We start from the raw sequence: 55,989 nt of genomic DNA on the forward strand, positions 1-55,989 counted from the left end.
CCGGAAGAGCGGGTGACCCCGCCGGATGAGCTCATCAAGGCTTTGGGGGTAGAGCCGAAATACGTCGGCAAAAACAGATTCGATTACCTCATAGAAGTCGAATCAGAACAAGTTGTTCGAAATATAAGACCTGACTTCAGATTGCTCGCTAGTCTTCCTGTTCGGGGAGTTATGGTGACCAGTCTTTCTGATTCCAAGGACTACGATTTTGTTTCTCGGTTCTTTGCTCCGGCTTCCGGCATCGACGAAGACCCGGCTACCGGGTCGGCGCACTGTTGCCTTGGCCCATTCTGGAAGAAGAGGCTCGACAAAGAGGAATTTATTGCTTATCAGGCATCCTCCCGGGGAGGAGTTATTCGCATCCGCTTAGCCAGTGATCGCGTCTATCTTGGGGGCCAGGCAGTCACCGTTATGCGCGGGGAAATTGTTTGAGTTCGGATTGTGCAACTCCAACTGTTTTTCATCAGGGCTTCCTTATAGCGGATATTTATATCCGCTCATACTGAAGTCCTGAGCATCGTCGAAGGGTCGAAGTATGAACGGTATTTGTTTTTATCATCGGGACTTTCCTTTGACACAGAATTATCCTTAGTGAAATGGTAGGTAAAAAAAGGACGGCCAATCTTTGTAGGGAACGCATATATGCGTCCCTCATCTTGCAAACTCTGCAAAATTCGGTCAAACTAACATCCTTATTGCCGATATGAATTCATTGCTGAAACCTTATAAAATTTACCAATTACATAAGGCGGCGTAGCCAAGAGGTAAGGCAGCGGTCTGCAAAACCGCAATACCCCGGTTCGAATCCGGGCGCCGCCTCGCCCTTTATTTTGGATTTTAGAATGCGGATTGCTGATTGAAAGGAAAGGATCCGGCAATAACGAATTTTCAAGCACCAAATCACAAATAATATTTAAATTCTAAATTTGAAATATTATTTATTTTGGGTTTGGAATTTTGAGTTTGTCTGGAATTTGTGACTTGATGATTGGAATTTTACTTTTCAGTGATTATTACTCTGTAATCTGAAATCCTCACCAATCCAGTATTTGAAATTTAGGGCAAATTTGGTAAAACTACAATTGCCTCCCTAATGCCCGGGTGGCGGAATAGGTAGACGCAAGGGACTTAAAATCCCTCGGGTCACAAGCCCGTGCCGGTTCGAGTCCGGCCCCGGGCACCATGTTAAGCTAGCTTTATCTAAAGGGTTTACGCTTTTTAGAACGATGGTTTTGATTATGAATGAATTTAAAATGATAAAGGGCTAAAGAGCGGATTCTTTAATGTGAATTTGTATTGTTCTGATCTTGTCAGTTATTGAGGTCGTCTTCATCCTCATCCTCTTCCTCGTCCCACTCTTCATCCTCATCAAACTCTTCATCCTCGTCCCATTCCTCGTCCTCATCCCACTCTTCCTCATCCTCATCCCATTCTTCATCTTTAAGCTTTATCTCGATTTTCTTGAGCTCAAGTTCCATTCGAAATCTCCTAATTAATTTTTACTTGAAACCTTACATACTGACATCAAAAAGTCAAGTTCTTTGTGGACTTAGCGCGCAAAAGCGACGCCCTGTTAGTTTATATGTGGAGATTTTTATTGTTTTTAACTTTATTTGACAAAATTGATGCGTCGCTTATTATTTAACTCTACCAAATAGATTCAATCACAATTTTGTGAAATAAAGAAGGCTTAGATATGGCGACTTGCTCAATCGAACAGGCTATTCAGGAAATAAAAAATGGAAGGATGGTAATTCTTGTAGACGACGAGGATAGAGAGAATGAGGGCGACCTAGTGATCGCAGCCGAGTTTGCTACCCCCGAAGTAATAAACTTTATGGCCAAAAATGGAAGAGGGCTTATATGCCTGGCCATTACCCAGGAGAAGGCCGATCAGTTGGGCCTTCAGCCAATAAAACCGGAGAACAGCCCGGTTCCTCAATATACGGCGTTTACTATCCCGATTGATGCGAGGTTGGGAATTACAACCGGGATCTCGGCTTACGACCGCGCATCCACCATACGTCTAGCCATCTCAGAAGAGGCAAGGCCGGAGGATTTTATCCGTCCCGGCCACGTGTTCCCATTAATCTCCAGACGGGGCGGGGTGCTGGTAAGAGCGGGGCATACCGAGGGTTCGGTCGACCTGGCTAGGCTGGCCGGGTTGAAGCCAGCGTCGGTAATTTGCGAGATAATGAAGGACGATGGGGACATGGCCAGGCTGGCCGACCTGGAAGCATTCGCCGAACGGCACGGGATTAAAATCGCCACGATTGCCGATCTCATCAGTTATCGACTGAGGGCAGAGAGTTTTGTGAGAAGAGCGGCTTCTGCTTCCCTTCCCACTGCGTACGGGGACTTTAAGGTAATAGTGTATGAAAGCGACATTGACCCGCAGCATCACGTGGCTTTTGTGAAAGGAGAGATCAACTCTGAAGAAGGAGTTTTGGTTCGGGTACATTCCGAATGTCTTACCAGCGACGTTTTCGGCTCGCTAAGGTGTGATTGTGGCCCCCAGATCCGTCAAGCCATGCGCATAATCGAAAAAGAGGGAATGGGGGTGATTCTTTACATGCGCCAGGAGGGAAGGGGGATCGGCTTGGTCAACAAGATCAAGGCTTATGCGCTCCAGGATAACGGGTTTGATACGGTAGAGGCAAACGAAGCGCTTGGATTTAAACCGGACCTCCGTGATTATGGAATAGGAGCGCAGGTGCTTCTCGACCTTGGCGTCAGAAAAATGAGGCTTCTAACCAACAATCCCCGGAAGGTAAAGGGCTTAGAAGGCTTTGGGCTTCAGATAGTGGAACGGGTTCCCATTGAGATTCCTCCTAATGAGAGAAATTCACGTTATCTAAAGGTAAAAAAAGATAAACTCGGACACCTTCTTTCCATGGTGGACTAATAGCGGAGGAGCTTATGCCTCAAGTTTACGAGGGAAAACTGGATGCCAAGGGCCTCAAATTTGCCATAGTGGTGAGTAGATTTAACAGCTTCATCACCGACCGGATGGTGGAAGGTGCCTTGGATGTCCTGGTCAGACACGGCGCATCCCAGTCGGACATAGATATAATAAAGGTGCCCGGGTCATTCGAGATCCCCCTGGGTGTAAAGACGGCGGCTGGGTCGAAGAAATATGATGCGGTAGTAGCGGTAGGGGCGATCATCAGGGGTGAAACCCCTCACTTCGATTATCTATCCTCCGAGGTCACCAAAGAGCTTTCCGGAATCGGGCTTGAGTTTGGTGTCCCGGTTGCATGCGGAGTGATAACAACGGAGACACTCGAGCAAGCCATCGAGAGAGCTGGCTCGAAAGCGGGTAATCGTGGGGGAGAAGCGGCTTTTAGCGCGATTGAAATGGTTAATCTCCTGAAAGCGCTTTCTCGTAATAAATAATTTCCTTGAATTATGGGTAAGAGGAGACGTGCGAGAGAGATTGCACTACAGTTTTTATACCAGTATGACACCCTCAAAGAAACTTCTCCAAATGATGTAATCCTGGAAGAAGCCATAGAACTTTTCTGGACGACTAAGGAGCCCTCCTCAGAAAAAGAAGTAAGAGAATTTGCCCGTAAGCTCATTGTTGGGGCATGCGAAAATATGGAGGGTATCGACAGCATCATAAACCGTTATTCCAAGCACTGGCGGCTTTCTCGAATGTCGAAAATAGACAGGAACATATTGCGGATGGCCATCTATGAATTGGTTTACTTGATGAATATTCCCCCTCCTGTTACCATTAACGAAGCCGTCGAGCTTGCCAAGAAATACGGCACGGAAGAGTCCGGTGCTTTTGTGAACGGAATTTTGGACCGAATACGCATAGCCGTCGATAAAGGGGAGCTGCAATATGATAAAGGAAGCAATAGCTAAGGTAGTGGAGCGTATAGACCTTGAGGAAGAGGAGATGGCGGAAGTAGTGCAGAAGATAATGAGCGGTATGGCCACGCCTAGCCAGATTGCTGCTATTCTGGTGGCATTGAGGATGAAAGGAGAATCCGTCTCCGAGATAACCGGTGCGGCTAAGGTAATGATGGATAAAGCGACAAAAATAAAACCCAGGGATACTGCTGCTGTCGACCTATGCGGAACGGGCGGCGACCAGCAAGGCACGTTTAACATCTCTACTGTTTCTTCTTTGATAGCGGCGGGGGCGGGCGTGTCAGTGGCCAAACATGGAAACCGGTCCGTCTCCAGCCAGGTAGGAAGCGCTGATGTGCTCGAAGAATTAGGCGTCAATATCAATCTTTCCGCCAAAGGAGCGGAACAATGCTTAAACGAAGTGGGTATTACTTTCCTATATGCGCCGCTTTTCCACCCAGCTATGAAAAATGTATCGGAGCCGAGAAAGGATATAGGGATAAGGACTATTTTCAATTTGCTTGGCCCGATTACCAACCCGGCCGGAGTCAAGCATAAGGTAATGGGGGTTTATTCCGAGGTCTTGGTGACCCCTCTGGCGAAGGTTCTGAGGAATTTGGGATTTGTAAGGGCTATGGTCGTTCACGGGTCTGATTCTTTGGACGAGATAACGGTAACCGGAAAGACTCATATAGCGGAGCTGAGAGACGGAATGGTAAAAAGCTATCAGTTTGACCCGGCAGATTTGGGATTCAAACGGAGAAAGCTTGAGGAGTTGAAAGGAGGGAGTGCAAAGGAAAACGCCCAGATCGTACTTTCTATTCTCAAGGGTGAGGAACGCGAAGCAAAGAGAGAGGTCTCTGTGCTCAACGCCGCAGCAGCTATTTTGGTAGCGGGCGCCGCTTCCGATATGAAGGGAGCAGTAGCCAGGGCCGAGGAATCCATAGACTCAAGAAATGCCTTAAACAAGCTTAACGACCTAATCAAATTCACGAAAAACTGGACGGATGGTTAAAAGGACTTTTAAATCGCTTTCCTGAGATGATTCTTGACAAAATTATTCGGAACAAGAGAGTTGAGATAGAGAGGGCAAAAAAAGACTTTCCCTTGGGTTTGCTTTCTTCCCGGGTTGAAAAAACTAATCCCCCTAGAGATTTTCTAGAAGCGATAGCACCGAATGGGGGTGTGAAGATAATTGCCGAGATCAAACGTGCTTCTCCGTCAAGAGGGGTGCTCAGGGAAGATTTTGACCCAATCGAAATTGCCAAAGCGTACAGCAAAGGCGGAGCATCTGCGCTTTCCGTCCTTACCGATAGGGAGTTCTTCAAAGGAGACTTAAATCATCTCCTTGAAGTGAGTAAAACTGTAGAAATGCCTGTCCTAAGAAAGGATTTTCTGGTTGACCCTTATCAGGTCTATGAATCAAGGTTCTACTGTGCAGATGCCCTTCTTCTTATCGCCGCTGTCCTGGATAAGGAGATGCTCACCGATCTGCTTGAATTAACCCATTCCTTGAATATGAGTGCAATAGTAGAGGTGCATGATGAGGAGGACCTGGAAAAGGCTCTTCTTTCGCCCAGCAAGATAATAGGAATAAACAACCGTGACCTCAGGACATTCAACGTCAGCCTTGATGTGTCGGTAAGGCTTTCAAGGTTGATCCCGAAAGAGATGATAGTTATCGCTGAGAGCGGAATAACCTCGGGCGATGACATAAGGAGGCTGAAAGAAGAGGGGATCTGTGTCTTTTTGATTGGTGAAATGTTCATGAAGGCTGAATCTCCGGGCAAGGAGCTCGAGAAAATGCTCAAGGAGTTTAGTTAGAATGTGCTGGTAGGGGCTCAAAATTTTGAATCCCTACTTATTCGATAAAGCCTATATCCCGGAGGATTTTCCCATGGTCAAAGGCAAGCTTGATACCTTTTATCTCCTCCTTTGAAAATGCCTTTACTTCCTTTGTCTCTTCGCTGGTTTTGATTTCTCCCCCGACCGGTTTACAAAGAAAGCAGACCGAAACAAAGTGTCCACGCGGGTCTCTGTCTGGGGCTGAGTAAACTCCGACGAGCTTTTCTATTTTTATATCCAGTCCGGTTTCCTCTTTTGCTTCTCTAATTGCTGCTTCCTCGACCGTTTCGCCGTATTCTACTATTCCGCCTGGCAATGCCCATTGGTCCTGGTAGGGGTCGAAAACCCTCTTTACCAAAATTATTTTTTTGTCATCGGTAATTATGACCGGGTCTGCAGTCAACGTAATTTTTTTCATCTTAAGAGGAACCTTCTATATATAGATTTGAAATTTATTCTAACTTGAATTCAATACACGAGTCTAGCCAAAACTCTCGGTGATTGCTTTGATACACCAAATTAACCGGGTAGCAAACGAGTCCGTTCAACCAAGCCCTGTATGTCCTGATGACATTAGTCTTTAGAAATAGGATTGCTTCGGTCGTAGAATTTATACTTTCGACTAGCTGGATAGGTTCCGAATAAGTACTTTGGCATCCTTCGACCGGGCTCTGGATGAGCGGATGCACGCATCAGCTGCTAATCGGGAATAAAAGACCCGATCGTGAAGGGCTAACACCTCAAAAAATTCTATCCTTTCTTTGTGCGGTGAAGCGATCTCTTATTTTGGACAAGTTTGAAGGAACGCATTATTTAAGCGTTCCTTACATTTAGAGAGCCGTCGTTCGGCTTACCGGCAAACAGTCCAGAGTTGAACAAAGGGTCTACCGGACTGCCTTTGATTTAGAATCCTGAAAGCCCTGTCCAATGACACTCTTCTGCTGCTTGATGCTTTCGTCAAGGCACTTGATTCGTTGATTATTTTTTCATTGTGATTAGACTATGAAGAAATTTGTACAAAATCTTGGCAATTAAAGAGGCAAAAGGAAATGCAGGAGCAGAAAAAGAGAAGAAAAAACCCTACCCTTGCACTTATACTCTCTGCCATATTCCCGGGACTGGGACAGGTTTATAACAATCAACTGGCTAAAGGGATAATCCTGATGGCGCTTAACACAATAGTTAATTTTCTCATGTTCGAGCCTCTTCAGAGAATTTTCGAGGCCGAGGGTAGGATGCCGGATAACCCCACGCTTATCATAGTGACCGGCTACACCATAGCCGGCCTCATACTATGGCTTTACGCCATTATTGATGCCAAAAAAACAGCAGATAGGATTAACGAGAACGGAGGGATACTGAACTAGTGATAGTAAGAATATGTTCTGATGACAGCAGTAGGTTTTTGACAATCTCTAAGTTTGGCAGGTGGTATGAAAATTAGCATCCGAATCTTAGAGTCATATTAAAAATGAATGGAACTGATGACCGTAAGCAATTCTATTCTTAATCTCACTCCAGTTTAAGCCTGTCCAATCTCCTTCCCACTTCCCGGATAAGCTCGTTCACTCCTTCTCCGGTTACTGAAGAGATAGGAAATACCTCTATTCCTAAATTGTTGAAATAACTTTTTACTCTGTTTAGCTTTTCTCTAGCCTCGGTGATGTCGATTTTATTGGGTGCAATGACCTGAGGTTTATTCCTAAGCTCAGGACTATATGCTTCCAGTTCTTCATTCATCACCCGAAAGTCTTCTATTGGGTCTCGGTCATTCAGGGGAGACAAATCAAGGACATGAATAAGAATCCTGCTACGCTCTATGTGTCTCAGGAATTTTATACCCAGACCGGCTCCTTCATGTGCACCTTTTATCAGTCCGGGAATATCTGCCACTACGAACGATTTGTCCTGGTTATAGCTCACCACTCCAAGGTTTGGCACCAGCGTGGTGAAAGGATAATCGGCGATTTTAGGGCGTGCCGCCGAAATCCGGGAAATGAGGGTGGATTTGCCCGCATTGGGGAAGCCAATAATGCCGGCGTCAGCCAGCAGTTTGAGTTCGAGAACTAATGTTTTTTCTTCTCCCTCTTCTCCCGGTTCTGCATATTTGGGAGCTTGGTTAGTTGAGGTGGCGAATCTTGCGTTCCCTCTTCCGCCACGTCCGCCTTTTGCCACTAGTAGCGTCTGACCATCACTGGTGAGGTCACCTAAAATTTCACCGGTGTAAAATTCTTTGACAACGGTTCCCACCGGAACCGGGACAAAAAGAGGAGGGGCGCTCTTACCGTGCTGGTCTTTTCCCCTTCCATGTTCTCCGTTTTTGGCTCGGTAGTGCTGTTTATAGCGATGGTCCAAAAGGGAGGTCATGTTTTGCTTGGCAATAATAATTACGTCCCCGCCGTCTCCGCCATCTCCACCGTTAGGGCCGCCCCGAGGGACGAATTTTTCTCTTCTGAAGCTGACGCATCCTTTTCCCCCGCGCCCGGACTTTACGTATATTTTTGCTTCGTCGATAAACTTAACCATGATGCTTTGATGGGACACAAACACGAGGTTCAAACGGTGCCTGTGACTGGGTTTAATCTTAGCATACTTAAAGTCCAGGCTGAAATTTCGACTGGCCGTATACAAGGTTTAGTAAAGCGAACACGATGCATTCCGGGTGAATACTCGGTCCTGTTATTTTAGCTGGTATTGACCGGCCTTTTCCTGATAGATGCGGTTTATCTCATCAAATTTTGATACAAATTTGATTCCCATTTTGGTAGGTATGCCGGGCAAGGTATGAGATACCCAGGATATAATGCCTTCTATCAACACAACCTCTTCCATCCTGCCGTCGTCGATTGTATTGCCGCCAATATGTATGTGAATCATGATTCTAGACTTGACCGGAAATGCCCTGTGGGATTCGATGGCCATCCCATTCTTGGAGATGTTTAAGGCATAGCCCGAGGAATTGGGATTTGACAAGCCATACCTAACTCTCTTCCTAAAGGGAACTCTGATCGAAAGCCTGCGATTTGCCATTAGACTTATCTCTTTTTATTCTTAATGAGCCTTGCACATTCTATTATAGGTTATTTATAAAGTAGATTTAAGCGGATATAAATTAGACTTCGGTATGATTTTTGGATAAAAATTAAAGGAATAGTGGGAATTTCTATAACTTTAGTTTGTATCCTCTTCGTTATTAGCACTGTAAGTAACCGTTTGATAGTGTGTATTACTTGACTTGGAAACGAATAGTTTTGAAAACCATTTGATTTACCTCATATTTGCCGAAGGAGCATACTTATATGACTAGAAAACAGATTTTCTCCTGGTTTTTCTTCGGGATATTCCTTTTTTTAATCTATCTTTTCTACGAGATTCTTAGCCCATTTGCTTTCTCACTTTTCTGGGCGGGGATACTGACCCTGATGCTTTATCCTCTTCACGAACGCCTGAATAGGCTACTGAAGAATAGGCCGACGATTTCTTCCATCATCATGACCACCGGAGCTACCTTGGTAATCATAATCCCGCTGGGTATCGTTTTTGCGACCCTGGCAGTCGAGGTCTTTGATATTTACCAGGGATTTAAGGATAAGATTGAGTTGATCAAGCTTGGGGCTGTAGCGGAGAGATTAAAGGAGCTTATTCCCGTAACCATAGTTGAAGAAGTAGAAAAAAGGTTTGATGTGGGAGACTTGGGCATCGAACAGGTTGTATTAAAGGCTGCGGGAACAGTTAGTAAATATGTTTTTGACCAGGTTCAAGAGGGGGCTAAGAACCTTACCAGCTTGATCATAAGCTTTATAATAATGGTTTTTGCCCTGTTCTTTTTCTTTCGTGACGGAAGAAGGCTTTACGAAGAGATAAAATATCTAATACCTATGACTGATGAGCAAAAGGAGAGAATATTCGACCGCTTCTACGATATACTGAATGCCGTAATTCTGGGAGTGCTGGCCACCGCCGCCGTACAGGGTATAATAACCGGCCTCATTTTCTGGTTTCTTGGCATCCCATACGCGGTACTTGCCGGGGTTCTCACATTCGCATTTTCCATCCTGCCCATTGGAGGTTCGGTATTGGTCTGGCTACCGGTTGGACTGTATCTCCTTTTCGCCGGGGAAGTTATTAAGGGGATAATTCTTCTTGTCCTTGGAGCCGCTGTAGTAAGCTCTATAGATAATATTCTAAAACCATGGATCATAGGGGGTAGGCTGAAGCTATCGACCCTTTTTCTTTTCCTGAGCATTCTGGGCAGTATCAAGGCTTTCGGATTTACCGGCATAATCCTTGGGCCGGTTCTTCTGGTTATCTTTATGAGCTTCCTAGAAATTTATAAAGCAGAGTACCGGGAACAAAAGTTAGAGTGACCCGGCTCGTCCAGTCGCGTAGGGAACCGGCTATTATCATCCTTTGAACCTACCTCTCTAATCCAAGGTCAAATAGGTTTTTTTGAGGTTTGCTTTTTGCTCAGCGCACGAAGTATGACGCTCAATAATGCCAAGCCCTTGAATCCATCTTCGTCGCCTTTTAAAGACTGTATGTAGTCGATGTTTTCCTTTATTGATTCGTCTTCCGGAGCTACTTCTTGAGCTATCCTTAGTACCTCCAGTGCTTCGTCGTACCAACCTTTTTCAACCATGGAGAAGGCTAGGGAGTTATAGGCGGCAACGAAGTCCGGGCATAAGGTTATGATCTCTTTGTATTTGCTCATAGACTCATCAATCCACCCCAAATCTAGATAACAATTTCCGATGGAGAGTTGGGCCCACATGTCACCGGGGAAAAGATCAACGTGCTTCTTTAGCTCTTTGAGTGCTTCACTTGTCCATCCCATGTCGAAATAGCACAGTCCCAGTTGATAATGTATTTCCTCTTTTATATAATCCTGGTCCGAATCCAACAGAGTACAACTTATGAATTCGGATATTGCGTCCTCGTAGCATCCTATAGCTCGGTAGGTAAGGGCTAGGTTCCATTTTGCCATGGCGTAATTGGGCTCGATTGTCAGTGCTCTTTCAAAAGCATCGAAAGCATCTTTGTGCTGTCCCAATCTAGCAAAGGTTATACCACATTGAGTCCAGATATAAGGGTCCCCTGGGTCGAGTTCGAGAGCCTTGCCGAAATAAAAGATGGATGTTTCCAGCTTCCCCATGGCGTCGTAAGTAAGGGCGAATGATAAATAAACATCCGGGTCGTGTGGAGCGATCTTTAAAGCCTTGGTCAACTCCCCGAGTGCTTCGTAAAACCTTCCCGTTTCTTTGAAGTTGTCTGCCTTATTAAGAATTCTCTCTAGTCTTCCCATTATTGCTCCGTCCTCTGGCAATTTGGCTTAAATCATATTTATTGTGTAGGCAAATGTCAACAAATCAAATAGCCATAAGCTTAAGCTGGTTTTAGGTTCTTATCGTTTAGATGACGAAAAGGTAACTTGGTCTCAGTGCAAACTCGGGTGAGATCGTATTGCAAAAAGCTTTATGCTTCATCAAGCCTTTCTGTCATCTTAGCGATAGTTTTATAATGAATCGACTGAAGGGTGTGACTATGCGAATAAGATTCAGTTTAGTTATGGTGAGCAAGGCTAAATTTAGCCATTCTCCCTAATCAAAGCGGTACACTTGACAAGGAATTGTTAAAGTAGTATTTTTGACTTAACTAAGATATCTAACCGACAAGGGCATACTGGTAAAACATACAGGACGCAAAGCCTACGATCTGAGAGTTCTTAAGAACTTAGGATAGCGGGGTTACCGAAGTTAGATATGAAGAAAATACCAGAAAACCAGAAAAAACCTTTCCATAGAATTCTAGATATTTCAGTTAATTGTACAGTACTTAATAAAGTACAATCTCAAATTCATCTAATCTTGTCAAGTCTTTCATGGGTTTTTATAACGAAGTTAGACTGGATTTTTAAAAGCGACTTGAGAGAATTTGTTCAATTTTCTAAATTAAGTATTGCAAAAAATTAAAAACGGTGGTTAAATTAGGCTTATAACTAAGGAGGATGGCTTGCTTTTCGGGAAAAAAGAAGCTATTGGCCTGGATATTGGCTCGAGCACTATTAAGCTCGCTGAGCTCAAAGAGACCAAAAAGGGTTATCAATTAAAGAATATTGGTGAAGCCCTTCTCCCTCCGGAAGCCATAGTAAACAAGGTAATTACCAATCGGGAAGCTGTTTCGGATGTACTTTATACCCTAGTAGAAGACCTGAGAGTAAAAACCAAAAACGTAGTAATATCTATCTCCGGCCATTCCGTAATCATAAAAAAGGTAAGCCTTCCCAAGATGACTGAGAAGGAGCTACGCGAGGCTATCCCCTGGGAGTTGGAGCAGTATATACCCCAGAGCATCGAAGACGTTAATTATGACTTCCAGATTCTGCCGGGACAAACGGCCGAAGGCAATATGGATGTGTTAATAGTTGCCGCCAAGAAAGACATAACTAATGACTATATCGGCGTCGTAAACGATGCAGGGCTAACTCCGGTAGTGGTGGATGTGGATGTATTCGCCCTGGAAAATATGTACGAAGCCAATTACCCAGAGTCGTCTGCCGGAATTACGGCGTTGGTTAACATCGGGGCTTCGGTGACAAACATAAATATCTTGCGGAACGGCGTTTCTGTTTTTACCCGCGACATAACCACGGGTGGAAATCAGTTTACCGAACTAATACAAAAGGAGTTTGACGTTGGATATGATGAAGCCGAAAAAATGAAAAATTCTATCGGTCGCAGTGAAACTTCACCCGAACTGGATAGGATATCCCAGGATTTTACCGACTTGATGTGTGGGGAAATTAAGAGGACCCTGGATTTCTTCTCTACAACTTTGTGGAGAGAGAAGGTAGATAAAATCATGCTTGGAGGGGGCACCTCCAAGATCCCGCGTGTAAGGGAAATACTGGAAGAGATGACCAACTCCGCAGTAGAGATGATCAACCCGTTCAAGAACATTACTTATAGTTCTTCCGATTTTGACCCTGAGTATATACAGGACATCGCTCCTAAAATGGGTGTTACTATAGGACTCGCTCTCCGGAGAATGGGGGATAAGCAATGATAAAAATTAACCTTCTTCCTGTAGAAGAGAAACGAGAGATAAAGGGGCTAGGCGAATTTGTAGTCGGGGTATTAGTTCTCCTGGCGGTGGTAATGCTGCTGATAGCTTTAAATTTGATACAGAATAAGAGGATTACTAATGTTAACGACAGAATTGCTGATACCAAGAGGAAGATTCAGAAGCTAGAAGATGTCAAGAAAAAAGTCGAAGAATTCAAGGCAAAGAATCAGGAACTGGAGGGTAGAATCAAGGCAATAGCCATACTTGAGGAAAATAGGACCGGGCCGTTGTATGTAATGGATTCGCTTTCTCAGGCTATTCCGGACCGGGCATGGATCGACAAGTTTTCGGAGAAAGGCAGTGTGGCACAAATGGACGGCATAGCTTGGGATGAACGCACGGTTGCCGATTTTATGAAGAGATTGCAATCCTCTCCTTACTATCAAAACGTCGAACTGAAGGTGATCAAAGCAAAGGACATACAAAACCTTGCCTTGAAGAATTTTGTCATCGAATCAAAGTTGAATTATTCGGGAAAGGTTGTAAAGGAAGAGCAAAACCCGGAAGCAAACGGGCTGAGCAAAGAAAAGAGAAAGTAATTTGTCCTAAGGCTTGGCAACAGCATGGATAGAATCGAGAGCATAGTAGAGTACCTGAACCAAAAATCGCCGAGGGCTAGACTGGGAATCCTTGTAGGAATTATCGTATTTATCTGCCTTTTCTTTTGGTATTTCTTCTGGTCTCCAAAGGCGGAAGAGCTAGATAGGGCCAGAGCAGAGCTGCAAAGAGAAGAAAAAAAGTTAAATGAATATGAGCAGGTGGCCAGGGAGCTTCCCAAGTTTGAAAAGGAATTTGAGAGGTTGAATAAAGAGTTCCAGGAATCTGCTCGTAAGCTTCCGGAGGAGAAAGAGATTCCCAGTCTTATAGACAGCGTATACGCCGCCGTTTCCGGTTCTGGTTTAGAGTCGAATACTTTTGCCCCCAAGGGAGAAGTAAAAAAGGATATATACGCCGAAATTCCTATAGAGATGGAGGTTTATGGGAGCTATTTTGAGCTAGCTAATTTTTTCGACCGGATCGCTAGGCTGCCCCGGATAGTGAATGTTAGGGACCTCAACCTGAGCCGGGAAGATAAAAAAAGAGGAGGCGGTGACGGTACTGAGTTAAGTGCCAACTTTACCACTGTCACCTTCCGGTTGCTTCCACCTAGCGCTGCACAGCCGGAAACCGATGCTAAGGGAAAAAAGGGAAGAAGGACGACAAAGCCTAAACAAGAAGAGGAATAAATAATAAGGAGGATGAGGCTATAAAGGCTCTTATAATCTTCTTACTAATAGTTAACTTGTCCATTCCTCATGTTGCTGCTCAAGACTCCGGTGAAGCGAACGCTAGTACCCCTACTTCGCCCGAAGAAAAACCGCTCTACACACCCCAGGGGAAACGGGATCCTTTCAGACCTTTCATAAAGCTCGAGGAAGAGAGAGAAGTTAAGCCACAGGTAAGCCAACTGGTGCCGCCGATAAAGAGATATCCTCTTGAGGAGTTCAGGCTGGTAGGCATTTTGTGGGCTGGACAACAACCAAAGGCCATGATCGTAGACCCTGAGAAGAATACCTACGTATTAGGAATTGGAGATGAGATAGGAAACAGCCAAGGGCGGATTATAGAAGTCAGGGAAAGCGGCATTCTGGTGGAGGAAAAGAGACAGTTGGAAGATGTGTTTGGCCAGAAAAAAATTGAGGTTAAGAAATCTGTCCTGGCATTTAGAGAATAGCAGGGTATGAAAAACTAGAAGGAGCAAAGATTATAAAGGAGGATGGTGGAATGAGATTTCTGTTAATAGCCATATTTTCGGTTGCATTATTACTGGCAGCCCCTCTATTAACCATTTCCGCAACAAGCGAACCTCTCCTTCCGGGAGTCGAGGAGGCTAAATCGTCGACACTCCTAGAGCAAAGCGACTATAAAGGGTCAGGAAGACCATCCTATGTGGCGCAGGCAGCCGAGCCTGCTGCGCCTCAACAGCCCTCCGGTGTACCTCAGTTCGGTGCGAGTGGTTTAAACAAGGTCGAAAGTATAGACTTTAACACTCTAGACGGAGCCGGAGTGGTAAGTGTGAAAACTTCTCTTCCCGTACAATATGAAGAACTTCCCAAGGAGGAAAGGAGATACAGCGTAAAGCTCGTGGACGTATATCTATCGGATGAGCTTCAGGTTTCGAGAGACGTGAAGGATTTTGACAGTCCGGTGGGTTTTGTGTCTTCCTTCCGGGACCCGGTGAAGGAGAGCGATGTGATAATATCCGTCGAGTTGAAGGAGGATGCGCCGGTACTCCTTCAACAGATAGGCAATTCCATAAATATAAAACTCGGGCAGACGGAAGAGGAGAAGCTTGCCGAGGCTAAAAAAGAGGAAATTCAGGTGGAGGATAAGGGACCGCTATGGGCTTTTGATTTTCGAAGCGCTACCGTACCGGGCACAAAAAAGGTTTACCGCGGCCAGCTTGTATCCTTTGATTTTAAAGACGCCGATATAAGAGACGTGCTCCGAATTCTCGCCGATATCAGCGGCTTCAATATCATTGTTTCAAGCGACGTGAAGGGCACTGTAACGCTCAAGCTTTCGAATGTGCCCTGGGATCAGGCTCTCGATGTGGTACTTGAGGACGCCGGCCTCGGCGCATTCGTGGAGGGTAATGTGGTAAAGGTTGCCCCTCTCAAGGCGCTTCAGCAGAGGCAGACTGCAATACAAGCGGCGGCTAAATCAAAAGAACAGTTAGAGCCGCTGACCACCAGACAGGTTTTCGTTAACTACGCCACCGCCGAAGAACTGATCCCCCTGGCCGAGCCGCTACTTAGTGATAGGGGTGATATTAAGGTAGATACGCGCACAAACAGCCTGCTAGTTACCGATACCGGGCCCCGGGTTGCACAGATTGAAGAGCTGGTAAAGAGCCTCGACACCAGGACTCCCCAGGTCTTGATAGAATCACGTATTGTCCAGGCGACACTTGATTTCACCCGGGAGCTGGGTGTTCAATGGGGGTTTAATTACAGGGCATCTGCGGCAACCGGGAACCCCACCGGGGCATTTTTCCCTTCGAGCATCGGATTAGGCGGAGTTACCCCGGGAAATCCTGGCCCCTTCGGACAGGTAGGGGATAATTTCGTTATAGACCTTCCGGCCGCGGTCGGCACCGGGTCGGGCGGGGCGCTGGGAATAGTGCTAGGAAGCATTACCGGGGCTTATGACCTGGACATAAGGCTTTCCGCACTGGAGAACAGGGGCGACGGAAGGGTGCTTTCATCTCCTAAGGTCTTAACCCTGGACAACCAGCCGGCGCGAATCGAGCAGGGCGTGTCCATACCATTCCTGAGCGTCTCTGCGGCGGGTACGCAAACCCAGTTTGTAGATGCTACCTTAAGGCTTGAGGTTACTCCTCAGGTAACTAACGACGGCCGGGTGCTGATGGACATCAGGGTGACGGATAATGCCCCCGATCCTTCCATCACCGGTGCGGATGGTCAACCGGCTATAAGAAGAAACGAGGCAGAAACCCAGGTCTTGTCGCTCGACGGTGAGACAATAGTAATCGGCGGTATTTTCACCAGGACGACAACAGAGAACCTGAGTGGAATCCCTTGGTTTTCCAGGATCCCGCTTTTAGGGTTTCTTTTCAGAAACACGCAGAACGTGGACCAGAGAAGGGAGTTATTGGTTTTCATAACACCAAGGATAATCAGATAAAAGGTCAAGGAGGATGAAAAACATGAATAAAACCCGTTTGGGTTTTGCTATATTCCCGGGAATTGTTGTAGTAACTCTTATAGTTGGGATAATCGGACTAAGCTGTGCTGGAGACAATCCTCCGGACGCTCCCTTCGGCTCGACTATTACCATTTTGAATCCTCTAGAGGATGTTAGTATTCCACCGAACGCAATCACGCCAGTTGGCCCAATACGCACTCTCGTAACCGATCCGGATGGATTTCCGCTCAATGATGTGGTTGTTGAATTCACCCTCTCCTTTGCAACTAGAAACGATATCATAGTGGATACAAATGGGGACGGGGTTCCCGATGCCCGTGCCCTCCAGCTTGTTGACCCGGATGCCTGCGGTGGAACGAACTGTTTAAACGTGCCAATCTCTCAGTGGTTTGCTTTAGGGGCTTTTTGTGACTCTCCTTGTGTAAAACTAACCAACAACAATGGAAGAGCCGACATGGTAATACTGATAAGTAATCCAAATGGGAACCTTATAATAGACCCCGCTACTTATCAAGCCTTAATAGAGACGGATGTTGACAGCTTTGAGTTTAGTGTCAATGCCGGTACGGAATGAGAAAGGGTTATTGTAAATAATTTTTAATTGAGGGAGGAATCACCTTTGAAAGACGCGAAAATAAAAATCTCGTGTAATTATTTAAAAAGGCGTTTTATATCCCTTTTTGCGCTAACCATATTAGTCGTCAGCGTATTTTTTGCCGGGGTTTCCTGTATAGACGGCGTTGATGGCAATTCTTCTGATGACCCATTCGGCAACAGAATAGTAGTTGTAGCGGTTAATCCGGATATTCAATCCGGGAATGGGTCGGGCGATAGTGAGATTCAGGTTCTGGTTAATCCGGATACTGTACCGGACGGTTCTACCGTTTTATTTGAACTCAATAGCCCCAACAGCTTACCTAGCAACCTCAGAGGCTGCATTACCGATGCGGATGGATTTATAACAGGCAGCGAGGCTTTTGCCAATTACCTAGCCGGAATAAATATTGCCTCCGGAGCCGAGCTAAGCTCTGAGGACCCGCCTATTGCTACTGTAAATATAGGGGCAACCGTAACGCCACCGGGCGAAAATCCAGGTTCTAATTTTGATACTGTTCTACTAACGCCCGTAGGCTTAATACCCCCGGAGGATACGACAATAGAAGTACCCATAGATGAAATGACCATGTGCGAATCTGGCGTATTTTTGTCCTTGGAGTTTGCAGCCGTAGGACTTCCCGAAGGAACAGAAGTGAATTTTACACTCCTTGATTCTGGGTTGGGAACAATCGCTCCTAATCCAGCTTTTGTGACCGGAGGTTCAGTTGTAACTCAATATACGGTTCCTAATTGTGAAACAGGAACCCAGTCCATCACCGCGACTGCTATTCTTCCAAACCCATTTGATTTTGACCCGAGCTGTCCCAACGTTCCGGAAGCGGACCGTACAGTCCAGGAAATTATCGTCATTACGCAAACTGCACCCACAGATGGTGGCTAGGTTTGACACCATAGAACCTTTATCCAAATTTCTGAAATTCAAAAATAAAAGTGCGGAGCTTGCCTCCGCACTTTTTATCTTGTGGTTTTATCTCCTGTACGACCTTTTTTCTTAGCTTGACTTAACCTCCAACATTTAGTTTAATATTAACTGGGGATTATGCAGGGATCAGAAGAGCATAGTACTTTCCTTACAATACGGATGAAGGAGGCTTAAGATGGCGCAAGAATATGGATTTTTGGTTAATGGTAAATGGCTAAAAGGCGAAAAGAAAAGGGAAATAAAAAGCCCTTACAACGATGAGGTCGTAGGTGTAATAAACATACCGTCCCAGAAGGAAGGAAAAGAAGCGCTCGACGGGGCGGAGAAGGCATTCGAGAAGTTTAAGAACGCTCCGAGCTATGAAAGAAGCCAAATACTGAGAAAAATAGTAGATGGAATAGAGAAAAGAAAAGAAGAATTTGCCCGGGCTTTAGTCGAGGAGGGGGGGAAGCCCCTAAAAACTGCCAGAATGGAAGTAAATCGGGCCATGATGACTTTCACCGTTGCCTCGGAAGAGGCAAACCGGTTCAACAGCGGGGAACTCATTCCCATCGATATCGTTCCCGGCAATGAGGAGAGAATGGGGATGGTAAAACGATATCCTCTGGGAATTGTCGTGGGAATATCTCCTTTCAATTTCCCGTTAAACCTTGTTGCTCACAAGGTTGCACCGGCTATTGCCTCGGGCAACGTTATGATTCTTAAGCCTGCTTCCCAAACCCCCCTTTCCGCGCTCAAGCTCGGTGAGGTAGTTACTGAGGTGGGTCACCTACCAGGCGGACTGAACATTCTTCCCCTTCCCGGCGCTCAAATTGAGCCGGTGATGGCGGATGAGCGTGTAAGAAAGATATCTTTTACCGGGAGCGATGAGATAGGCTGGGGACTCATGAGTAAGTTTTCTAAGAAAAAAGTAACACTGGAGCTAGGTGGAAACGCCGCATGCATAGTAGATGAGGACCTGCCGGATATGGACTTTGCGGCAACCAGAAGCGCCTGGGGTGCGTTTTACCAGGCGGGGCAGAGTTGTATCTCGGTCCAGAGGATGTACGTCCACGATAAGATATTCGATAAATTCCTAGACAAGTTTCTCACGGCCACAAAGGCCCTTAAGGTCGGAGACCCCATGCTCGAGGATACCGACGTGGGGCCGGTTATCGATACCGATTCTGCAGACAGGATAATGAACTGGATTGACGAGGCGTTGAACGCCGGGGCAAAACTCCTTACCGGTGGCCAGAGGGACGGCCGCATAATTCAACCGGTGGTCCTAACCAATGTGCCTCCATCCTGTAAGGTAAGCTGTGATGAGGTCTTTGGTCCGGTAGTTCAAATAGAAAGGTATAAGAGCTTTGACGAGGTTCTTAACTGGGTGAATGATTCCAGATTCGGACTCCAAGCCGGGCTATTCACCAAGGATATGAAGAAGGCGTTCAAGGCTTACAACGCTCTCAACGTAGGCGGAGTGATAATAAACGACGTCCCGAGCTTCCGGGTAGAGAATATGCCTTATGGCGGCGTCAAGGATTCGGGCGTAGGAAGAGAGGGCGTGAAATACGCCATAGAGGAAATGACCGAACTAAAGCTCATGGTGGTCAATCTGAAGAATTGAAGAATACGCAGTGGGGAGTAGGATGGGGGACATATAAATACTAATTACCCCCACCTTAATCCTCCCCCACAAGGGGGGAGGAAGTGTGCGTGCTTGGTGTTGTGATTGTTTGTTAAGATGGTATAGACTAGGGAGGCTGAATGTCATACAGCGAAAAAGAACTAGAAAAGATCAAAGTAGAAAAAGAAAACTGGCAGAAAGAATACAGCCGCCTGCTCAAAAGGGAAGCGGACTTCACCACTGTTTCCGGCATGGATGTCCCTCCAATCGCCACACCTCTAGAATTAAATGGCTTCGATTACCTGAATGACCTGGGGTTTCCCGGTTCTTATCCATTCACCAGGGGAATTTACAGCACCATGTACCAGGGAAGGCTCTGGACAATGCGCCAGTTCGCCGGATTTGGCTCGCCAGAGGATACCAATCGCCGGTTCAAATTTCTGCTGGAACAGGGGCAAACCGGACTCAGCACCGCATTCGATATGCCCACGCTCATGGGCTATGACTGCGACCATCCGAGGGCTAGGGGTGAGGTAGGCAAGGAGGGGGTTTCCGTTTCCTCCCTTGCGGACATGGAAGTACTCTTCGACGGAATCAGGCTTGACCAAGTAACCACCTCCATGACCATAAACTGCTCGGCAAGCATAATACTGGCCATGTACCTGGTCGTGGCGGAGAAACAGGGTATAGGCTGGGATAAGCTCGACGGGACGATTCAGAATGATATGCTCAAGGAGTTCATAGCCCAGAGAGAATGGATTTGCCCTCCCCGGCCGTCGGTAAAGATAGTGGTTGATATGATTGAGTTTTGTGCCAGGCACGTTCCCAAGTGGCATCCCGTTTCAATCTCCGGATATCATATTCGCGAGGCGGGCTCTACCGCTGTCCAGGAGCTTGCATTTACGCTTGCCGATGGGATCGGATACGTGCAGGAATGCATCGAGCGCGGTCTGAATGTAGATGATTTTGCTCCTCAGCTTTCCTTCTTTTTCAACGTGCACAACGATTTTTTAGAAGAGGTAGCAAAGTTCAGAGCGGCCAGGAGAATGTGGGCTAAGATTATGCGGGAGAGGTTTGGAGCGAAGAATCCGAAAGCGTGGCTCCTAAGGACCCATGCTCAGACGGCGGGTTGTAGCCTCACTGCCCAGCAGCCTTTTAATAACATAGTAAGAGTAGCCATTCAAGCCTTGGCTGCGGTACTGGGTGGTACCCAATCTCTTCACACAAATTCCATGGATGAAACCCTAGCACTCCCCACGGAAGAATCGGTAACCGTAGCTCTCAGGACACAACAGATTATCGCCGAGGAAAGCGGTGTGGTAAATTCAATAGACCCGCTTGGCGGGAGTTACGTAATAGAGGAGCTTACCAACAGAATAGAAAAGGAAGCCTTTGACTATATAAGGAGAATCGATGAGTTAGGCGGCATCATCAAGGCAATAGACTTGGGATTTCCCCAAAAAGAGATAGCCGATGCCGCGTATAAATACCAATTGGAATTGGACAGGGGCCAGAAGGTGATCGTGGGAGTAAATAAATACGCAACCCAAGAGGAGATTCCGATACCCACTCTTAAGATTGATGAGAAAGTAGATATGAACCAGAAGGAAAGGCTTAAAGAGGTTAAGAGAAAAAGAAATACCGATGCGGTTAAAAAACATCTTAAAGAAATTACTGAAGCGGCACGGGGTGGAGAGAATTTGATGCCCTTTATAATCAATGCGGTCAGAGAATATGCGACGGTGGGTGAAATAAGCGATGTTTTCCGGGAGGTCTACGGCATATATCGTGACCCCGGTTATTTTTAGGTTTGGCCACTAGCTTGCACTTTTAATTTCTAATTAAACCACCACGGCACCAAGGCTCAAAGAAAGTTAATGATTGCTTATGAAGTAAATTAGGGAATCTGAAATTAAAAGTAAGAAGTTTGTTTCTAACTCTAAATCCGTTCTTTGTGTCTTAGTGTCTTTGTGGTTAAGATTGACATCTAGATTTTTAATCTAAGGACAATGTGATGGGAGACGAGACAAGAATAAGAATCCTGATAGGAAAGGCCGGGCTTGATGGGCACGATAGGGGAGCTAAGATAGTAGCCAGGGCGTTGAGGGACGCCGGCTTTGAGGTTATATACACCGGGCTTCATCACACCCCGGAGATGATAGTCGAGACCGCTATTCAGGAGGATGTGGATGCGGTGGGGATAAGCATTCTATCTGGGGCGCATAATTACCTATTCCCAGAGATAATACGACTCCTGGAGGAAAAAGGTGCAGATAATGTAGTGGTTTTTGGCGGTGGAATAATTCCTAAAGACGATGTTCCAGGACTGGTGGAGAAAGGGGTTAAAGCGATATTTGAGCCGGGTACGCCTACTGGTGAGATAATAAGGTGGGTGAGGGAAAACATAAAACCCAGGAATCCATGAAGGACCCAAGGATTCGGCCACGAATCGACATGAACAAATATGCTCGGAAATAAAGACTCCAAGATACAGGATACACGATGCAAGATGAATGATAGGGAGATCATGAATCGTGTGTCGTGCATCATGCATGGTGAAATGTCATGAAATGCATATTGTGTGGACAAAGGAAAGCTAAAAGGTATTGTCCGGCAAAGAGAACCTACATTTGTTCTGTGTGCTGTGGCGAGAAGAGAGGGGTAGAGATAGATTGTCCTCTCGACTGTCCTTATTTTGTCGAGGGGCAAAGTTATCAGCAGACCAAGGTTACGAGGCAAAGGGTAAAGAAGGAGGGTGTTCAGTCTTACATACGGCGTGCCGAACTCTACAACCGCAATCCGGAGCTCTTTGCCCAGATTGAGATTGTTTTAGTGGATTTCTTTCGAAGGTACAACATAAAGGATGAGGATTTAACCACTGCGCTCGACCTGGTTATCAAAACCTTAGATACAGAGAAGAAGGGAATATTTTATGAACATAAGGCAGAGTCGAAGATTGTCAACGAGCTTTCGGGACAACTGTTAGCTGTGATAAGGACCTTTAAGGATAGGGCTGAGGTCGGTCAGGGCAGAATCAGCATAGATTACGCTATAGACGTGGTTCAGGAGTTTTTAAAGGAAGTGGAATTTTATAGGGAGATTGAAACCAATCCACAAACCTATTTAATTCACATTTCCCGCTATCATCCGGATAAGGCTGTAGAAAGCCGAAGTAGCGGCGGTTTGATCATCACTCCTTAGTGAGTCTGGCCATAAAGAGGAATTGCTTGTTTTGAGTTGAGGTTCAGTCTGGGAAATATTGGAATATAGGTCCGGGCTAAGGCTTTTTTGGAAAGATGCCAAAACTAGGTTTTTTCCCCGCCCGATGAGGCGATGCCGATAATTGCAGCGATCACCAAGACCACGGCGGCAACTTTGAAATAAAACTTCCAATCAATAGAAATTCCTAATGAGAGTAAATAGCCGAGGATTGCAAAGAGCAACAAACATACGACCACGCTTCCAATCACGTTTGTCTTCAACATGCCAGACCCTCCAGCCTGTGTTGTGAGTAAATTTTTTTAACGGCCAAAATTCTATCTGAAGGTGAAAAGATATACAAGTGGTTGTTTTGAGGAGATAAGTGGACATTTGGCAATCTGGCCATTATAGAGCACTATTTGATTGTAATGGTCAGAATTTGAGTTTTTGGACAATGTCTGCACAGGTTTTACTCATTGATGCGCTGTCATACCGGGCTCGCATGCAAAAATATTAGGGATATTGAAGTTTAAGGTTACCCACCTGTTTCCTTAAGTTAGTTCGATAGAGGCTCTTAATCAAGGCCTGTGGTGAGCCTGTCGAATGTGGTCTAAGGTAGTGCTCAAGAAACCCCATACTTCGATTAAACTCAGTATGAGCGGATGCATACATCCGCTGGTAATGAGAAATGAGAAACCGTTCACCCTGAGCCAGGTACCTCGGTTAAACCGGGGGAAGGGTGAACACCTCTTTTTTAATACCCTTACGGATTCAGTTTGGCCGACCTTGCGCTGCAAATTTAAATGTGTAAGCTTTAATTAGTCTATAAAACGATGCCCATCCTAAACTCAGGCTATTTTGGCTAGGCATTTTGCCACATCATGAAAGTCCCCGGCCCAGGCGACATAATAAAACTATTGAAGAAGCCATCCTATAGGCCGATGAGGGCCCGGGAAATTGCGAAGCGTCTAAGGGTTCTTAAAGAGCATAGAAAGGTACTAAAGAAGATATTGAGAAAACTGGTTTACCAGGGCACGCTGACCAGACTGAGGGGCGGTAGATACGTTATATCGGACCAGAAAGGTAGAGACGACACCAAAGAAGTAAAAGAGGAGGTTTCCTCCCCCTTGTCCAGCGCTTCATCCATCAAGCCGATCGGAGACGGCAAGATTCTTGGGAAATTCGTCCGTGCCGGAAAAAACGGGATTATCGTGCCCAGGAACGGGAGAATGCCCCGCATGATCGTAAAACTCAACGAAGCTAAAGGGGTAAGAAGTGAAAGCCTAGTCTTAGCGGAGATTCCTCGTCTATCCAAGCTAAGCAGGCGCCCGGTTGCCACCATACTCAGCGTCCTGGGAAAAGCCGGGAATTTGGACGTGGAGAAGAAGGGACTACTGGTTGAGTACGGGTTGTCCGAGGAGTTTCCTTCTGATGTGATAAGGGAGTCCGAGGAGGTTCCTTCTCGGGTTGTTGATGGGGATTTGGCTGGCCGGACGGATTTGCGAGGGATATTGACCGTCACGATAGATAACGATACGGCAAAGGATTTTGACGATGCTGTAGCGATATCTCGGCTCGATTCGGGTTATAAACTCTGGGTTTCTATTGCCGACGTTTCCCATTACGTGAAGCCCGGTAGCGCACTGGATAATGAGGCGCTTCAGAGAGGAACGAGCGTATACCTCCCCGATAGCGTGATTCCGATGCTTCCGGAGCGGCTTTCAAATCACATATGCAGCCTCGTCCCGGACGAGGACCGGCTGACGAAAACGGTAGAGATAGATTTTAACGACCAGGGGGTCATGGTTGATTTTAGGGTTTATAATAGCGTAATTAGGAGCCACGCCCGCCTGACCTATACTCAGGTTTCTCAGATGGTCGAGAAAAAAGGAAGGCTCGGCAAGAAGGACAGGGAATTGGTCGAATCCTTAAAGATTATGAAGGAGCTTTACGAAAAGATAGGAGAAAGGAGCAGGGAGAGAGGGGAAATTGACTTTGACTTACCGGAGCCCGAGCTTATTAGGGACGAGCTGGGAAGGACGATAGACGTGATAAAGTCTCAGCGAAACGTCGCGCATGGGATAATCGAGGAATTCATGATTGCTGCGAATAACGCCGTTGCCGAGTACATATATAGTTCCAGGTATCCCTCTATTTACCGTATCCACGAACCGCCGGATTTTGCATCCATAAAAGACCTCGCCGTAGCTTTGAATAAGCTGGGCTATACCCTTCCTTTGGGCAGGAGGCTAAAGGCTCGGGATATCCAGCAGGTAGTCTTTGAATCAAAGGGCAAGCCCGAACAGCTCGCTGTTCATACTTTGATTCTTCGCTCTTTAAAGAGAGCTATATATTCCACTAAGATAGAAGGCCACTTCGGACTTGCATTAGAGCATTACACCCATTTCACCTCTCCCATAAGGCGCTATCCCGACCTAATCATTCACAGAATTGTTAATTCCCTCATAAACGAGAGAAGAGTGCCTTATGACCTAGAGTCTTTGGAGTGGATCGCCAATCACTCCTCGATTAAGGAGAGGTTTGCGGACGAGGTGGAAAGGGAAGCAACAAAGCTGGAAAGGGTTCATATGATGAAATCCCATGTGGGGAAGGAATTTGAGGGATTCGTGATAAGCATACTTCCGTTCGGCATATTCGTCGAGCTCAAAGAGATTTTTGTCGAAGGATTCGTCCCCAGGGAGGGTATTCGGAGGGGGAAATGGTTTGAGATAGGGCATGAGGTAAAGGTGAAGGTTGTCGAAGCGGATGTGGAGAGAAGAAGAATAACCCTGGAATTGGTTTCTTAGATATTACATTCGTCTGATTTAAAAATTAACCTGTGTTTTGCTTGAGAGTGAATATTGATTCTCTCTAGGGGCTAACCTGGTGTTCGCCTTTTTTGTTAATTGCAAATGCAGGGGTGCCCATACAATTGTTGTTCTATTTCAATGTTTAATTGTGGAAAGCCTTTTGCGATAGATTTTCCTTAATCCAATCACTAATGACGGAACCAGAATTATAAACAAAGTTGTTGCCACGCCTATGTGATTGCCTTTGGATTTATAAACCAAAGAGCAGCCGCTGTTACCGCCGTCTCCGTCCCCATCTCCATCTTGCCCCCCGTCATCACCTTCGGTAACTGCTTCCACCGCTTCAAATGCGTCAACCCTTCCAAAACCGAATATGTTATCGAAGCCGGGTTGACCTAGGTCTATTGCCGTGTCTCCTAGGATGTTCAAAACCTGGCTAGGTGTGTCTGCTTGTCTTACTGACGTTGAGGACTCGGGAGCAATTAAGTTATCTCTGACTTGAGCGGAGGTAAGGCTTCCATTCTTATCCAACATAAGAGCTGCGACGCCGGCTACGTGCGGCGCAGCGGCGGAGGTACCAAAAAATGGGTCAAACCCGGGGACGCTGGTGGAAATTCCATCCGGGGCAACTACATCCGGCTTTGGTCTCTCTTCGGATGGGAATGATATAGTAACCGGTCCCTGCGAGCTGTAGGGCTCAATCGTGTTCGGATTACTTATCGGAACAGCCCCGACGGCGATAACTCCCGGAACGGCGGGGTGGCCCCAAATGCTATCTTCCGGGACATTAAACTCCTCTGGTATTACCGGCCCGTTGAAAAAGATCTCCAGAGTCCTCGCCTGGCCGCTGAAGCGGTTTATTACTATGTCCACTTGGGCAAAGGAACTGGAGCTGGTATTTATGATTCCGGCCGATTCTATCGGATTATCATCTCCATTTTGAACATCGGTCCCCGAATCGACTATTTCTCCGGTGGAAGGATCAAATAAAAAGAGGTCATAATCGTTTGAGGACTGTCCGAAACGGTCGTTCCACTGAAGAACAAATATAATCGTCCGTCCGGGAGGAATGCTGGCTCGCATTGCTACATCACTTGCCCCACCAGCAGCAAGGCCGAAATTGTGAAGGTTATTGTTCTCATCCGCTGGGTCGGTGTCTCGGTACTGGGCCTGATAATGTTGATCGGCGTCGTTCCCGGTGGCAGAGACAAAAACTCTATCTTGGGTTACGGCATCTTCAGCCGCCTGGGCTATGCGCCCGTCTGCGAAAAATGGTTCACCCAGAAAACCCAGGTCGTCCACGATCACATCGGAATTAGCGGCGCAGAAATCTATGGAATCTATCATTTCCAGGCTGGTATTGGGCCCGGAAAAAAGTAGCTGAGCCCCGGGGGCTATATCGTGTATTATCTCCATCAAGGCTGTACCTTCGTCTCCGCTTCCGGGAAGCAAAGGGTCGATCTCTATATCATCGGGAAGGTCTCCGGTTGCCTGGGATGAGGCGATGCTATCGACCCCGTCGGATATAACGCATACCTTAACACCGGAGCCGTCAAACCCTAGCATACCCCGGACATCGTCTGAGCCCAATATGGCATCCCCCTCGGTGTTAACCGAGCCGGTCCGCGTTTTTCCATAGTCCGGCGGAGTAACTTTTTCCACGAAATCAAGGCTGACTATTTCTTCCAGCTTATCGAACGGAACCCATGCCTGGGCTACCTTATAATCCTCCCTTGCTATCTCTAACATCACGCCTAGAGATTTCAACTGGTTTAAATTATCTTCGTTAACTTCCTTGAGGTGGATATAGGTTTGAACGTCCCCCGATTGGTTGAATTTAACTAAAGGAGTGGATAGTTCCTCCGGTTTGAAATCTTGCACGTTACCTCGAGTAACTCCCATCGCTTTCATCTTTGTCAATACCGATCTTAACTGTGAGCTCAGCCTGGAGTCTTCTTTCTCTTCTCTTTTTTCAACGGGTATTTCATATTCCATTACCGAATCGGTTGCTATAGTTTCTTTTGTTGAAAAAGAACAGAATAAAATTCCAGTTATGATGCATAAGCCAAAAGTAATTTTCCTCATCTTGTTCCTCCACTTACTGGATTTATGGTACTCAACTATAAGTGTTAACTCAGAAATTAGTTAAAAATGGCAAAAATCCCTTTTGTAGAAGTTTGCTTAAATTGAAGTTCTTATCTCCATAAATTCTTTTATATAGGTATCGGGCTCTTTTACTTTTTCTAAATCAATTACCGGCGCCACGGCATAAGCTCCTGCTTTGATATATTGGCCGGCTTCGAATGGATTCATTGTGTCAGTAGGAATCAATTTCGCTCTCGGAAATATATTTTTTAGAAATATAAACCAACTAAGCCCGCCCATTCTCCCACACGGAAAAATGCTCACCGAGTCTGCTCCTAAGTCATTGGTGTTGAAAACCTCTGTGGGTGTGAGCGCGCCCCCGGCATGAAAGACTTTCTCCTTCCTGCATCTTCGTATTATGCCCTTGTCCGAATGCGGGGAAAAGATAAACATTGCCCCGGCGTTGATGGCGATTCTTGTCTCTTTCTTTGTAGTAACGAAGAAGACTCCGAAATTTTTTTGTCCTTGCCTCTTCAGCGACTTAAGCGAGTCCTTAACCCCGGGGATTCGAAAATCTATTCCTACCAGTTTTAACCCTTTTTCTCTGGCATTGTGGCCAACTTCCAGCACCGAATGAAGAGAGTTTCCGGTAAGTAAGATAATAATCTTCTCCTTTACTATGGACTCCGATACCTGTTTGTAGATTTCCTTGGATGATTCTTCGGTGAATTTTTTGGACATAGCTCTAATGTTTAGCCACGGATGAACTCGAATTTACACGAATAGACAAACACCAAAGACCAAACTCCAAATCACAAACAAATTCAAAGTACCAAATATCGAACCTTTAGCATTTAAACATTGAATATTGTTTGTAATTTGTGATTTAGAATTTTGAATTTCTATTTGATGCATCTTACCTTGTGCCAATTCGTCGGAAAGTTATGGCCAGTATTGCTTCGGAGGGGGTGGGATTTGAACCCACGAGGGTCCGTAAGGACCCTACCGGTTTTCGAGACCGGCGCCTTCGTCCACTCGGCCACCCCTCCATGATTTTAATAGAGATAAAAAATACCCATTTTTACCGGTCTAATCTATAGTATGGGTTTAAACAGGTACCCCACTAGTATAGCAAATGGATTGATAGGCCCTATTGTTGCTTTTTCTATATTAATGTAGGGAACGCATATATGCGTTCCTTACAACATCGCTATGCCAACATTTTTCGGTGTGTATGCATCATTCGGTTCTAAAACTTTGGAAAAAACTTTAACTGTGTTAACTTTTTCTCGATGGAAAAGGAGTATTTCTCGCAGAAGGCGCGGGAGAAGATAGAGGAGACCATCAGGGAATCCTCGGGGAATGAGGTCTTTTTTGTAGGTTCGTTGGATAAAGAAGGCGTTATCGAAGACGTAATGGCGGTAGCTCGCGGTAATGATTATTCGGTGCCGGCCATTATTCAGTCGGCAAAATCGGGTGAGGTTGTAATACACAATCATCCCTCCGGTAATTTGACCCCTTCAAACGAGGATATACACATGGCCTCGATCTTCGGGAACCAAGGCGTCGGCTTCTACATAGTGAATAACGATGCCAACAGCGTTTATGTAGTGGTGGAGCCTTTTGCCAAGCAGGAAATAAAGAAACTGGAGATCGATAAAATAAAGGGGCTCTTACTCCCCGAAGGCAAGATTGCCGGAGTGATGGGTCCCCAGTATGAGGAGCGGCTGGAGCAGTTGGATATGCTCGAGGCCGTGGCCTCTTCTTTTAATCAGGATTCGATCTCTCTCATCGAAGCGGGGACCGGAACCGGAAAGACCCTGGCCTATCTGTTGCCTGCGGTTTACTGGTCTCTTTTCAACGGGGAGAGGGTAATTATCTCCACGAACACCATTAACCTCCAGGAGCAGCTAATCGAGAAAGACATCCCCTTGGTCCGCCGGGGATTGGAGGAGGAGTTTAAGTATGCGCTGGTCAAGGGTATGGGGAATTACCTCTGTCTTCTCCGGGCGGAAACGGTCACGGACGGACTCTTAGACCTGGCCGAAGACAACGAGGTGGATACCCTTAGAAGCATCTTGGAGTGGTCTAAAGTCACCCAGGATGGTTCCTTATCGGACCTGAATTTTAGCCCGCCTCAAGAGGTGTGGGACAAGGTCTCTGCGGAGAGTGAGAGTTGTATGAGGGTGAGGTGTCCCCATTATTCCCGGTGCTTTTTCTATAAAGCCAGAAGAGAGCTGGCTTCATCCCAGCTACTGGTGGTCAATCACCACCTTCTTTTTTCCGACCTGTCCATAAAAGGGGCCAGCGAAGCCAGCGATTCGGGCATACTTCCGCCCTACCGGAGGATCATTTTTGACGAGGCTCATCACATTAGCGACGCGGCAACGTCGCATTTCGGGATGAGGACCACTAAATACGGGATCATAAGGATGCTCCGGCGCTTGAAGAGAAAAGGGGGTGGCGGGGAGGTCAAGGGACTAATTTACTACACCGCGTCGTTAGCTACCAAGCTCAAAAAATATTACCGAAAGGGGATAATAACCAGTGTGTTAAGAAGGGTGGATGAGGTGCTCTCCCCGCAGGTCGACCGGGCCGAGGAATATATCAGGGACGCCTTTGATGAGCTCTATTATTTCGCCCAGCGCATCAGCGAGGGGAAGGGCGAGTCCGCCGAGGAGATAAACCTGAGGGTCACGGATGAGGTCAGAAACCGGGAGGGTTGGGAAGAGATTGATAAGAAATTTTCCATACTCAGAATCAAATTAAAGGAGCTTCATGAGGAGATAAAATCGTTTGTCGAAGTGCTTATTGACTATGAGACCGAGACAGACATGGCCAGGATCATGATGGAATTCAGGGGCATAGCCAATAAACTCAATTTTTCCGCCGATGTTATTCATTCCTTTCTGGATTCTGGAGATGACGGTTATGTGAGATGGATAGAAGGAAGAGTGGGCCGAGGAGGGGTCTTGTCCGGACTCGGTCTTTCTCCGCTCGATATCTCTTCTAACCTCAAAGAAAGACTTTACTCGAGGTGTAACACGGTGGTAATGACCTCAGCTACTATGGCGGTGAGGAAGAGTTTTGATTTTCTTAAGTCCGAGCTTGGGCTCAAGGATGAAGAAAGGGTGGAAGAGTTTATGATTCCTTCTCCGTTCAACTATGAAGACCAGGCGCTTGTGGCCATCACCAAGGATTTACCTGAGCCGACCGGGTCGGGATATGCGGACAGAATATCTCCCATAATCATAAAAGCGGTGAGGGCATCACAAGGAAACGCTCTTATTCTATTCACCTCCTACTACCTTCTGCAGAGAATCTACGACAAGATTAGGGATGACCTGGGAGGGCTTGGGATCATATCATTGAAGCAGGGAAGCCTGCCCCGCACTAGGCTTCTTGACCGGTTCCGGACCGAGGACAAGTCCGTTCTCTTCGCCACTGACAGTTTCTGGGAGGGGATAGACGTTCCCGGCGAGGCGTTAAGACTGGTGATTATTACCAGACTTCCCTTTAAAGTACCCACCGAGCCGATCATAGAAGCAAGGGTCGAACACATGGAAAATCAGGGAATAAATTCGTTCCTCGAATATATCGTTCCCACGGCCGTGCTCAAGTTTAAACAGGGCTTCGGCAGGCTGATAAGGACGCGAACGGATAGGGGAGCGGTTTTGATCCTGGACAGGAGAATAGTCGGTAAGAACTACGGAAGATACTTCCTCGACTCCCTGCCTGAATGCAACAAGGTAGCCGGGAGCACAGAGGAGGTAATAGGGGAACTAGAGCGGTTCTTCGGTCGTTAATCACCTTTCCTTTAGGCTACTTAATACCCAATATAAGCTAAATTGTCACCGATTTTCTCTTTAACTATTAGAGATCGTTGACAAACGATTATTAGTGGGGAGATAATTCCCCTAAATAAGCTATTTAAAGAATATTCTCATTGCCTAAGGGTAAGCACCCAATAGTACTTAAACATTTTTCTCAAAAACTAGATTGTTTCATGATTACAGGTGCTCATATAACTCTTAGAGTGGAGAAGGTAGGGTAAAATGGTCTTCGATTCAATCAGCCGGTTCTTTTCCTATGACTTGGGTATTGATTTGGGGACGGCATACACCTTGGTGTATGCAAAGGGTAAAGGGATTGTGGCAAATGAGCCGTCGGTTGTAGCAGTGAAGGGAGAGGAGAAAGAGTCAAGAAGTATAGTTGCAGTGGGCGGCCAGGCAAGGGATATGGTCGGGCGTACGCCCAGTAAGATCCGGGCCATAAAGCCGATAAAAGACGGGGTAGTGGCGGACTTCGAAGCCGCCAGGATAATGCTTGAATACTTCATTCGGAGAATAAATAACAATAGAAAAGGCCTGGTCAGACCAAGGGTGCTATTGTCGGTGCCCATAGAAATTAACGAAATTGAGAAAAAAGCCTTGACCGAGTCGGCGAAAGCGGCAGGGGCGGGCGAGGTTTATTTAATTGAAGCTATATTGGGAGCGGCAATCGGAGCAGGATTATCGGTCGAGGAACCGGTCGGCAATATGATAGTGGATATCGGTGCCGGAAAAACGGAGATTGCCGTGACATCCTTGGGGGCTGTGGTAGTGGCTACATCCTTGGGAACGGGTGGGGAAAGTATGGACCAGGCGATAATTCAATACATAAAGCACAAGTATAACCGGGTAATTAGCGAGGGCGCCGCCGAAAGACTGAAGATCAGTTTAGGAACGGTATCCACAAATGGGAATAACGGTTTCACCAGGGTAAACCTGAGTGATTTGAGCGGTAGCAATCCCAATTCCATAGATATCCCTTCTGAGGAAATTAATTCAGCACTTAATCCTTCGGTGAACTCAATCGTAGCGGCCATAAAACAGACATTCGAAGTAACTCAACCGGAGCTGGTGGCGGACATCATAGACAACGGAATTACACTCACCGGGGGCGGGGCGTTGCTAGGTGGGCTGGATAAGTCCATTCAGGAGGAAATGGGAATGTTGGTGCGGGTTGCGGAACAACCTATGCTATGTGTCGTGCTCGGCCTGGGGAAAACCCTAGATAATTTTCCCCTGCTCAAACAAGTGAGCTAGTGAGTGCAGGCTCTTTAGTTCCAAAATTTCCCTTTCACAACCTTTCTTAGCGTTGATTCGAGTAAATCTTTGGAGATTCAATCAGTAACACTTCACTGTCGGTAAGGCATCTTGGTGACAAGTAAGAACCGCGGCCTCTATTACCTTGAATCAAGTAGAAACACGCCACAGCGAGTTCCTACGGACTAAATGCTTTAAATGCCCTTGGTAAAGGCTAGGCAAATGAGTTAGTTGCAACCCCATACCGGACGGATAGAGGGTAATTATTGGGATTAATGAATGGGTAGATTGGGCAGCGAATTATATTTTCATAACTTTCCCGCTTTAATACGCATCGTAAAACTGATTGAAAAGAGGTGCCAAGATAAAGTACAATGAGAATAACAAATTTTGAGGGAAACGAGGTGTTTCATGGGTAAAGAAAGGGCTTATCTCAAGTATGTAGGCAATAGAAGGTGGAAAAGACTAAAAAGTTCGAGAGTTTCTCTCGGGAAATCCTTTCTCCTTTACCTCGGAAACAGAAGATGGAGAAGGAAATAAGCAAGATAGGTAATGTTATAAATTTACTAATTCAGTTTTTGTATTGAGTTGCTTTAAGCTCATAGAGACGCTTCAATTCATTGTTATTGTTCTCTATTTTTACTCCCATCTTGGGAAGGACGCCCGGCAGAATAGGGCTCACCCAGGCAACGACCCCCTCGGTTACAATAACCTCTCCCATAGCAGCTTCCTCCATGCTGGTTTCTTCAACATAAATATAAAGCACCAGCCTCGTGCCGCGAGGAAAAACCTTATTCCCTTCAATCTTAATACCATTTTCGGAGATGTTGGATACGTACCCTAAGAGTCCGGGGTTGTTTATTCCGTATCTAACCCTCTTTCTGAATGGCACCCTTCTCGAACGGCGGCGGTTGTTCATGATATCTATTTATCAATGATTCGAAGCTGTTATACCCAAATTATATGGCCGTTTTGGGCAAAATGTTATTGGAATGGGATTTAGAGTTATAACCTATAAATATGAAGAAAAAGGATGGCTCATTTACTATTTCATGACAAATAAACCGGGCAAGAAATCATGATAGGAAGGCAGTAGCCATATTAACTTAAGTGGCTTAGGAGATTATCTAAGCTCCCACCTTCTATGATAACAATAATTTATCAGCCAGCTTAGATTCTCTTCCATGATAAAGACCGGCTCGACATCGTAGCCGGTCATAAATTTTATGCTGTCTATCGTCTCCAGGTTTGAGGGTTCGACCATGGCTACGACGAGCTTCTTGTTTGCTCCTTCTGACTTAAGCTTAATCGGTACCGCCTTATACTTCTTTGCAATTTTTTCCGATATTAAGCCTATGGCTCTTTCGTCTATTATTTCTTTGCCGAGGTCAAAACTTTTGGTGCTATGCTGTTTGCTCAGAAAATCTACCAGTGAATCCATAGAAATATACCCCAACCTGACCAGTATCTGGCCAAATTTTCCTCCCTGCTCTTTTTGCAGCTTTAGAGCATGATTTAGCTTTTCTTTATTGATCAAGCCGGCTTCGATAAGTAATTCCCCCAGAAGCTTTTTACTCATCTTTATCACACATGGCACCTCATCGGAGACTCTAAAATAATTCTATCGAATCTATAATTTGAAATCACATGGTATTTTCGGGTGATACAGTTCTAGTACTAATGGGTGACCTAATTTCGCCGGTCCATCCGGCGCAACTAAGCAAGAATTTGTGAGCCTTCCGTTTCTCGGAGAGATATAAACATATATGGAGAATTGGGGTAACCTTGTTACGTCATACAGTCAAAATATTTCTATCAGCATGCAAAAGATTGGCGGCGCTTTGGTCTTTTTGAAAAAGGGAAAGACGAATGAATAACCTGGAAATACTTATCTGGGCCGGGATAGCCGCGGCGGTCGGCGTCGTGCTTGGAGCGCTGGTGGTGTTTTCTTTACGCTCAATCATCAAGACGGCAATCAAAGAGGCATATTGGGAGCTTCAGGAGGAACTGAAGGCCATGGAGAGAAAGCATTCCAATCCCTCACCGGGAGAAAAGAAGGAGACTGGAAGTGACACTCAAAGATAAGCTCGTTTGCGCCTTGTTATCCCTTCTGGTCACAGTCGGGCTCACCCTGCTCGGATTCGGCGTGACCATCTTCGGGTTGATGGAAGGAGAAAAACTAGCTCCGGGGTTGGTTTACTTCTTCGTCTTCGGCTTGGTAATAATCTTTGCATTTTCCTACAACATCATTTATCACTGGATGCTCCGGAGAAAGTACGGAGAGGATTGAGATGAGTAAACATCATCCTGGTGGTGGGAGCTCGGTCTTCATCACATCTTCCGCCCATTTGACGGCAAGCTCGTTGAGAACCTCTTCATATTTCCGGGCATACTTCTCACAGGCGATTTTGAATAGCTCCCAATCTTTCCTGGGAAACTGCAATTTTATATTAACCACGTCTCCTTTATCCTCTTTGAGAGCGGCGCTCTTACTCCTGCCTTTTCTAACGACTTTATCCTTTGCTCCTTTGCGAACTGGTTGTTTCTTCTTTGCCATTTTGATTACCTCCCCCCTTTTTTAGCCTCGTTTGCAGATCGACGGTTAAGTACGAATTTCGTGCTTTTACAGGGTCAAAAAATACGCTAAATCACTGGTTAATTTTTTCCCTGCATGTGACCCAAACAAACCTCAGTAATATCACACCCACCTAAAGAATATTCTGCACCAAAGGAATCTAACGTCAATTGACCGGGTTGATGGAAGCCGGGGGGCCAAGCTTAGAATCATGCGCTTTTTATCGAAAAGCTAAGGTGACTTTGGTATTACCTGCCCGAATCCCGGCTATTTCCAAAAATGGCCACGTCCACATCGGGTTTGAGCAATTGGTTAATGTTATAATTTTACTATAAACTCTTATCACGGGAGACCAATTAATATGCGATATATATACGCGATGTTGTTAATGGCTATCTTTTCGTTGAGTCTGATATCGACATGGGCAATTGCTCAGGAGGCAAACGCCCCCAACAACGGCTGGAATTATACCGGGCAGATCGTCGTGATTAACGCCACGGGCTCGATGGTGAATTACTGCGGTATTACTATGGATGAGTACAAAGTCCAAGTTATCAATCCGGAGGGGGGCTTTGGTTTTACCACCATGGCTTTTCCCCGGGGTTCGAATCTTAACGCCGGCCTGCAATTCCGGGTCCTTTCCCAAGCTGAGTGTCAAATCGACCCAAGCCGTCTTGTTTTAGAGGTTGAGCTTATTGAGGATTCGGATTAGCTCGAGCGGATTCGTGTGGAATGTTTTTGTGATTGACCCTTAGAAGAGACCGGACATTTATAAAGCACTGGATATCAATAGATAAAACTCTTCCATAACTAATGGCATAGTTCTATGCCTTTCCGTATTTCAATCATCAATTATAACTAAGGTTGGTCATGTCAATTCCGTGGTTTATACATAAACAAATTTGTCATTGCTGACTATTCCTACTGTCATTTCGAAGGGAGAGATCTTATTGATGAGAGTTTTAAGATTCCTCGCATCCGCTCGGAATGACATCTTATGTCAGATTCCTCACAAGCTCACTCACATATGTTCGGGACAGGGTCCAGAATGAACGGGCATTTTTATTTCTCTTTACCAGCGGATGTAAATCCGCTCATACCGAGCCTGGTCGAAGTATGAATTAAGGACGAACGGGATTATCGACAAGCTTACCACTCAGAATGAAGGGGGGACTATTGACTTGGTCATGGTATTTCAGAATGACACCTTTTATCTGATTGCCTTTTGGAGACTTCGGGTAACGATCTGGAAGGGTTTTATCCAATAGTTTCAGGGTCATAAACCGAGCCGGGTTGTGCAGTGACCTCAGGATGTTCAACTGCGTATAAAAGTAATGTTCAGGGGGAATTAAAGAAAAAATCAGCGAAAGTGTCCTCGAAGCGCTTGTCCATTCGTCGTAGTAGTGAGACAAAAAATCGTAAGGAGGTAATTATGAGTACAAAGACAACTGTGATGGGGCATAAAATCGTGTCGATAAATGGGTCAGGAGTCGGCCCGGGTAAGGCTTAGCGTTAGGAGTGGATCAACCATGAAATCCCTGGATGTCGCCCAGTTGTCCCGAATGGCCAACGACACCAAAAGCGTTTTTGAATCCGGCGGTTGTGGCGTCCCGGGTAGTCATGTTTGTGGCTCTGCCACAAGTTCCAGTCTTGGAAGGAATATAGTGAAAAGAGACTCAAGTAACCTCAGAATATTGAATCATAAAGGTTTGTCTGATGAGGCGCTGGTCAGGAGCTTCGTGGAAACCCAGGATGAAGGGGCTTTTAGTGAGATTGTAGACCGGCATGGAGATAGAATCTACAGGCTTGCTCTAAGGATTACCGGCGACCCCGGTGATGCCGAAGATATCATGCAAGAGGTGCTTATCATCCTTTTACAGAAGCTCGATACATTTCAGGGAGAGGCTAAATTTTCGACCTGGCTTTACCGGGTAGCATTAAATGCCATTTTCATTCACTTAAGGGCCGAGGCGAAATACAAAAATAACCTCGGTCTTGAGGATTACGCTCCCTATGGCCAAGACGGGGTGCTTGAGGGTGTTGAAGTAAAGGACTGGAGTGGAAGGCCTGATGAAATACTTCTTAATAAAGAAGCCATGGAAATAATAGAAAGTGCGGTCAATGAGCTTCCAGAACCGTATAGAGTAGTTTTTCATTTAAGGGATGTGGAAGGACTTACAAATCAGGAAGTAGCAAAAATACTGGGGCTTTCTCTCTCCAACGTTAAGTCCAGGATTCACAGGGCAAGGCTTTTTCTGAGAGATAGGCTTTCAGATTACTTTTCTGCCAATGGAAAAAATAATTTGTATCCCTCTTCCATAAATTTACATCTATTAGTAGGTAGATAGCTCCAAATAATGAAGGGTAATCATGCCTGATGAGGACACAGATGATGAAATTAATAAAGAGGGGAATTTTCCTGTTTCTATTATTACTTAGTTTTCTTTTCTTGATGTTTTCCTCCCAACCGGGGTTGAGTGAGGAATTAAATGAAAACTCAAACAAGGGCGGGCTATTTATAGTCGTTCTCCACCCAAAGGTGGTGACAATGGAAAACGGTAATGGTACAGAGACTGTGATTACAATAGTCAATTTAGGAAATAAACCTATCTCTTTGGGAAGGGTAGACCCTAAAACCGGTAGAATTGTAGGCGGAGACTACGAATTAAGAGTGTCGGTAGATATAAGTAACGCACCGTTAAGACATATGGAGATTGGAGGCCTGGTAACGGTAAGTAATGATGCCCCGTTTACCAGCGCTAATCTGATAAGCGGCGTAACCTTCATGCCCGGGGCCGGGCTTTGGATGGCAGTAACCGTCTTACCTGGGGAAAGTATAGAAATACCCGAAGAGGGAGACGCAAAGTTCACATTCACACTTTTAGGCTCGGTTGGAGGCAAAATCAGGCCCCTGATCGAAATGGGGTTTTCGATGCGCTATGAAAAAGGGAAGCAATCCGACGATTCCAGATTTATACAGGCGAGTGCTAAGCTCGATAATCCAAACATTTAAGTATGGCTCAATTACCGGCAAAGCTCACCAGTCCAGGATATAAAACAATTGCTCAAGGCCGATGATTACACGGGTCACCGGGAGAATATAATCGTGTTCACCGTTCATCAGCACGAAGAGGCCATGAAGGAAATCGGGTTAACCTACGCTTAACATTTGAGCCAGTGAAATATGTAATAATATAAAAAGGTCGAGACATCAGAAACCGGATTTAGAAAGGAGGTGATTTATATGAACAAGGTGGTCCATTTCGAGATTCCGGTCGATGACCTGGCCCGAGCCAAAAAGTTCTACAGCTCCATTTTTAGCTGGGAGATTGTAGACTGGCCGATGCCCGGAGGCATAATCTATACAGGTGTGAGGACCGTGCCCGTTGACGAGAAAACGTTCATACCAAAAGAGCCCGGTGCCATTAACGGCGGAATGACCAAACGGAGTAAGGAGGTTCCTGCTCCCATCATTACCGTAAGCGTCAGTTCGATAGACGAATATGTGAAGAAGGTTGAAGCCGCCGGCGGCAAGGCAGTAATGCCAAAGGGAGAGGTCCCGGATATGGGCTTTTATGCCTATGTTGTCGACACGGAGGGCAACGTGATCGGTTTATGGGAGGACCTGAAAGAGGCTTAGGGGAAATATGAGGAATTTTGAAGTGCAACCAAAAAACAATCTAAGCAAGTGTCTTGAAATCTCTTGCCAATTCGTCGTATTAAAAACAAAACCCATAATAAGGAGGAGACAGTTATGAATCCCAAAAACTTATCCAAGTTGTTTTTATTCTTGGTAGTTTGTACCGTCTTCGCTCTTGCTGCAACGGTCGTAACGAGCAAAGCCGGAGAGGAGTCCAAAGAAAAACAGGAATCAGTCAAGCAAAAGACATCTCAGCACGACCACGATGCAATGATGGAGAAATGGAAGGAGTACGCAACACCTAATGAAAATCATAAGGTGTTAGGTGCGCTCGTCGGGGACTGGGACTACACGGTAAAGTGGTGGATGACTCCCGACGGCGAACCGGAAGTATCCACGGGTACGAGCGAGGTCGAGTGGATAATGGGGGGACGCTTCATTCAATACGAGGTAGAGGGAACGTCCATGGGACAGCCGTTTGAGGGCTTGGGGATAACCGGATACGACAACGAGAAAAAACAATATCGGTCGGTATGGATTGACAATATGGGAACAGGGATAATGACAGCGAGCGGAAGCTATGACCCTAACACCAAGACAATCACCGACCAGGGAACCTTTAGTTGCCCGGCAGAGGGAGAGAAAGCCTTTCGCGCTGTGACTAAAATCGTAGATAATAATAATTTTACCTATGAGTGGTATATGAACGGCCCGGATGGAAAGGAATTTCGCGCCATGGAAATCGTTTACACGAGAAAGAAGTAATCGAAGTGCAGTTGACTCTTATAAAAGTATTTATAGGTACCGTAGGGAACGCATATATGCGTTCCTAACGCGCTTGGATGACCGCCAAGCCTGCCCTGAGTTTACCGGCGGAACTAGTATGTTATCTGCCAAAATAGCTATTATTCCCAAGGTGTTAGACTGAATACGCTATAAAAGGACTTTTAAGGGCGGCCAAGAAATTAAGAATGTGTCCTGAAAGCACTTGCTCATTCGTCGTATTAATGAAAGAAATAGAGCCACAGTAATCACGAATTAAAAGGAGGTTCAATATGCAAAACCACAAGGTAGTTACCAGAGAAGAGTGGCTTGTGGCTCGCAAGGAGCTGCTCAAGGCAGAGAAGGAGCTCACGCGGCGCAGCGACGAGCTGGCGCGCCAGCGGCAGGAGTTGCCGTGGGTTCGGATCGACAAGAAGTATCGATTCGAGACCGACGAGGGGAGCGCCTCGCTGGCGGACCTCTTCCGAGGACACTCGCAGCTCCTCGTCTACCACTTCATGTTCGGGCCCGACTACGCTGCGGGTTGTCCAGCCTGCTCGGCGATCGCGGATGGCTTCAATGGATTCGCGATTCACTTGGCCAACCATGACGTGATGCTTTGGGCGGTGTCGCGCGCGCCGCTGGAGAAGCTACAGGCGTACAAGCGTCGAATGGACTGGACGTTCCCGTGGGCATCCTCATTCGGCAGCGATTTCAACTTCGATTTCAGTGTCGGTTTTACCGAGGAGCAGCAGCGCAAAGAGGGCATCGAATACAATTATCAGCGTGAGGAGCCTACCGTCGAGATACCTTCGCGCTCGACACCAGACGGGCCAACGATATTCGCTGCCATGTGTGGAACCGACGTGGGTACCTACACGCGCGAAAGGCCGGGCATGAGCGCGTTCGTGCTCGAGGACGGTATCGTCTACCACACTTATTCCACATATGCGCGCGGACTGGACGGCCTCTGGGGCATGTACCAGTGGCTCGACCGTGCCCCCAAGGGGCGCAACGAGACGGGCGTCTGGTGGCGCCGCCACGACGAGTACGAAAAATAAAGAATGAAAGACTTTAGAGGCTTCCAAGACCTCCAAGGTCTAAAGATGAACCAAGGGGAAAGCATTATAAACAAACAAGCGACAGGCACGGCCATAGTGTCTGTCACCTCATTATTAATTATCACACTAAGGAGGTAATGTCATGACGACTCAAATCAAACCCGTTCCCGATGGATACCATGCGGTCACGCCGTGTGTCACGCTGAAGAATTCGCGGGAGGCTATTGAGTTCTACAAAAAGGCCTTCGGCGCCAAAGTGCTTATGATATTTCCCACGCCGGACGGCAAGAACACTATGCATGCCACGATACAGATCGGCAACTCGATCCTCATGCTAGGGGATGAAAGGCCGCCCTGGACCTGTAAGAGCGCCGAGACCCTGGACTCTTCACCGGTCAGTTTCTATGTCTACGTACCGAACGCGGATGCAGCGTTCAAGCAAGCAGTAGCCGCCGGTGCCTCGGTAATTATGCCGGTGGCGGACATGTTCTGGGGAGACCGCTGCGGCACGCTGAAGGACCCCTTCGGTTATTCCTGGACCATTGCCACGCATACCAGTGACTTGACTCAGGAGGAGATTCAGGAGGGAGCTAAGTCCTTTTTTGCTAATGCGGGCAAGTAATAAATTCAGCACCGAACTTTCATAAGAAATGCGGGGGGCTTTTACAAAAAAGTAGTTGAAAGGAGATGACATGCAAAAAATTACCCCATGCTTGTGGTTCGATAGTAATGCCGAGGAGGCGGTGAATTTCTATACCTCTATTTTTAAAAACTCCAAGATCGGGAATATAACGCGATATGGAGAGGCAGGATACGAAATCCACGGAAAACCGGCGGGAACGGTATTGACCATAGAATTTGAGCTCGATGGGCAGGCGTTCACGGCACTCAACGGCGGCCCGATATTCAAGTTCAATGAGGCCATATCATTCCAAGTCAATTGCGAGTCTCAGGAAGAGGTAGATTATTATTGGGAGAAACTTTCGGAAGACGGTGATGAGAAGGCCCAACAATGCGGCTGGCTTAAGGACAAATATGGCTTGTCATGGCAGGTCGTTCCCACCGTGTTAGTCGAGATGTTGTTAGATAAAGACCCGAAGAAATCGGAAAGAGTCATGAATGCATTGTTTCAAATGAAGAAGCTTGACATTGCAAAATTGAAACAAGCATACGAAGAGGGATAGACAAGACATGCCTTCACCCAGAAAACAATACAAAAGCGTAGATGAATATATCGGGTCTTTTCCTAAAAGCGTCCGGGATGTTTTAGAAAAGCTAAGACGAACGATTCAAAAAGCAGCACCGGAAGCCGAAGAAGTGATTAGTTATCAGATTCCTACGTACAAATTGAACGGCAGCTTGGTGCACTTCGCAGCATTCAAAAATCATATAGGTTTTTATCCCACTTCATCGGTTATTAAAGTATTCAAAAATGAATTGTCTCGCTACGAAACGGCCAAAGGATCTGTCAAATTTCCTATGGATAAACCGATTCCGTTTGACTTGGTGAGAAAGATTGTTGAGTATCGGGTGAAGGAAAATTCGGAAAAATGAAAGGGGAAATTTCCCGATGCAGATAACCAAAGGGCGAATACGCTATGTAATTGCGACGTTGGCAGTGGTGGTGATCACGGTTCTGCTAAAATTTAGTCTACAATATAGAGATGCCTGCTCAGGAAGCGTCTCCAAAAAACTAGTAGGGAGGAAATTATGAGCAAAGTAAGAGTTTTGGTGGGTACACGGAAGGGCGCATTCATCCTGACCTCGGACGGCAAGCGTAAAAAGTGGGATGTCGACGGCCCCCATTTTGCCGGCTGGGAGATTTACCACATGAAAGGCTCGCCCGTGGACCCGAACCGGATTTACGCATCACAGACCAGCGGTTGGTTCGGGCAGATTATTCAACGCTCCGATGACGGCGGCAAAACATGGCACCAGCCCGGCACGCCCGCTGGCGAGCCGACTACGACGCCCGAGGGATTTCCTATAGGCGAAAGCAACAAATTCGTATACGACACATCTCCCGAAAACGGCAAACCCCTCACCACGCACCAGTGGTACGACGGCACGCAGCATCCGTGGGAATTTAAGCGTGTCTGGCATCTGGAACCATCGTTGACCGACCCAGACACCGTTTACGCCGGGGTAGAAGATGCCGCTCTATTCCGCACGACAGACGGTGGACAAACTTGGCAAGAACTTCCCGGACTCCGTGGCCACGGCTCAGGACCGGAATGGGCGCCTGGAGCAGGAGGGATGTGCCTGCATACGATAATCATCGACCCAAGCAATCACAATCGGATGTTCGTTGCCATTTCCGCTGCGGGTACGTTTCGGACAGATGATGGCGGCGAAACATGGAAGCCCATCAACCGCGGATTGCATTCGCTATACATCCCCAACCCTACTGCCGAGGTCGGCCACTGCGTTCACCGCATCGCTATGCATCCATCGCGGCCTGGTGTGCTGTTCATGCAGAAACACTGGGACGTTATGCGCAGCGACGACGCCGGCGAGTCGTGGCGTGAAGTGAGCGGCAACTTGCCGACCGACTTCGGCTTCCCGATCGATGTGCACGCTCACGAGCCGGACACCATCTACGTCGTCCCTATAAAAAGCGACTCGGAGCATTTTCCGCCCGATGGGAAGCTCCGGGTCTACCGCAGCCGGGCGGGAGGTAACGAGTGGGAAGCGCTCAAGAAAGGCCTGCCGCAACGAAACTGTTACGTCAACGTCTTGCGTGATGCTATGGCCGTCGATTCACTCGATTCGTGCGGTGTGTATTTCGGTACCACCGGCGGGCAGGTGTATTGCTCGGCCGATGCCGGGGACAGTTGGGCTCCCATTGTCCGGGACTTGCCGGCCGTGTTATCCGTGGAGGTACAGACACTAGCATGATCCGAGTCATACTCCCGTATCACCTGCGGAGGCTGGCCAACGTCGGCGCCGAGGTCACGATCGAGGTCGAGGGTACGGTCACGCTGCGCTCGGTCCTCGATGCGCTCGAGGCCCGCTATCCGATGCTTCGCGGGACCGTCCGCGACCACGTCACTAAGCAGCGCCGGCCGTTCCTGCGGTTCTTCGCCTGCGAAGAGGATTGGTCCCATGAGCCACCGGACACCCCACTACCAGAGACAGTTGCATCCGGGGCAGAGCCCTTTTACATCATAGGGGCCATTGCCGGCGGCTGACCCAACTAAATAACACGAATGAAAATATCGTAATAAATAAAACAAATTGAATTGGCCAGGCCCCTAATGAATCCAAACTAAACAAAAGGAGTAAATAAAATGGCAACAAAAATTTTTGTGAATTTATCTGTCAAAAATCTCGATCGGTCTGTCGAATTCTTTACCAAGCTGGGCTTCAAATTCAATCCTCAATTTACCGACGAGAACGCCACTTGTATGATTGTGAGCGAGGATATATTCGTAATGTTACTAGTCGAGAAATTTTTCAAAACTTTCACCAAAAAGGAAATCTCGGATGCTACAAAAAGCACCGAGGTAATTCTGGCATTAACTGCTAATAGCAGAGAAGAAGTAGATGAGATGATTAACAAGGTGATTAAAGCCGGCGGAATAGAGCCTAGTGAACCGCAGGACCACGGATGGATGTACGGACGTAGTTTTCAAGATGTGGATGGACATCTATGGGAAGTTTTTTATATGGACTCAAGTGCAGTCAATCAAGGTTGAATTGCTCGAATTTAGAGCGCATAGCTCAATTAAAATGTGTTATGACAAGGGAGGATCAGAATGATAATAGCAAATATTAAGCGCTTGTCTCAGCCCTTTCCTCAGCCGAGATTTGCGTCGGCAGCCCTTCTTTTCCTGCGCCTGGTCGCCGGAATTGCGTTTGTTTTTCACGGGTCGGGAAAGATACAGAATCCGTTTGACTGGGTACCGCCCCAGGCTCCTATTTCCATTCCCTCATTTTTCCAGTTCTTGGCAGCTATCTCCGAGTTCGGCGGGGGGATTGGCTGGATACTCGGGCTATTGACTCCGCTTGCTTCGCTGGGAATCGGCTGTACCATGGCGGTGGCTGTCTATTTTCATTCTATAGTAATGGGGGACCCGTTCGTGAATATGACCGGCGGATCATCATACGAGCCGGCCCTGGTCTTTTTGGGTATTTCCATTCTGTTCCTGGCATTGGGGCCGGGAAGGTTCTCATTAGACCAAAAGATATTTGGTGAGCGCAAGTGATTGTGGGAACGTTTTACTTTCTGCCAGCCTGACAAGAAGAATTGAAAGAAATGATCGACCATGATTTACGGACAAACAAAAGGAGAATTAACATGAAATACGTGGATGGATATGTATTACCAGTTCCGAAGAAAAACATACAAGCTTATCGCCGCATAGCACAGAAGGCGGGCAATATTTGGCGGGAGCACGGCGCCCTGGAATACAGGGAGTGTGTCGGCGATGACCTCAACGTGAAGGGATTGGTGCCCTTCCCGCGCAGGATCAAGCTCAAGCCTGGCGAGACGGTGGTATTTTCGTGGATAGTATTCAAGTCGCGCGCTCATCGCGATCGCGTCAACGCAAAGGTGATGAAAGACCCGCGACTCGCAGACACTATGGACCCAAAATCAATGCCCTTTGATGTCAAGCGCATGCTCTACGGCGGTTTTAAGATACTGGTCGATGCCTGAAAGAAGTATTTCCGTGCACGGACCAATGCGCGTTTCAGCGACTGGATGAATTTCCCTTCACGAAGTTTAAAACAGTTTTAGAGGTGGTCTATGGAAACTATCTATCTTCTCGACAAAGGAATGCACGGCGTTCTCGATGTATTTGGCCCGACTGTCGAGTTCCTGACTCCGCCGTCGGAGGCAGATGCGGTTTATTGTGTGATGAAGGGCACCGTTCCGCCAGGCGTCTCGGTGCCGATTCACAGCCATCCCGATGATGAGAGCTTCTTCATCCTTTCTGGAACAACTCAGATACTGACTCAACAAGGAGACGGCTTCGAATTCGGGGCAAATCAGCTCTGGATAGACCGTGTTCCCGGCCTCAGCCAAGCTGAAATATGGCTTGAGTTGATCACGAATGACGTTTCAGCGGCTTCAGAACATCTCAAATCGGCTGGCGTGGTACGTTGTGATGAAATCGAGCCGTTGCCAGAAGGGCTACATGCGTTCTGAGTATCTAGCCCGGCATCAATCATTCATCTTGTTTGTAATGATGCCGAGTCATGGTAAGCATGAGTGTATCTAACATTTACAAGGCTGACCACGCCCGACAATGCCATATAAGGGGCACATTTCCCGCTGAACTTCAAATGCGTCCCTGGTGACAAACGATTGCCCTTAAGATGCGGATGAAGTAATCAAGCTGTAAACCCACAAACGATACACATAGGAGGTTCGTCAATGAGGAAGACATACAGTGGAAGCTGCCACTGCGGCTCCGTCCGCTTCGAATGTGAAATAGATTTGGCCCAGGGTACGAGCAAGTGCAACTGCTCGATATGCTCAAAGACTAGGTTCTGGAAAGCCATCGTGAAAGCCGATGCGTTCCGGCTGCTGCAAGGAGAAGATTTTCTGTCGGATTACCAGTTCGGCAGTAAAATCATACACCACCTCTTCTGCCGCCGCTGCGGTGTCAAGACGTTTGGGAAGGGTCATCTCGACATACTGGGCGGCGATTTTTATGCAGTAAATGTCGCCTGCCTCGACGATGCCACGGACGAGGATCTGGCTGAAGCCCCGGTCCGGTACGAAGATGGTAGGAACAATAACTGGGAATCGCCACCTGCCGAGACTCGGCATCTTTGAGACTTGCGGTGGACGACACCCGTCGGGAATTTTCTGTTGTGCTTAGAGAGAAGTGACCATATTATCCAGTAGTCTTATCTAACTTCTCCGCATGAAACGACTAGTATGAAATTACACACCCCTAAATCCCCTCCTTCGGCGAGGCTCAGGACAGCTCTCAAGAGGGGACTTGGCAAAAAATCCCCTCTTGAGAGGGGTGACTCGGAGAGTCGGGGTGTGTTAATCTTGATCTCACTTACTCTTTTTGTATTCCGATTATTGGTTAAATTAAGAAGTGATTATGAAGTATAACTAGAGGCCAGTCGTGGCAATTTGGGTCGGCATGTCAGGATATAACTATCCAGAGTGGCGAGGGAGTTTCTACCCCGAGAAATTCCCGACTACCAAAATGCTTTCCTACTATGCCGAGCACTTCTCCACAGTAGAGGTCAATTACACCTTTTACCGTATGCCGAACGCTAAGGTGATATCCGGCTGGAATGCCGGAACCCCAGCCGGGTTTGCATTTGCGCTCAAGACACCTAGACGAATCACGCACGACGCTCGCCTTAAGGATGTGGATGAACCGCTCCGCAACTTCCTCGACACGGCGCGCACCCTCGGCCCCAAGCTCGGTCCGGTCCTTTTCCAGCTCCCGTCGTTTTTCAGAAAAGACCTCGACCGGTTAGGAGGCATCCTGGCCCTCTTGCCGACCGGCGTGCGCTCTGCCTTCGAGTTTCGCCACGAGTCGTGGTTCGACGGCGACGTCTACGCGCTACTGAGGACCGGTAACTCGGCCCTCTGCATCGCTGACACCGAGAAGGGAACCACTCCCATTGTACTAACCGCCGACTTCGGCTACTTGAGGCTGCGCGATGAGGGCTACACTAGCGAAGACCTCAAGAAATGGGCAAAAGCTGTGAATGGATTCGGTGGAGGATGGCAGGACACCTTCATCTACTTCAAGCATGAGGAGTCCGGCATTGGCCCGGTTCTCGCCCGGGAGTTCCGCGCATTACTAACCGCCTAGCCAAGGCCTTCTGGAAAAATAGGGTCGAGTGTTGAAAGCGGCCCAAGGTATCCGATTGTCCCAAGACTTTAACTCCGTATAATATATAGGAATGTTTAGTAACAGCCCAGAAAAGTTTAACGAAAGTGTCCTGAAATCTCCCCTTCATTCGTCGTATTAATGAAATCAAAAAATCCAAAGTCAGGAGGGCGATAATGAGTACACAAACAAGACCGGAATACATGCTGTTATTCCGAGGCACCGATTGGCACAAGGGCCTATCGCCGGAGGAGATCCAGCAGGTGATCACCCAGATGTATGCCTGGTTCGACAGGTTGACCGAGCAGGGCATACTCAAGGCGGGGCAGCCACTCGAGAACGAGGGCAAGATTGTCTCGCAGAAAAAGGGCAGCAGCGTGGCGGACGGCCCGTTTGCCGAGTCCAAAGAGGCTATAGCCGGCTACTTTTTGCTTTACGTAGATAGCCTGGAAGAAGCAGTGGAGATCGCCAAGAATTACCCGGCACTGAACTACGGTGCCACCGTGGAAGTAAGGCCGGTTGCACCTGAGTGTTCGATGAAGCAGGTACTCGGGCAAAAGGTTGCGGAAGAGGAACTGGCACAGGCCAGTGCGTAACGTCTCAAATTTGAGGTGAGCAAGCAGATGTCTGGCTCCGAACCCACCGGTGGAGCGCAGCCACAGGGTGATATTACCCGTGTGGTGGAGCACCTTTTCCGTCATGAGGCGGGGAAGATGGTTTCTACCCTGACCAGGTTTTTTGGTGTCGAGCACCTTAAACTAGCTGAAGACGTAGTTCAGGAAGCGCTGGTCAAGGCGCTTCAGACCTGGCCTTATTACGGTATTCCCCGGAATCCGGCAGCATGGATCACCCAGGTGTCGAAAAATCTGGCGCTCGACGTCATCCGGCGGGAAAAGGTTTTCCGCAACAAAGAGACTGCTATTGTCCGTTTCATGGAGCAGGGCTTGGCGTCCTCCACAGCCGAGGATTCTGCGCTTTTCGGGGAGCAAATCAGCGACGACAGTTTGTGGATGATGTTCATGTGCTGCCATCCTATGCTCCCCCAAGAGGCCCAGGTAGCGCTGGCGCTGAAGACACTTTGCGGGTTCAGCGTCGAGGAAATTGCCAGGGCGTTCCTCACCTCTGAAGCGGCAATCGCCAAGAGGCTCACACGGGCCAAACAAAAAATCCGCGAGGCGAAAATTCCCTTCGAGTTACCAGCGGGAGAAGAGCTTACTGAGCGTATGGACGGAGTGCTTCAAACGCTCTACCTCCTTTTCAACGAAGGATACAAGGCTTCGGGCGGTAACAACCTGATAAGGAAGGAACTCTGTCAGGAAGCAATCCGGCTTGGTGAGTTATTGACATCGCATCCTGCGGGCAATCGGCCCCGTTCTCATGCACTACTGGCGCTAATGCTGCTTAATGGGGCGCGGTTACCGGCACGGGTGGACACGGACGGAAACATACTTCGCCTGAAAGAGCAGGACCGGTCCTGCTGGGACCAGGCCATGATTGCACGCGGGCTCTATCACCTGATGCAATCGACAGAGGGCGATGAAGTGAGCGAGTATCACCTTCAAGCGGGCATCGCCGCCTGCCACTGTGCAGCGAAGGATTACGAATCAACGGATTGGCCGCGAATCCTTTCCCTTTATGATCTCTTGATTGATATGGATGATTCTCCCGTGGTTGCGCTAAATCGTGCCGTGGCGGTTGCCAACGTTCACGGCCCAAGAGCGGGTATCGAGGCGGTGGAGGCGATCAAAAACAGGGAGCAGTTGAAATCATACTACTTGCTTTACACAGTCCTTGGCGAGTTCGAGGCGCTTCTCAACAACCCGAAGGCGGCTATCGGCTATTTCCGGAAATCCCTGGAATTGGCCACCATTAAATCCGAAAAGAGGTTCCTTTCAAAAAGACTCCGGTCAATCGAGGCAACAACAATAAGGTCCGAGCTTTGATTATTAATCTGAGTATGTGTTCAGTGGTTAACCCTGTCACCTAAAGAACATAATCTTCGGGTTTCTTGTAGGGAATGACATGGGAGATGGCTCGGAAATGCTCGTCATAAGCTACAATTGCATCGCAGCCGGAATTAAAGGCGACAATTGCATGAGGAACGTCGCTAGGATCTCTTAGCCCGACAAATTTCTCCCCAAGATTCTTCCTTTCTGTTCGGGAAACGAACGGAAGAATGTGCACTGGAGTAGAGAGAACTTTCAGGAGCGCGTTCTTTCCAAAAGCATAACCTGTCTCCAAGTCAGGTGCATTCTCCAGCGCAAATATATAAAGTTCATGAAGGGCATAGAAGGAAGTTGCAGCCGTGATTTCACCGGAGATGATCTTAGTGAATAACTTGTCTGTTATTTTAAATCGTTCGATTTCAATGGATTGGGTTAGGGTATAGACGAGCAGAACGGACGTATCTAAATAGAGCAATTAACTATCTCTTAGATCCAGCTTTTTTTCTGGCGGGTTTTCTGTGAATTACTTTGATTTCTTCCTCACCGGCCAGGATACGCCTTAGGCTTTGTTTTCGAGCCCGATGAAGGAGTTTATCAATGGATTTGCCTTGAAGGTACTTGCCAAATTCCTTAAGCTCCATAAACATCAAACCTACATAGAAATTTTTACGATGTCAAAATTAGAAAAAAACAAGTAGGAGCGGGCAGGGTTTAATGGCAGTGTGTGTGAATTGTTAGAAACAACTAAGACAGTCCATTTGCTTTACACAGTCCTCGGCGAGTTCGAGGCACTTCTTAACAACCCGAAGGCGGCCATCGGCTATTTTCGGAAATCCTTGGAATTGGCCACCATTAAATCCGAAAAGAGGTTCCTTTCTAAGAGACTCCAGTCCTTAGAGGTAACAATAGGGTCCGAGCTTTAACTTGGGAATTACCTTTGGCTTGTAGGATTGCCACTATATTGTCATTGCGAACGCAGTGAAGCAATCTCTTCATTTTTGAGTTGTGGAATTTGAGTATGCGTATGCCATTCGGATACTTCCGTTCCAGCGCAAAAGGTAGGTAGACAGAACCGTATCCCCTAGCCAAGTCTTTCTCATGCAACCGTTTCACTCGCTGTAAGTGTTCCTTAAGTGGAATTGCAAGGCTATTAGGAAGCATAGTCACCAGGTCTTCCATACCCTTACCGTCCCGAACAATGATCTGATGTTGGGCAAAATCAATGTCTTTAACCCGCAGCCTCACACATTCCATTAATCTCAAGCCACTGCCGTAAAGCAACTTCGCCATGAGTTGAGGTATGCCTGATAAGCACCCAATAACATTACCCACCTCTTCCTTTGTCAAGACCGTAGGCAGTAGTTTTGGTCTTTTGGCGCGGACTGAATCAATCGGGAAGTCCAAATCTTTGTTAAGCACATCGCGATATAAGAGCAATAAGGCGCTAAAAGCCTGGTTTTGAGTAGACGCTGCGACTTTTCGATTTACGGCGAGATATGTCAGAAAAGCCTCAATCTCTTGAGTGGATGCCGTTTGTTATGGAACAAGATATAACGTCTGATCCAGGCGACATAACTCTTTTCAGTACGAAAAGAATAGTGCTTGCGTCTTATAGTCTCACGTACTTGATCTAGAAGTTTCTTGGGACGTTGTTCCATAATTTTTTCTCTTACCTATTGATTTAGACGAACATCTTGAATTATACTCCTAAAGAAAGAAAAAAGGTGCAAGGGTTTCCGTATAACACCCTATATTGGGGTGATTATGCGGAAATAATTCCGTATAATCATAAGTTGGGCGGCACACATCACACTTAGACAAGGGGTGCGGCTATGGCTCTGCAAGTTTCATCCTATTCAATAAGTATCAGTCCCCCCTGGAACGCTAAAGTCGGTGAACGGGTCTACGTGAGGGTCGATTTCACTGCAACCGTTTTCAACGATGAGCATGAGCAGTCGATTCCCGTACGCCTAACCGGACTCGTTAGTGACAGTCAGGGGGTTGCAAGCGGCTCAAACTACGATGACAAGACAGCGCACTATGGGTCCACGACGCTCTATACCAGCGTGCAAGTACCAGCCATATACACCAGTGCTGGCTGGATAACGATTTACGGCCGGATTCAGGTCTACGATGGGAGTCGATGGATCAACATTCTCGATACTACCGATTCACAACAGTTCAACGTTGTCGAATAGGCTATGCCGCCCAACCAGGCACTGGAGCGGACGGCCCACAGCGCAGGCTTTTTCGTCATTCCAGGATTGGTTGCTGCGGGCCGCCGCTCAGCATGGTCGTTAGCCCGCTTTGGAGAACACAGATGGATCTAAAGGTAAAGGACCGGTTCCTTGGTTGCCTCCTTGGTCTCGCTGTCGGAGACGCTGTCGGCACCAGTGTCGAGTTTCGTCCTCGGGGAAGCTTCAAGCCGTTGACAGATATGATTGGTGGAGGGCCTTTCGATCTCTGTCCAGGTCAATGGACCGATGATACTTCGATGGCACTTTGCCTGGCCACCAGTCTGGTCGAATGCCATGGGTTCGACGCACGTGACCAAATGGAACGTTATTGCAAATGGGCCGACACTGGCTACCTGAGTAGCACGGGGAGATGTTTCGATATAGGGCATACGGTGGCCTCCGCGTTGCGCCGGTTTCGTCAAACAAGGGATCCTTATGCTGGTTCAAACGACCCGCATTCGGCCGGCAACGGAAGCATTATGAGGCTGGCGCCGATCCCAATGTTCTTCTTTCCGGATGTGGGTGCAGCAGAACGGTTTGCGGCGGAGAGCTCCCGAACCACTCATGCGGCGGCCGAGTGCCTTGATGCGTGTCGTTTGCTTGCGCGGATCATTTGTCGCGGGCTCTCTGGCAAGCCCAAGGATGAGGTTGCGCTGGAGGATAGCAAGACGTTTACGGGTTCGGAGAAGATCGTAGCCATTGCCCGGGGCGCATATCGAGAGAAATCAAGAGAGGAGATTCGCGGCTCTGGGTATGTGGTAGACAGCCTGGAGGCGGCGATGTGGTGTTTCGTTCACGCCGACAGTTTTGCAGAGGCGATCCTCATGGCTGCCAACCTGGGTGATGATGCTGACACTACGGCTGCAGTATGTGGGCAAGTCGCTGGGGCATATTATGGCGCTCAACAAATCCCTGCTGCTTGGTTAGAACGGCTGGCCTTACAGTCGGAAATCACGGAGTTAGCTGACCAGCTATACAGCGTAAGCAAGGAAGGAACGGGCTAACATCTCGCTGCAGCCGACTGATCCCTCGCTGCGCTCGGTCGCAGCGGCTGAGCTCGGTGCCGTTAGGCGCAGCACACATTGTTTAGAACTCATAGCATGGAGAACCAGTCTCCTACAAGGAGGACATATGCCTACATCAATCCATGGGCCATTCACGGTCGGAATTGAACATCGCAAGCGGGGGAGGAGAACCGAGGTACGGACAGGCATTCAGGTGCAAGCAGGCGATACCATCACCACGCAGAGTTCTGGCGAGGTGGATTTTGGTGGCGCCTTTTTCGGTTTGGGTGCCCCGATTTTGGATGCGGATGGTGATAGTTGGCCCACACCTTCGGATTATCCCGCCCCGTCTCTGCGCAAGAACTCGCTTATTTGCAAGATTGGCAGGGCTTCTACAACCTTCTTTCAGGGGGGTGTCAAACGATCGTTTACTGCACCTACAAGCGGCGAGCTGATCTTGGATGTAAATGACAAGGATACCGGTGATAATAGCCGCGGGTGGACGGTATTTGTGATCCACGATACGCCATCGCCAGCCCCACCTGGTGGTCCACCACCCTTTATTGCCCGTTCATGGAATTTCCAAACCATCGCTGGCGCCGGTGGCTTTCTAGGTGCCAATGTTGGTCACATTCCTGCGGCAGTCGTTTTCGGAAACGATGTGCATGTGTTCTACGGCGGTGAGAACTGGAAACTGAATCATATCGTGTTGCGCCACAACTGGATCTCGCCCTTCTACACAAAAATCACCGAAGAGGTCTTGGATGGTGATGGTGGGCCAGGCGGGCGCACCACTAATGGAATTGCCTACGTTTTCCAGATCTCGGCAGTCGTTTTTGCAGGAACCCTACATGTCTTTTACTGTGAGCTCGCCCGGAACATTGTTTTGCGACATGCCTTTTCATCAGATGGCGTTAATTGGACGTTTGAAGTGGTCGATGGTCTGGGTGGGCTCTCTGGCAGAATAGATGGTGATTGTGGATTGTTCAACAACCCCATCGTTCACAAGAACAGACTGCATGTATTTTATTATGGTCAAACCGACACCGCGCTTGGACCGGGCGATGATGGAAGGGGCGTTAGGACTAGAGACCTTCGTCATGCGGTATTCGATGGCATGGCGTGGCAGTGTGAAACACTCGACGGTCAGGGTGGACCTAACGGTCGAGTGAATGCCGATGTCGGGTTGTCCATGTGCGCTGGCGTGGATCCCAATGACGTGCTGCACGTTTTCTATTATGACCAGACCAACACGAATTTGCGTCATGCGCGGGGTGATGGACAAACCTGGCAGTTCGAAATTTTTGATGGTTCAGGAGACCCGAATCCAGTTGATCCACCAGAGGGTCTAACCCGCGCGAAAGTAGGTCTGTGGCCTACAACTGCCGTCTTTGACAATGCCCTGCACGTCTTCTATCACGACCTAACCTTCGGTAATGTGCGGCTGGCCAGATTAAAAGACGGAAAGTGGAGTTTTCAAAAACTAGATGGAGGTGGAGGGCCTTCGGGTCGGACTAAAAATATCGTGGGCAATGGAGTGATGGCGACTGCCGTCCTGCCTGATCAGTTAAGCCTGTTCTATTACGATTCGACGGCAAGGAATCTCAGACACGCGTGGCAAAAAAGGGGCTCGAATTGGGTATTTGAGACGCTGGATGGCGAAGGTGGCGGGCAGGGGCGTATTAATGCAGAAGTGGGCGCCGGACAAATTTCTGCGGCTGTCCAGCGCTTTGTAGGACCAACTGGCACTTGGGATGTGGTCCACCTCTTTTACTTTGATTCGAGCAACAAGGACTTGCGCTATGCATTCATGGTTTGACACCAAGAGAATGGTCAACGACCGTGTGAAAAATCTTGACGGAGCAGGCCGCGCCTAACAACAGGTTGCAGCCGACGCCACTCCGCGGCTTCGCGGCGCAGGTAAAGCGCAAGCCGTTATACGGTCCCAAGCGGGCATACGAGCACATGTCAGGAGAAAGCCATGACCCAGGAACACGAGGACACGCGAGCTGCGTGGGACAAGATCGCAGTAGGGTATGACAAGACGAATACCAAGACGCAGCAGTGGCTCGGCAACGAGAGCCTGCGTCGCGACGCTCAGCGCCCCGATCAACATCGGATGGGGGGCGAAGTGACCAGTCGAAATTGCTCGGACCGGTTGCCACCCGTCGTTGGAATCTCCGTCAGGCCTTGTGACGGGTGTTGGAGCCCGTATAACTCGTGGCGGTTATTACCGCACTGTTAGCCGCCTAAACCTTGTCGAGAAGGAGGATCTGCATGCACTCAACAAGCACCGGTGAGGTGATCCCGTTCGCCTGTGACATGTCCACTCTGACACCTGTTGAACGCCAGCGGCACATCGCGACGATCAAGGCTGTCTTCGGAGCTGTACAGGAGATCCGTGAACTGGATGATGGCTATGCCTTTCGGCTGGCGAGCGAAGAGGGGGTTCTGATGCAGGTAGCTGCTTTTGTGGCAAAAGAGCGGCTGTGCTGTCCGTTCTTCCGTTTCCATATTGAAGTAGAAGCACATGGAGGGCCGCTGTGGTTGAGCCTGAGGGGGCGAGAGGGCGTCAAGCCCTTCATCAAAGCAGAAATCGGGCAGGCACTGCCGGCGCAGCATGCGCAGTTTCGTTAACCCAACCGAGCGTATCATAGATGATCCAACCAGAAGAAGCGGCATATAACGAGTTGTTCCAACCAATCCAAAGCAGAAGAAGGATCCGTTCAACTGCTAAGCGAGAAGGGAGTTGTAGTTGCAGGAGGCACCGGAAATGTGAGTGCCTTCATCGTACGGGTGTTGCTCGGGGCAAAAGGGGACGCAAGCCTTTTTGTTGAAAAATGCTTTCCACAGGTAGTTTCGCCATTAGGACTAAGTAAGGAAACCTATTTTGTGTTCGTCCTTCGACCTAGCTCAGGACGAACGGATGCGGGGCTCATTACTCAGACCAAGGAATGAACAGCGCATTGCAAAATCAGTCCTTTTCCAGTTACCTTTCTTGACCTGAAATTAGGTCTTTTGTATTCTGAGTGCTGATTAGATTGACAAATGATTTGCAGTATGACATCCGACATTGGATGTTAT

Annotated in this window: 60 protein-coding genes, 3 tRNA genes, 1 pseudogene and 1 riboswitch (1 of these 65 cut by a window edge); of the genes and pseudogenes, 49 read left to right on the forward strand and 15 right to left on the reverse strand. The window is 47.5% G+C overall.

The genetic code is table 11. The features are described 5' to 3' along the window. The 3 genes from VNN20_04200 to VNN20_04210 form a co-directional block, all read left to right on the forward strand. Nucleotides 1–432, forward strand: partial view of a PhzF family phenazine biosynthesis protein gene (locus VNN20_04200; protein ID HWP91386.1) — the 3' portion only. Its footprint begins 357 nt before the window's first position; only the last 432 of its 789 coding nucleotides appear in the window; its start codon lies off the left edge, out of view; its stop codon occupies nucleotides 430–432. Between the two features lie 315 nt (nucleotides 433–747). Then, a tRNA-Cys gene (locus VNN20_04205) sits at nucleotides 748–819 on the forward strand. Between the two features lie 276 nt (nucleotides 820–1,095). After that, a tRNA-Leu gene (locus tag VNN20_04210) sits at nucleotides 1,096–1,183 on the forward strand. Nucleotides 1,184–1,310: 127 nt separating this feature from the next. Here VNN20_04210 and VNN20_04215 read toward each other — a convergent pair. Continuing rightward, on the reverse strand, nucleotides 1,311–1,478 hold the full coding sequence (locus VNN20_04215; protein ID HWP91387.1) for a hypothetical protein: 168 nt from the start codon (nucleotides 1,476–1,478) through the stop codon (nucleotides 1,311–1,313). Between the two features lie 218 nt (nucleotides 1,479–1,696). On the opposite strand from VNN20_04215, the gene VNN20_04220 reads away from it, so the two are divergent. From VNN20_04220 to trpC, 5 genes are read left to right on the forward strand one after another with little or no spacing between them, the layout of a single operon-like run. Next, entirely contained in the window at nucleotides 1,697–2,905 is a 1,209-nt protein-coding gene (locus tag VNN20_04220; GenBank protein HWP91388.1) for a bifunctional 3,4-dihydroxy-2-butanone-4-phosphate synthase/GTP cyclohydrolase II, read from the forward strand. A 14-nt stretch (nucleotides 2,906–2,919) separates the two neighbouring features. Continuing rightward, the gene (gene ribE, locus VNN20_04225; protein HWP91389.1) at nucleotides 2,920–3,396 is read left to right on the forward strand and encodes a 6,7-dimethyl-8-ribityllumazine synthase; all 477 of its coding nucleotides are present in this window, start codon (nucleotides 2,920–2,922) and stop codon (nucleotides 3,394–3,396) included. A 12-nt stretch (nucleotides 3,397–3,408) separates the two neighbouring features. Continuing rightward, nucleotides 3,409–3,873: a transcription antitermination factor NusB gene (gene nusB / locus VNN20_04230; GenBank protein HWP91390.1), complete on the forward strand. Its 465-nt coding sequence runs from the start codon at nucleotides 3,409–3,411 to the stop codon at nucleotides 3,871–3,873. After that, complete coding sequence (gene trpD, locus VNN20_04235; protein ID HWP91391.1) at nucleotides 3,851–4,876, forward strand: anthranilate phosphoribosyltransferase; 1,026 nt, start codon at nucleotides 3,851–3,853, stop codon at nucleotides 4,874–4,876. The genes nusB and trpD overlap by 23 nt, the downstream gene beginning before the upstream one ends. A 26-nt stretch (nucleotides 4,877–4,902) precedes the next feature. Beyond that, nucleotides 4,903–5,685, forward strand: a complete 783-nt coding sequence (trpC, locus tag VNN20_04240; protein HWP91392.1) for an indole-3-glycerol phosphate synthase TrpC — start codon at nucleotides 4,903–4,905, stop codon at nucleotides 5,683–5,685. 37 nt (nucleotides 5,686–5,722) lie between these two features. On the opposite strand, the gene VNN20_04245 is transcribed toward trpC, so the two are convergent. Beyond that, on the reverse strand, nucleotides 5,723–6,124 hold the full coding sequence (locus VNN20_04245; GenBank protein HWP91393.1) for an NUDIX hydrolase: 402 nt from the start codon (nucleotides 6,122–6,124) through the stop codon (nucleotides 5,723–5,725). A 631-nt stretch (nucleotides 6,125–6,755) separates the two neighbouring features. Here VNN20_04245 and VNN20_04250 point away from each other — a divergent pair. Beyond that, nucleotides 6,756–7,073 (forward strand): DUF5683 domain-containing protein, encoded by a 318-nt coding sequence (locus tag VNN20_04250; protein ID HWP91394.1) that lies wholly within the window; start codon nucleotides 6,756–6,758, stop codon nucleotides 7,071–7,073. Nucleotides 7,074–7,218: 145 nt separating this feature from the next. Here VNN20_04250 and obgE read toward each other — a convergent pair whose 3' ends face one another. Continuing rightward, nucleotides 7,219–8,232, reverse strand: coding sequence for a GTPase ObgE (gene obgE, locus VNN20_04255; protein HWP91395.1), 1,014 nt, complete (start codon nucleotides 8,230–8,232; stop codon nucleotides 7,219–7,221). 153 nt (nucleotides 8,233–8,385) lie between these two features. Beyond that, complete coding sequence (locus VNN20_04260; GenBank protein HWP91396.1) at nucleotides 8,386–8,736, reverse strand: PilZ domain-containing protein; 351 nt, start codon at nucleotides 8,734–8,736, stop codon at nucleotides 8,386–8,388. 269 nt (nucleotides 8,737–9,005) lie between these two features. Between VNN20_04260 and VNN20_04265 the strand changes: the two genes are divergently transcribed. Continuing rightward, nucleotides 9,006–10,073, forward strand: a complete 1,068-nt coding sequence (locus tag VNN20_04265) for an AI-2E family transporter (protein ID HWP91397.1) — start codon at nucleotides 9,006–9,008, stop codon at nucleotides 10,071–10,073. A gap of 68 nt (nucleotides 10,074–10,141) precedes the next feature. On the opposite strand, the gene VNN20_04270 is transcribed toward VNN20_04265, so the two are convergent. Continuing rightward, a complete protein-coding gene (locus VNN20_04270; protein ID HWP91398.1) occupies nucleotides 10,142–11,008 on the reverse strand; it encodes a tetratricopeptide repeat protein in 867 nt (288 codons plus the stop codon). A 361-nt stretch (nucleotides 11,009–11,369) separates the two neighbouring features. Beyond that, a riboswitch (cyclic di-GMP riboswitch) is annotated at nucleotides 11,370–11,458 on the forward strand. A 257-nt stretch (nucleotides 11,459–11,715) separates the two neighbouring features. Here VNN20_04270 and pilM point away from each other — a divergent pair. From pilM to VNN20_04325, 11 genes are all read left to right on the forward strand, one after another. Beyond that, a complete protein-coding gene (pilM, locus tag VNN20_04275) occupies nucleotides 11,716–12,768 on the forward strand; it encodes a type IV pilus assembly protein PilM (protein HWP91399.1) in 1,053 nt (350 codons plus the stop codon). Beyond that, complete coding sequence (locus VNN20_04280; protein HWP91400.1) at nucleotides 12,765–13,367, forward strand: PilN domain-containing protein; 603 nt, start codon at nucleotides 12,765–12,767, stop codon at nucleotides 13,365–13,367. Before pilM ends, VNN20_04280 begins: the two co-directional genes overlap by 4 nt. A 24-nt stretch (nucleotides 13,368–13,391) precedes the next feature. Continuing rightward, entirely contained in the window at nucleotides 13,392–14,054 is a 663-nt protein-coding gene (pilO, locus tag VNN20_04285) for a type 4a pilus biogenesis protein PilO (protein ID HWP91401.1), read from the forward strand. 56 nt (nucleotides 14,055–14,110) lie between these two features. Then, nucleotides 14,111–14,542, forward strand: a complete 432-nt coding sequence (locus VNN20_04290; GenBank protein ID HWP91402.1) for a pilus assembly protein PilP — start codon at nucleotides 14,111–14,113, stop codon at nucleotides 14,540–14,542. Nucleotides 14,543–14,592: 50 nt separating this feature from the next. Then, entirely contained in the window at nucleotides 14,593–16,515 is a 1,923-nt protein-coding gene (gene pilQ, locus VNN20_04295; protein HWP91403.1) for a type IV pilus secretin PilQ, read from the forward strand. A 22-nt stretch (nucleotides 16,516–16,537) separates the two neighbouring features. Then, nucleotides 16,538–17,110 (forward strand): hypothetical protein, encoded by a 573-nt coding sequence (locus VNN20_04300; GenBank protein HWP91404.1) that lies wholly within the window; start codon nucleotides 16,538–16,540, stop codon nucleotides 17,108–17,110. Nucleotides 17,111–17,155: 45 nt separating this feature from the next. After that, nucleotides 17,156–18,034, forward strand: a complete 879-nt coding sequence (locus VNN20_04305; GenBank protein ID HWP91405.1) for a hypothetical protein — start codon at nucleotides 17,156–17,158, stop codon at nucleotides 18,032–18,034. A gap of 217 nt (nucleotides 18,035–18,251) precedes the next feature. Further along, nucleotides 18,252–19,685 (forward strand): aldehyde dehydrogenase family protein, encoded by a 1,434-nt coding sequence (locus VNN20_04310; protein HWP91406.1) that lies wholly within the window; start codon nucleotides 18,252–18,254, stop codon nucleotides 19,683–19,685. 140 nt (nucleotides 19,686–19,825) lie between these two features. Beyond that, nucleotides 19,826–21,493, forward strand: a complete 1,668-nt coding sequence (locus tag VNN20_04315; GenBank protein HWP91407.1) for a methylmalonyl-CoA mutase family protein — start codon at nucleotides 19,826–19,828, stop codon at nucleotides 21,491–21,493. Nucleotides 21,494–21,699: 206 nt separating this feature from the next. Next, entirely contained in the window at nucleotides 21,700–22,110 is a 411-nt protein-coding gene (locus VNN20_04320; protein HWP91408.1) for a cobalamin B12-binding domain-containing protein, read from the forward strand. Nucleotides 22,111–22,250: 140 nt separating this feature from the next. Then, nucleotides 22,251–22,886, forward strand: coding sequence for a hypothetical protein (locus VNN20_04325; protein ID HWP91409.1), 636 nt, complete (start codon nucleotides 22,251–22,253; stop codon nucleotides 22,884–22,886). Nucleotides 22,887–22,990: 104 nt separating this feature from the next. On the opposite strand, the gene VNN20_04330 is transcribed toward VNN20_04325, so the two are convergent. Next, nucleotides 22,991–23,170: a hypothetical protein gene (locus VNN20_04330; GenBank protein HWP91410.1), complete on the reverse strand. Its 180-nt coding sequence runs from the start codon at nucleotides 23,168–23,170 to the stop codon at nucleotides 22,991–22,993. A 597-nt stretch (nucleotides 23,171–23,767) separates the two neighbouring features. On the opposite strand from VNN20_04330, the gene VNN20_04335 reads away from it, so the two are divergent. Continuing rightward, nucleotides 23,768–25,693 carry a VacB/RNase II family 3'-5' exoribonuclease gene (locus VNN20_04335; protein HWP91411.1) on the forward strand — a complete coding sequence of 642 codons (1,926 nt, stop codon included), beginning with the start codon at nucleotides 23,768–23,770 and terminating at the stop codon, nucleotides 25,691–25,693. Between the two features lie 138 nt (nucleotides 25,694–25,831). Here VNN20_04335 and VNN20_04340 read toward each other — a convergent pair whose 3' ends face one another. The 3 genes from VNN20_04340 to VNN20_04350 form a co-directional block, all read right to left on the reverse strand. Further along, the gene (locus VNN20_04340; GenBank protein ID HWP91412.1) at nucleotides 25,832–27,781 is read right to left on the reverse strand and encodes a S8 family serine peptidase; all 1,950 of its coding nucleotides are present in this window, start codon (nucleotides 27,779–27,781) and stop codon (nucleotides 25,832–25,834) included. A 96-nt stretch (nucleotides 27,782–27,877) separates the two neighbouring features. Further along, a complete protein-coding gene (locus VNN20_04345) occupies nucleotides 27,878–28,522 on the reverse strand; it encodes a bifunctional 4-hydroxy-2-oxoglutarate aldolase/2-dehydro-3-deoxy-phosphogluconate aldolase (GenBank protein ID HWP91413.1) in 645 nt (214 codons plus the stop codon). A gap of 219 nt (nucleotides 28,523–28,741) precedes the next feature. Then, a tRNA-Ser gene (locus VNN20_04350) sits at nucleotides 28,742–28,830 on the reverse strand. A 243-nt stretch (nucleotides 28,831–29,073) separates the two neighbouring features. On the opposite strand from VNN20_04350, the gene VNN20_04355 reads away from it, so the two are divergent. Continuing rightward, entirely contained in the window at nucleotides 29,074–31,587 is a 2,514-nt protein-coding gene (locus VNN20_04355; GenBank protein HWP91414.1) for a helicase C-terminal domain-containing protein, read from the forward strand. Between the two features lie 249 nt (nucleotides 31,588–31,836). Beyond that, a complete protein-coding gene (locus VNN20_04360) occupies nucleotides 31,837–32,868 on the forward strand; it encodes a rod shape-determining protein (GenBank protein ID HWP91415.1) in 1,032 nt (343 codons plus the stop codon). 571 nt (nucleotides 32,869–33,439) lie between these two features. On the opposite strand, the gene VNN20_04365 is transcribed toward VNN20_04360, so the two are convergent. Both VNN20_04365 and VNN20_04370 read right to left on the reverse strand, forming a co-directional pair. After that, nucleotides 33,440–33,787 (reverse strand): PilZ domain-containing protein, encoded by a 348-nt coding sequence (locus tag VNN20_04365; GenBank protein ID HWP91416.1) that lies wholly within the window; start codon nucleotides 33,785–33,787, stop codon nucleotides 33,440–33,442. Nucleotides 33,788–33,991: 204 nt separating this feature from the next. Further along, nucleotides 33,992–34,447 carry a hypothetical protein gene (locus VNN20_04370; protein ID HWP91417.1) on the reverse strand — a complete coding sequence of 152 codons (456 nt, stop codon included), beginning with the start codon at nucleotides 34,445–34,447 and terminating at the stop codon, nucleotides 33,992–33,994. 290 nt (nucleotides 34,448–34,737) lie between these two features. Here VNN20_04370 and VNN20_04375 point away from each other — a divergent pair, with 290 nt between their 5' ends. Further along, complete coding sequence (locus VNN20_04375) at nucleotides 34,738–34,953, forward strand: hypothetical protein (GenBank protein ID HWP91418.1); 216 nt, start codon at nucleotides 34,738–34,740, stop codon at nucleotides 34,951–34,953. After that, nucleotides 34,937–35,158 carry a hypothetical protein gene (locus VNN20_04380; protein HWP91419.1) on the forward strand — a complete coding sequence of 74 codons (222 nt, stop codon included), beginning with the start codon at nucleotides 34,937–34,939 and terminating at the stop codon, nucleotides 35,156–35,158. Before VNN20_04375 ends, VNN20_04380 begins: the two co-directional genes overlap by 17 nt. A 12-nt stretch (nucleotides 35,159–35,170) precedes the next feature. On the opposite strand, the gene VNN20_04385 is transcribed toward VNN20_04380, so the two are convergent. Next, a complete protein-coding gene (locus VNN20_04385; GenBank protein HWP91420.1) occupies nucleotides 35,171–35,425 on the reverse strand; it encodes a hypothetical protein in 255 nt (84 codons plus the stop codon). A gap of 379 nt (nucleotides 35,426–35,804) precedes the next feature. Here VNN20_04385 and VNN20_04390 point away from each other — a divergent pair, with 379 nt between their 5' ends. The 19 genes from VNN20_04390 to VNN20_04480 all read left to right on the forward strand — a co-directional run bounded on the left by VNN20_04390 (nucleotide 35,805) and on the right by VNN20_04480 (nucleotide 49,661). Then, complete coding sequence (locus VNN20_04390; protein HWP91421.1) at nucleotides 35,805–36,155, forward strand: hypothetical protein; 351 nt, start codon at nucleotides 35,805–35,807, stop codon at nucleotides 36,153–36,155. An 817-nt stretch (nucleotides 36,156–36,972) separates the two neighbouring features. Further along, nucleotides 36,973–37,791 carry a sigma-70 family RNA polymerase sigma factor gene (locus VNN20_04395; GenBank protein ID HWP91422.1) on the forward strand — a complete coding sequence of 273 codons (819 nt, stop codon included), beginning with the start codon at nucleotides 36,973–36,975 and terminating at the stop codon, nucleotides 37,789–37,791. Between the two features lie 41 nt (nucleotides 37,792–37,832). After that, on the forward strand, nucleotides 37,833–38,456 hold the full coding sequence (locus VNN20_04400) for a hypothetical protein (protein ID HWP91423.1): 624 nt from the start codon (nucleotides 37,833–37,835) through the stop codon (nucleotides 38,454–38,456). A 231-nt stretch (nucleotides 38,457–38,687) separates the two neighbouring features. Then, entirely contained in the window at nucleotides 38,688–39,083 is a 396-nt protein-coding gene (locus tag VNN20_04405) for a VOC family protein (GenBank protein HWP91424.1), read from the forward strand. 114 nt (nucleotides 39,084–39,197) lie between these two features. Next, complete coding sequence (locus VNN20_04410; GenBank protein ID HWP91425.1) at nucleotides 39,198–39,848, forward strand: DUF1579 domain-containing protein; 651 nt, start codon at nucleotides 39,198–39,200, stop codon at nucleotides 39,846–39,848. Nucleotides 39,849–40,138: 290 nt separating this feature from the next. Beyond that, nucleotides 40,139–40,906 carry a DUF899 domain-containing protein gene (locus tag VNN20_04415; protein HWP91426.1) on the forward strand — a complete coding sequence of 256 codons (768 nt, stop codon included), beginning with the start codon at nucleotides 40,139–40,141 and terminating at the stop codon, nucleotides 40,904–40,906. A gap of 142 nt (nucleotides 40,907–41,048) precedes the next feature. Continuing rightward, entirely contained in the window at nucleotides 41,049–41,528 is a 480-nt protein-coding gene (locus VNN20_04420; GenBank protein ID HWP91427.1) for a VOC family protein, read from the forward strand. A gap of 70 nt (nucleotides 41,529–41,598) precedes the next feature. After that, nucleotides 41,599–42,090: a VOC family protein gene (locus VNN20_04425; protein HWP91428.1), complete on the forward strand. Its 492-nt coding sequence runs from the start codon at nucleotides 41,599–41,601 to the stop codon at nucleotides 42,088–42,090. A gap of 7 nt (nucleotides 42,091–42,097) precedes the next feature. Next, nucleotides 42,098–42,460 (forward strand): DUF1801 domain-containing protein, encoded by a 363-nt coding sequence (locus tag VNN20_04430; protein ID HWP91429.1) that lies wholly within the window; start codon nucleotides 42,098–42,100, stop codon nucleotides 42,458–42,460. A 156-nt stretch (nucleotides 42,461–42,616) separates the two neighbouring features. Further along, nucleotides 42,617–43,804, forward strand: coding sequence for an exo-alpha-sialidase (locus VNN20_04435; protein ID HWP91430.1), 1,188 nt, complete (start codon nucleotides 42,617–42,619; stop codon nucleotides 43,802–43,804). Beyond that, the gene (locus VNN20_04440; protein HWP91431.1) at nucleotides 43,801–44,097 is read left to right on the forward strand and encodes a MoaD/ThiS family protein; all 297 of its coding nucleotides are present in this window, start codon (nucleotides 43,801–43,803) and stop codon (nucleotides 44,095–44,097) included. Before VNN20_04435 ends, VNN20_04440 begins: the two co-directional genes overlap by 4 nt. Before the next feature lie 99 nt (nucleotides 44,098–44,196). Continuing rightward, the gene (locus VNN20_04445; GenBank protein ID HWP91432.1) at nucleotides 44,197–44,604 is read left to right on the forward strand and encodes a VOC family protein; all 408 of its coding nucleotides are present in this window, start codon (nucleotides 44,197–44,199) and stop codon (nucleotides 44,602–44,604) included. Between the two features lie 60 nt (nucleotides 44,605–44,664). Then, the gene (locus VNN20_04450; protein ID HWP91433.1) at nucleotides 44,665–45,114 is read left to right on the forward strand and encodes a DoxX family protein; all 450 of its coding nucleotides are present in this window, start codon (nucleotides 44,665–44,667) and stop codon (nucleotides 45,112–45,114) included. Nucleotides 45,115–45,206: 92 nt separating this feature from the next. Further along, nucleotides 45,207–45,566: a DUF1428 domain-containing protein gene (locus VNN20_04455; protein HWP91434.1), complete on the forward strand. Its 360-nt coding sequence runs from the start codon at nucleotides 45,207–45,209 to the stop codon at nucleotides 45,564–45,566. 90 nt (nucleotides 45,567–45,656) lie between these two features. Next, nucleotides 45,657–46,058, forward strand: coding sequence for a hypothetical protein (locus VNN20_04460; protein ID HWP91435.1), 402 nt, complete (start codon nucleotides 45,657–45,659; stop codon nucleotides 46,056–46,058). A gap of 228 nt (nucleotides 46,059–46,286) precedes the next feature. Beyond that, entirely contained in the window at nucleotides 46,287–46,691 is a 405-nt protein-coding gene (locus tag VNN20_04465; protein HWP91436.1) for a GFA family protein, read from the forward strand. Nucleotides 46,692–47,013: 322 nt separating this feature from the next. Continuing rightward, nucleotides 47,014–47,700, forward strand: a complete 687-nt coding sequence (locus tag VNN20_04470) for a DUF72 domain-containing protein (protein ID HWP91437.1) — start codon at nucleotides 47,014–47,016, stop codon at nucleotides 47,698–47,700. Between the two features lie 194 nt (nucleotides 47,701–47,894). Then, nucleotides 47,895–48,314, forward strand: coding sequence for a YciI family protein (locus VNN20_04475; protein HWP91438.1), 420 nt, complete (start codon nucleotides 47,895–47,897; stop codon nucleotides 48,312–48,314). Between the two features lie 27 nt (nucleotides 48,315–48,341). Next, the gene (locus tag VNN20_04480; protein HWP91439.1) at nucleotides 48,342–49,661 is read left to right on the forward strand and encodes a sigma-70 family RNA polymerase sigma factor; all 1,320 of its coding nucleotides are present in this window, start codon (nucleotides 48,342–48,344) and stop codon (nucleotides 49,659–49,661) included. Between the two features lie 40 nt (nucleotides 49,662–49,701). Here VNN20_04480 and VNN20_04485 read toward each other — a convergent pair whose 3' ends face one another. The 3 genes and pseudogenes from VNN20_04485 to VNN20_04495 all read right to left on the reverse strand — a co-directional run bounded on the left by VNN20_04485 (nucleotide 49,702) and on the right by VNN20_04495 (nucleotide 51,322). Beyond that, nucleotides 49,702–50,139 (reverse strand): PIN domain-containing protein, encoded by a 438-nt coding sequence (locus tag VNN20_04485; protein HWP91440.1) that lies wholly within the window; start codon nucleotides 50,137–50,139, stop codon nucleotides 49,702–49,704. A 4-nt stretch (nucleotides 50,140–50,143) separates the two neighbouring features. Next, a complete protein-coding gene (locus VNN20_04490; protein ID HWP91441.1) occupies nucleotides 50,144–50,305 on the reverse strand; it encodes a hypothetical protein in 162 nt (53 codons plus the stop codon). Between the two features lie 388 nt (nucleotides 50,306–50,693). Then, a pseudogene (locus VNN20_04495) lies at nucleotides 50,694–51,322 on the reverse strand (integron integrase). A 662-nt stretch (nucleotides 51,323–51,984) separates the two neighbouring features. Here VNN20_04495 and VNN20_04500 point away from each other — a divergent pair. The 4 genes from VNN20_04500 (at nucleotide 51,985) to VNN20_04515 (ending at nucleotide 55,863) form a co-directional block, all read left to right on the forward strand. Next, nucleotides 51,985–52,905, forward strand: a complete 921-nt coding sequence (locus VNN20_04500; GenBank protein ID HWP91442.1) for an ADP-ribosylglycohydrolase family protein — start codon at nucleotides 51,985–51,987, stop codon at nucleotides 52,903–52,905. A gap of 127 nt (nucleotides 52,906–53,032) precedes the next feature. Next, nucleotides 53,033–54,724: a hypothetical protein gene (locus VNN20_04505; protein ID HWP91443.1), complete on the forward strand. Its 1,692-nt coding sequence runs from the start codon at nucleotides 53,033–53,035 to the stop codon at nucleotides 54,722–54,724. A 458-nt stretch (nucleotides 54,725–55,182) separates the two neighbouring features. After that, a complete protein-coding gene (locus VNN20_04510; protein HWP91444.1) occupies nucleotides 55,183–55,542 on the forward strand; it encodes a hypothetical protein in 360 nt (119 codons plus the stop codon). 138 nt (nucleotides 55,543–55,680) lie between these two features. Further along, nucleotides 55,681–55,863 carry a hypothetical protein gene (locus VNN20_04515; GenBank protein HWP91445.1) on the forward strand — a complete coding sequence of 61 codons (183 nt, stop codon included), beginning with the start codon at nucleotides 55,681–55,683 and terminating at the stop codon, nucleotides 55,861–55,863. Nucleotides 55,864–55,989: the final 126 nt, after the last annotated feature.

The sequence above is a fragment of the Thermodesulfobacteriota bacterium genome (genome assembly GCA_035559815.1).
Taxonomy (GTDB): Bacteria; Desulfobacterota_D; UBA1144; order Nemesobacterales; family CSP1-2; genus DATMAT01.

What these genes read in the sequence shown, in the direction of transcription:
- VNN20_04215 (HWP91387.1), bottom strand. Translation starts at nt 1,478, where the DNA reads ATGGAACTTGAGCTCAAGAAAATCGAGATAAAGCTTAAAGATGAAGAA.
- VNN20_04220 (HWP91388.1), top strand. Translation starts at nt 1,697, where the DNA reads ATGGCGACTTGCTCAATCGAACAGGCTATTCAGGAAATAAAAAATGGA.
- ribE (HWP91389.1), top strand. Translation starts at nt 2,920, where the DNA reads ATGCCTCAAGTTTACGAGGGAAAACTGGATGCCAAGGGCCTCAAATTT.
- nusB (HWP91390.1), top strand. Translation starts at nt 3,409, where the DNA reads ATGGGTAAGAGGAGACGTGCGAGAGAGATTGCACTACAGTTTTTATAC.
- trpD (HWP91391.1), top strand. Translation starts at nt 3,851, where the DNA reads ATGATAAAGGAAGCAATAGCTAAGGTAGTGGAGCGTATAGACCTTGAG.
- trpC (HWP91392.1), top strand. Translation starts at nt 4,903, where the DNA reads ATGATTCTTGACAAAATTATTCGGAACAAGAGAGTTGAGATAGAGAGG.
- VNN20_04245 (HWP91393.1), bottom strand. Translation starts at nt 6,124, where the DNA reads ATGAAAAAAATTACGTTGACTGCAGACCCGGTCATAATTACCGATGAC.
- VNN20_04250 (HWP91394.1), top strand. Translation starts at nt 6,756, where the DNA reads ATGCAGGAGCAGAAAAAGAGAAGAAAAAACCCTACCCTTGCACTTATA.
- obgE (HWP91395.1), bottom strand. Translation starts at nt 8,232, where the DNA reads ATGGTTAAGTTTATCGACGAAGCAAAAATATACGTAAAGTCCGGGCGC.
- VNN20_04260 (HWP91396.1), bottom strand. Translation starts at nt 8,736, where the DNA reads ATGGCAAATCGCAGGCTTTCGATCAGAGTTCCCTTTAGGAAGAGAGTT.
- VNN20_04265 (HWP91397.1), top strand. Translation starts at nt 9,006, where the DNA reads ATGACTAGAAAACAGATTTTCTCCTGGTTTTTCTTCGGGATATTCCTT.
- VNN20_04270 (HWP91398.1), bottom strand. Translation starts at nt 11,008, where the DNA reads ATGGGAAGACTAGAGAGAATTCTTAATAAGGCAGACAACTTCAAAGAA.
- VNN20_04280 (HWP91400.1), top strand. Translation starts at nt 12,765, where the DNA reads ATGATAAAAATTAACCTTCTTCCTGTAGAAGAGAAACGAGAGATAAAG.
- pilO (HWP91401.1), top strand. Translation starts at nt 13,392, where the DNA reads ATGGATAGAATCGAGAGCATAGTAGAGTACCTGAACCAAAAATCGCCG.
- pilQ (HWP91403.1), top strand. Translation starts at nt 14,593, where the DNA reads ATGAGATTTCTGTTAATAGCCATATTTTCGGTTGCATTATTACTGGCA.
- VNN20_04300 (HWP91404.1), top strand. Translation starts at nt 16,538, where the DNA reads ATGAATAAAACCCGTTTGGGTTTTGCTATATTCCCGGGAATTGTTGTA.
- VNN20_04310 (HWP91406.1), top strand. Translation starts at nt 18,252, where the DNA reads ATGGCGCAAGAATATGGATTTTTGGTTAATGGTAAATGGCTAAAAGGC.
- VNN20_04315 (HWP91407.1), top strand. Translation starts at nt 19,826, where the DNA reads ATGTCATACAGCGAAAAAGAACTAGAAAAGATCAAAGTAGAAAAAGAA.
- VNN20_04320 (HWP91408.1), top strand. Translation starts at nt 21,700, where the DNA reads ATGGGAGACGAGACAAGAATAAGAATCCTGATAGGAAAGGCCGGGCTT.
- VNN20_04325 (HWP91409.1), top strand. Translation starts at nt 22,251, where the DNA reads ATGAAATGCATATTGTGTGGACAAAGGAAAGCTAAAAGGTATTGTCCG.
- VNN20_04330 (HWP91410.1), bottom strand. Translation starts at nt 23,170, where the DNA reads ATGTTGAAGACAAACGTGATTGGAAGCGTGGTCGTATGTTTGTTGCTC.
- VNN20_04335 (HWP91411.1), top strand. Translation starts at nt 23,768, where the DNA reads ATGAAAGTCCCCGGCCCAGGCGACATAATAAAACTATTGAAGAAGCCA.
- VNN20_04340 (HWP91412.1), bottom strand. Translation starts at nt 27,781, where the DNA reads ATGAGGAAAATTACTTTTGGCTTATGCATCATAACTGGAATTTTATTC.
- VNN20_04345 (HWP91413.1), bottom strand. Translation starts at nt 28,522, where the DNA reads ATGTCCAAAAAATTCACCGAAGAATCATCCAAGGAAATCTACAAACAG.
- VNN20_04355 (HWP91414.1), top strand. Translation starts at nt 29,074, where the DNA reads ATGGAAAAGGAGTATTTCTCGCAGAAGGCGCGGGAGAAGATAGAGGAG.
- VNN20_04360 (HWP91415.1), top strand. Translation starts at nt 31,837, where the DNA reads ATGGTCTTCGATTCAATCAGCCGGTTCTTTTCCTATGACTTGGGTATT.
- VNN20_04365 (HWP91416.1), bottom strand. Translation starts at nt 33,787, where the DNA reads ATGAACAACCGCCGCCGTTCGAGAAGGGTGCCATTCAGAAAGAGGGTT.
- VNN20_04370 (HWP91417.1), bottom strand. Translation starts at nt 34,447, where the DNA reads ATGAGTAAAAAGCTTCTGGGGGAATTACTTATCGAAGCCGGCTTGATC.
- VNN20_04375 (HWP91418.1), top strand. Translation starts at nt 34,738, where the DNA reads ATGAATAACCTGGAAATACTTATCTGGGCCGGGATAGCCGCGGCGGTC.
- VNN20_04385 (HWP91420.1), bottom strand. Translation starts at nt 35,425, where the DNA reads ATGGCAAAGAAGAAACAACCAGTTCGCAAAGGAGCAAAGGATAAAGTC.
- VNN20_04390 (HWP91421.1), top strand. Translation starts at nt 35,805, where the DNA reads ATGCGATATATATACGCGATGTTGTTAATGGCTATCTTTTCGTTGAGT.
- VNN20_04395 (HWP91422.1), top strand. Translation starts at nt 36,973, where the DNA reads ATGAAATCCCTGGATGTCGCCCAGTTGTCCCGAATGGCCAACGACACC.
- VNN20_04400 (HWP91423.1), top strand. Translation starts at nt 37,833, where the DNA reads ATGATGAAATTAATAAAGAGGGGAATTTTCCTGTTTCTATTATTACTT.
- VNN20_04405 (HWP91424.1), top strand. Translation starts at nt 38,688, where the DNA reads ATGAACAAGGTGGTCCATTTCGAGATTCCGGTCGATGACCTGGCCCGA.
- VNN20_04410 (HWP91425.1), top strand. Translation starts at nt 39,198, where the DNA reads ATGAATCCCAAAAACTTATCCAAGTTGTTTTTATTCTTGGTAGTTTGT.
- VNN20_04415 (HWP91426.1), top strand. Translation starts at nt 40,139, where the DNA reads ATGCAAAACCACAAGGTAGTTACCAGAGAAGAGTGGCTTGTGGCTCGC.
- VNN20_04420 (HWP91427.1), top strand. Translation starts at nt 41,049, where the DNA reads ATGACGACTCAAATCAAACCCGTTCCCGATGGATACCATGCGGTCACG.
- VNN20_04425 (HWP91428.1), top strand. Translation starts at nt 41,599, where the DNA reads ATGCAAAAAATTACCCCATGCTTGTGGTTCGATAGTAATGCCGAGGAG.
- VNN20_04430 (HWP91429.1), top strand. Translation starts at nt 42,098, where the DNA reads ATGCCTTCACCCAGAAAACAATACAAAAGCGTAGATGAATATATCGGG.
- VNN20_04435 (HWP91430.1), top strand. Translation starts at nt 42,617, where the DNA reads ATGAGCAAAGTAAGAGTTTTGGTGGGTACACGGAAGGGCGCATTCATC.
- VNN20_04440 (HWP91431.1), top strand. Translation starts at nt 43,801, where the DNA reads ATGATCCGAGTCATACTCCCGTATCACCTGCGGAGGCTGGCCAACGTC.
- VNN20_04445 (HWP91432.1), top strand. Translation starts at nt 44,197, where the DNA reads ATGGCAACAAAAATTTTTGTGAATTTATCTGTCAAAAATCTCGATCGG.
- VNN20_04450 (HWP91433.1), top strand. Translation starts at nt 44,665, where the DNA reads ATGATAATAGCAAATATTAAGCGCTTGTCTCAGCCCTTTCCTCAGCCG.
- VNN20_04455 (HWP91434.1), top strand. Translation starts at nt 45,207, where the DNA reads ATGAAATACGTGGATGGATATGTATTACCAGTTCCGAAGAAAAACATA.
- VNN20_04460 (HWP91435.1), top strand. Translation starts at nt 45,657, where the DNA reads ATGGAAACTATCTATCTTCTCGACAAAGGAATGCACGGCGTTCTCGAT.
- VNN20_04465 (HWP91436.1), top strand. Translation starts at nt 46,287, where the DNA reads ATGAGGAAGACATACAGTGGAAGCTGCCACTGCGGCTCCGTCCGCTTC.
- VNN20_04470 (HWP91437.1), top strand. Translation starts at nt 47,014, where the DNA reads ATGTCAGGATATAACTATCCAGAGTGGCGAGGGAGTTTCTACCCCGAG.
- VNN20_04475 (HWP91438.1), top strand. Translation starts at nt 47,895, where the DNA reads ATGAGTACACAAACAAGACCGGAATACATGCTGTTATTCCGAGGCACC.
- VNN20_04480 (HWP91439.1), top strand. Translation starts at nt 48,342, where the DNA reads ATGTCTGGCTCCGAACCCACCGGTGGAGCGCAGCCACAGGGTGATATT.
- VNN20_04490 (HWP91441.1), bottom strand. Translation starts at nt 50,305, where the DNA reads ATGGAGCTTAAGGAATTTGGCAAGTACCTTCAAGGCAAATCCATTGAT.
- VNN20_04500 (HWP91442.1), top strand. Translation starts at nt 51,985, where the DNA reads ATGGATCTAAAGGTAAAGGACCGGTTCCTTGGTTGCCTCCTTGGTCTC.
- VNN20_04505 (HWP91443.1), top strand. Translation starts at nt 53,033, where the DNA reads ATGCCTACATCAATCCATGGGCCATTCACGGTCGGAATTGAACATCGC.
- VNN20_04510 (HWP91444.1), top strand. Translation starts at nt 55,183, where the DNA reads ATGCACTCAACAAGCACCGGTGAGGTGATCCCGTTCGCCTGTGACATG.